Here is a 56,562-nt window from a genome sequence, read left to right as displayed (position 1 = left end):
TTTTCTTATTTCCAAAACTTATTTTTTTTATTTTTCTAAGTCCCGTTTCCCGCTTTTCAATCCCCTCTTTTCTTCCTTTCTTGCGGGTTGCAAAGATGCGAATCTTTTTGTTGTTTGTCAAGTGAAATTTTCACTTTTTTAAACTTTTTTTTATTCGCTAATTCTTCAAAAAACAACGCCCTTTTTCCTTGAGCGGCCACAAATGTACAGAGAAAACTACTTACGTACCAAGAGAAATTTGCAAATAATTAAAACAATTCTGCAACTACCTGAAAACTAACCCAAAATTCATCGGCAACAACCCTATTTTGCTTATAAACATTAGCATTTACCTTATTTGTATATTTGAAAAGTATATGAGCAACTACACATTTCCCAAAAACTTCATGGCTTCATTAAGCGCAGAAAACGGATTTGATGAGCAAAATTTTATAAATGCCCATCAGTTTTTAGATGCACCTACCTCTATAAGGTTAAATCCTTTTAAGCTTTCGGCCCTGAAAACAGATCAACAAGTGCCCTGGTGTGCCGATGGTTTTTATTTAAACACCCGTCCATCGTTCACTTTCGACCCGCTTTTTCATGCCGGATGTTATTATGTACAGGAAGCATCGTCTATGTTTATTGATCATATACTTAAACATATCAGGCAAAACAAGCAGCAACCGGTAAAAGTACTTGACCTTTGCGCAGCACCCGGCGGCAAAAGCACGCTCCTTAATTCAGCTATCGAAGCCGATGATTTGCTGGTGGCCAATGAAATTATTAAAACCCGGGTACCTGTATTAACTGATAACCTGAGCCGCTGGGGGCAATCAAACGTTATTGTAAGCAATAATGATCCAAAAGACATAGGCCGGCTGAAAAGTTTTTTTGACATTATACTGGTTGATGCACCCTGCTCGGGCTCGGGCATGTTCAGGAAAGATCCACAGGCCATGAACGAATGGTCTGAGGCCAACGTAGAACTTTGCCACCAGCGGCAGGAGCGCATACTGGCAGACATACTGCCTGCCTTAAATCAGGATGGATACCTTATATATAGTACCTGCTCTTATTCGCACCAGGAAAACGAGGATATATTGGATTGGCTTTGCCTGGAGTTTGACCTGGAAAGCATACGTATACCTATATATAAGGAGTGGGGTATTGTTGAAACAGAATCGGCACAGCAAAAAGCGTGGGGATACCGTTTTTATCCGGGCCAGGTAAAGGGCGAGGGCTTATTTGCCGCCTGTCTTAAAAAGAGAGACAACACCGGCGAACTTGGCTCCTTTAAAAACAACATGCAACAAAAAATTAGCAGCAAGGAAATTGACCAGGTGAAAACCTACATCAACAATCCTGATAATTTTTATTATTTTAAAGTGAACGACGACTGGCTGGCCATTAACCGCGAACACAAGGAAAGCCTGAATATTTTACAGCGACATCTATACCTTAAAAAATCGGGAGTACGTGTAGGTAAGTTAATGGGAAAAGATCTGATACCCGATCATGAACTGGCTTTAAGTACTATTATTAATAAGGATGTTGTTTTACAAACCCCGCTTAACCATGACCAGGCTATACAATACCTGCGCCGCGACAACATCGACATAAACACTACAGAAAAGGGATGGAGCCTGATGACCTTTGAAGGTCATGCACTGGGTTGGGCCAAACTACTGCCTAATCGTATTAATAATTATTACCCGAAGGAGATCAGGATTATAAATCAGGCGCCAGCCCCCTGAAGGGGGAGCTTTTGATTAGCGTGGGGGAATTTTCTGAACTTTTGTCTGAACTATGATTTATGGGATTAAGGGATTACCCGGATTTTTTGTACTTGTAAAGTTAAAGGCCCTAATCATCCTTAAATCGGGTTCAAAAAATAGAGACACATTACATGTGTCTCTATATGAATAATTTGCAAATCAAGAGTTCCCCCTTTAGGGGGTTGGGGGGCCTAATAACCTCCTATTGATAACAGCACCAGTGTGCAGGCATATTCTGTTTCGATACCTTTTTCATTGGCCATACGGCGTAGTTCGGAGTTTTCCGTTCCGGGATTAAATATGATTCGCTTGGGCTTGGTATCTAATATATAATTATATAAGGATGGTTGGTTTTGCGGACCAACATATAAAGTTACCGTATCAATATCATGATGGATGGTTTCGGGCTTTTCGATGGGTACGCCTGCAACTTCTCCTGTTTTTATTCCCACATTTACTATGGTATGTCCTTTGCTCACCAGCCTGTTTGATGCCAGGTAAGCGTATCTGCTGGTATCAGGGGTGGCCCCTAATACCAATGTTTTTTTGTCAGCCATTTATTATTCTGTTTAATAGCGCGATCTGGGCCGAGTGGTATATATGGTGCTGTATCAGTCCGTTGATGAGCTCTTCATAAGTTACACCGGTTCCCAATTCGCGGTTCCTTTCGTCGTTAATAGCTTCACTCCATTGTTCCGGGGGAAAGTTTTGGATGACGCCCACCAAATTTACATTAACCAGTTTCAAATCATCAACATAATTCTGCCATTTTTGTTCCTCGGGGCTGCCGGTTTCGGGCCAGTCGCCGCTGATCGGCACTCCTGCGGTTAAGCCGTTCATCCTGTCCATCACTTCTTCTGTCCAGGCAATCATGTGTAAAACAATCTCAGCTATATTATGGACTGAACCGGGCGGCTTTTCATAGGCAGCTTCAAAGCTAATGCCTTCAACAATGTCATAAACCGGCGAACCATACCAGGGATCGCCCGATAATATGTTTTCTAATTGGTGCGAAAGTTCTTTTGAAATGCTCATGATAATATTTTTAAAGTAGCCAATGCGCAGTTAATACCATCAATAGCAGCAGAAATAATGCCACCCGCGTAACCCGCACCTTCGCCACACGGAAACAAACCCTGAACCTGCGGGTGCTGCAGCGTTTCTTTATCGCGCGGAACTTTTACCGGCGACGATGTGCGCGATTCCACTCCTACTAATATAGCCTCGTTAGTATAATAGCCCTTCATTTTTTTACCGAATGCAGGTAATGCTTTTTGTAACCGCCGATGGATCCATAAAGGTAATACTTCCTTAAGTTCGGTGCTTTTGGTGCCCGGCAGGTAGGAGTTTACCGGCAGGTCATTTGATAAACGGCCTTCCACAAAATCAACCATGCGCTGCCCGGGCGCTACCAGGCTACCTCCGCCAGCTAAAAACGCTGCATGTTCTATCTGCTGCTGAAAATGAAGCATTTTAAACGGATCATTATCATCGCCTGCCACATCTTCCATGTTGATCTGTACCACTGTGCCCGAATTGGCAAAGGGATTATTTCGTTTTGACGGGCTCCAGCCGTTCACCACAATTTCATTAGCCTCGGTTGCGCAGGGAGCTATGATACCGCCTGGGCACATACAAAAGGAGAACACTCCCCGGTCGTCCACCTGCTCTACCAGGTTATAATAGGATGGCGGCAGATCGGGGCCGCGGTATTCACAGTGGTACTGTGCGCGGTCAATAATTTCCTGCGGATGCTCAATCCGTACACCTAAGGCAAAGGGTTTAGCCTCGATCAATATATGCTGATGGTGCAGCATCTCAAAAACATCCCTTGCTGAGTGGCCGGTGGCTAATATCACCACATCTGATGTTAACTTTTCGCCACTTGCCAGTTTAACACCTTTTATTTTGCCCAACTCCACCAATAAGGCGGCAACTTTTGTATCAAACAATATTTCGCCGCCGGCATTCAATATGGTTTCGCGCATGGCGGTAATGATCTGTGGTAGTTTATTGGTGCCGATATGCGGGCGGGCATCAATCAATATATCCTTAGATGCGCCATGGGCTACAAACATTTTCAATACCTGGTTCACGTCGCCACGCTTGGTTGATCGGGTATATAATTTACCGTCGGAGTAAGTACCGGCACCGCCTTCGCCAAAGCAATAATTTGATTCGGGGTTAACAAGGCCCTGTTTATTGATGTTGGCCAGATCACGACGGCGTTGTTTTACATCCTTGCCCCGCTCAATAATAACCGGCTTTAATCCGGATTGGATACACTGAAGTGCAGCAAATATTCCCGCAGGCCCTGCACCCACAATAATAACCGGGCGGCCAAACTGTACATCGGGATAATTTATCGTAAATATTTCGGGCTGAAATGCCTGATCTAAAAATACCTGTATCTGCATACGGTAAACCACCTTACGGCCGCGGGCGTCAATAGAGCGCTTTAATACTTTTACTGCCGAAATATTTTGGGGCTGGATATTTAACGAAGCCGCTGCTAAACGCGTTATAACAACTTCGTCTTCCTGTTGCCCGGGAGGGCATACTATCTCTGTTTCTTTTATCATACTAAATGCCGGGTTTTTATCCCGGATTTGTGCAAAGGTAGGAAACCCCCTCTAAATCTCCCCCTTTGGGGGGAGACTTTTGAAAAATCACAACTTAAACATTCTTAAATCGAGTTGATATTTAAAGCCCTCCCCGAAGGGCGGATTGGGTCAAACTGTTCGCCAGTGCACAACAACCGTCCGCTATCGAACAGTTTTAAGTGGTCTTAAAATTACAAACATCTAATTATCAATACATTACAACATGGCATCTATATTGGCATAGGGTCATTATAAAAATAACAACAACAAGATGAATATCGCCGAAGACCGCTTGATGACCATTTGGGAAGGATGTTTACAAAACGACCGCAAGCAACAGGAACAACTATACAGATTATTAGCACCAAAAATGCTGGCAGTTTGCATGCGCTATGCAACTGATAAAGACGAAGCGCAGGATATACTGCAGGAAGGTTTTATAAAAATGTTCAGGAACATGAACAATTACCGTGGCGATGGCAGCCTGGAAGGGTGGATTCGCCGCATTATGGTACATTGTGCAATTTCGCGCTATCGTAAATTAAAGCCAATGGTTTTGGTTGATGATTTTGCTACTGAAAGCAGTATGCCTATGAGCAAATCATATAACGATAACGAGCTGGAAGCAAAGGACCTGATGAAACTGATACAAAAGCTGCCTAAAACTTACCGTTCCGTATTTAATATGTATGCCATTGAGGGTTACTCGCACCAGGAAATTGGTTCATCATTGGGTATGTCTGAACTGTTATCACGCACTACTCTGTACAGGGCACGCAATATATTAAAAGATATGATCAGTCAGCTTACCATGCGTGAGCAACATTGTTTGGCAGGGTAAACCTTACCCTGCCCCCTTTTTGTCCGAACAATGGTTCAGGCAAAAAAGAGATTACCTTAATTTTCAACAACCCTATGCCAGTTCAAGCGTCCTCTGCTTGAACTTATCCTATTATAAACACCCTGCCTTAATTTCTAATAAATCATTAGTTTATACTAATTAATCTCCGGCTTTATTATTAATTAGGATCCTGATTGTTCTTTAATCGTAGAAATCATGGTTCAGACAAATGTTTTAATTATCTTTAGAGATGTGTATCTTGACATGTTGTCATAACAATTACTAATTGTAACAACGGTACGCGTTTTGTAATCTAAATGAAAAACACATCTCAAAAAAGCATAATTAAATGAAAAAGCTATTATCAGTAATATTAATTATAACGGCGGCCATGACATTAAGCTCATGCAGTTATAACAGCATGGTTAAAATGGACGAAAACGTAAAAACCAAATGGGCGGCCGTTCAAAGCCAGTATCAACGCCGCAGCGATCTGATACCTAATCTGGTAAATACAGTTAAGGGCGCTGCTAATTTCGAAAAAAGTACGCTTACTGCAGTTGTTGAAGCCCGTGCTAAAGCAACAGCCGTTCAGGTTGACCCTACCAAATTAACCCCAGAGTCAATCAAAGCTTTTCAGGCTGCACAGGGCGAATTAAGCTCGGCATTGGGCAGGTTGCTGGCAGTAACCGAAAACTATCCTAACTTAAAGACCAACGAAAACTTCCTGGGTTTGCAAGCCCAAATTGAAGGAACCGAAAACCGCATACAGGTGTCCCGGCAGGATTTTAATACCGCTGTACAGGAATTCAATACCAAGATCCGTTCGTTCCCGGCCAATATAACTGCTAAAATGTTTGGCTTTAGCGAAAAGGGCTACTTCACTGCCGAACCCGGATCTGACAAAGCGCCTAAAGTTCAATTTTAATTATCATTGATTTCACCGATTGTTGAGATGATTACGCTGATTATAATATAATCAGTGAGTATCAAAGCAATTACAGAAGCAATCGGTGTAATCTTTTAAAAATCAGTGAAATCATAACTATGGCAGTATTTAACGAAGAAGAGCAGCAGCGGATTCGCGGAGCCATTGAAGAGGCTGAGAACCGCAGTTCGGGCGAGATTCGCGTGTGTATTGAAAAAAAATGCAGCGAAGATGTACTTGACCGCGCGGCCAAATATTTCTTTCAGCTTAATATGCATAAAACTACACTGCGCCATGGCGTATTGATATATGTAGCTACGGTAGACCGTAAATTTGCTATTATAGGTGATGCAGGCATAAATCAGGTGGTTCCGGCTAATTTTTGGGATGACACCAAAGAAGAAATGCTGAAGCATTTTAAGTATGGCGATATTGTGGAGGGTATTGTTACCGGTTTAAAAATTGCCGGAGAGCAGCTGCAAAAATATTTCCCGCACGCACAGGATGATAACAATGAATTGCCAGATGATATCTCCTTTATGGATGGCAATTAATCTTTAAACTTATGTTCAAAAAAATCATATTGTTCTTTAGCCTGTTGCTTTGCACTTTTATAGCATTTGCGCAGGATTTTCCAGAGCGGTCAACTACGCTGGTTACAGATTATACCAACACCCTATCTGCCGACGATAAGCAGCGTTTGGAAAATAAACTGGTTGCTTTTAATGATTCTACCTCTACTCAAATTGCTGTGGTGATCCTTAAATCGGTAGGCAGTTATGACATTAATGCTTACGGAGTAGCGTTATTACGTAAATGGGGAATTGGGCAAAAAGATAAAAACAATGGCATTTTAGTGTTGGTGGCCATGGGCGACCGTAAAATGTCTATCCAAACTGGTTATGGGGCCGAAGGTGCTTTGCCCGATATTATAACCCAGGAAATAATTCAGCGTGATATGAAACCCCACTTTAAGCAGGGCGATTATTATGGCGGTTTGGACGCCGCTACCAACAACATCATAAAATACACAAAAGGCGAATATAAGGCCGAGAAAAAAGAACAAAAATCGGGCAAAAGCGGTGGCAGTGCACTTATACTAATCATTATTATAGTAGTTATCCTTATCGTCGTATTCCGTAACCGTGGTGGTGGCGGCGGCGGTCGGCAGATCATTGGCCGCAGAGGGGGTGCAAGTCCGTTCTGGTGGTTTTTAGCAGGCAGTTTGCTTGGCGGAAGCGGCAGGAGCAGCGGTTCTGACTGGGGCGGTTTCTCAGGAGGGGGCAACAGTGGTGGCGGCGGTTTTGGAGGTTTTGGCGGTGGCAGTGGCGGCGGCGGTGGATCAAGCGGCAGCTGGTAGTAAATTCAGACCCTAATTCCAAGCCCCATGTTTAAAGATTATATATTAAACGAGTTAGAAAAAATTACGCTCATGATGGCCCGCCTGGCGGGCCTTAAAGCAGAAGCCAAGCCTGACGAATTTATTAAGCTGGCAGATACCATGCTGGAGAATGAGTTTGATATTAAACTACAGGAACTGCTTGAACTAACTACTGATGAGTTTGAGCTCTTATTGGAAAAGCAAAACTATCACCCTGATAAGCTTGAGGCTCTGGCGCAGCTATTATACATGTATTACGAGCCATTTAACCCGAGTCCCGAAACCCTGTTGGCATTGCAAAAGGTGTTACTCATTTTTGACTGGTTAGAGCAAAAACACCACCGCTCATCGTTCGAAAACATCAATAAACGAAATTCCATCTATCAATTTCTACAAAACAACTATGTCTAAAGATCTCACCTGGAAATTACTTTCATCCCACTATATACATAAAGGCCCCTGGGCTACCCTCCGTGTCGATAAATGCGAAATGCCCAACGGTCGCATTGTTGATGATTACTACGTTTTAGAATACAGCAACTGGGTTAATGCAGTTGCTATAACCGAAGACAATAAAGTACTCATGGTTAAACAATATCGTCATGCCGCTGGAATCATATCACTGGAAATTCCTGGCGGGGTGATTGATGGGAATGAATCGCCGGTAGAAGGCCTGCGCCGCGAACTGCTGGAAGAAACCGGTTACCAGTTTGACGATTTTGAGCTGCTTTGCACCGTTTACGGCAATCCGTCTACGGCCAATAACCAAACTCTTACCTATCTGGCTAAAGGTGGCAAAAAAGTTCAGGAGCAAGCACTTGATGATCATGAGGAACTAATTGTTGAAGAATACACCATCCCCGAAGTAAAACAACTGCTGCTTGAAAATAAAGTGGTACAGGCCATGCATTGCGCCGGCTTGTTTTATGGTATGGTAAAGCTGGGGGTTTTGTAAGTATCATTACTCCGGGCAATTATCTTTACGGCGGGTATCAACTATATAAATGATCTTCCAGCCATCCTTAGTTTTCATCAGCTGGAAAACATCAACTCCGCAATGGCTGAATTTATCGTCTAAGTAAAATTTGTATGGCGCCCAAACGCTGGCCAGTGGGCCGTCAATTTTAATATCTTTAAAGGTTACCCGTTCGTCCCATACGCCTTTATGCGGTGTGCCTACCGCTTTTATAAAATCATCCGCGTTTTCGGTTTCAAGGGCTACCGAGCCATCCTTTTTATTGGCTACCCCCTGAAAGGCAATACCTTTAGCAAAAGTCGACCGCAGCAAAGTACTGTCGCCCTTGCGCATGGCGTCAAACATTTTGTTAACCGTTTGTTTTATGGCATCCTGGTCTGTTTGCTGAGCAAAGGCATTCATTGATAAGATTATGATGAGGTTTAAAAGGAGTATTTTTTTCATGTTAAGCTTAGTAAAAATTGGGAAACTAAATATATTCAAATTATATTCAACCGATAAACCTTATCAATGAAAAAGATCGCCTTTATATTATTACTATCCATACACACCTGTTTACCATCTGTAGCCCAGACTGCTTATGAGCCTCAATTATTAATATTAGCCCCTGGCGATCATAATTTTGACCCAAGTCTCCAAACAGAAATTGACGCAAAGAATGCAGAATTAACTAAGATGGCTCTACAGGCTGAGGCATCATTGGCTGATCCAAAGGCTGGGAGTAATGTTCAACCTGAGAATATCAAACTGATGCAACAAAGTAGCATCAGTTTTCTTCAGCACATGGATATTTTCAAACAGGTTTCTTTTTTATCTCAACAATATCTCACCTATCGTTTTTATGAGCGGTTTACTAATTGCCTGGTTTTACTGAGAGACGAAAAGTCAAAAGACAATTTAATGGATTTGCAAAAGCTGGCCAAAGAACAGCAAACACCATATATACTAAACTTACCTAAAATTTCTTTTTATAAGCAAAATGGCCAAACTTGGTGCAGACTGCAACTACAATTATATGAATTGAAAGCCAACAAATTGCTTGTTGATAAGGAGTACCAGGGCAATTGGAATAACCCCGGATTTGAATTTTCTTGCGAACAGGGCTCTATTGGTTGCACGATAAATAACGCTATGGCAGCAGCCATGCCCGATGTGCTTTTTCAAATAGCATCACACAATGCTACTTTAATTAATGAAAAAGAGTTGGCAGAGAAAAGAGCGGCATTTATTGAAACAACTATTTACCCCCAAACTGTTGAGGCTGCTTTAATAAAAAAAGTAATCTCCATTACGGACAAGGAAATTAACCTGGCAGATCTGTATCAGTGTTTTTATAATAGCGACAGTTCAAAATTCGTTGCGTTTTTTATCAAAACTATTGACAAAAAAGATGCTAAAACCTTACTGGGTGATAAACAGGATCAGAATGTTAAAGTTATAACGTCAAAAAACATTCATGAGCCAGGTTATCTGGATCAAAAACCTCAAACTTACGCTTACATAGTTAAGGGAATATTATATGAGAACAAGTGGTACTATGCAAAATCAGAGGTAACCTACTTTGATGCTGCCAGCTTAAATGGAGGCAAAATTGACTATTTGAATAATTTACAAGAATGGGGCTTTTTTAAGGACGACACAGCCGAACCAGGTCTGGAATTTTGGGAAGGTAAGCTATTTGAAAAGATAACCGACAAGCGAAAAGACCCCAACTGGGAAAAATATAAGAATATGTGGGCCAGTGATGAGTTGGAAAACCGGGATTATATAGGCTTATATACACTGGTGGCTGACGAGCTAAAAAAAGAAAAGGAAACGGAGGATAACAGTTTTCGTGATGATGTGAAAAAGAATTATCTTTTCCCATTCTATGATAAGCAGGTTAAATTAAAACTTAACCACATCAAAAGATATACACTAAGCGACTACAACCTCATATATCCAAAGGATAAACATGTTGTGCTTAATCCCATATCAATTACAGATGAAAATGGCGGAATATCGGTAAGATATTTTGTGTTGCTGCCTAAAACCAATGAAATATATGAATGGCAATTGGTTAAACCTAATGTTTTAAAGAAAGGCGATTACACAGACAATGTTATTACTAAAACGTTAGGCACATTAACCAAATGGGATTATTCAAACAATACCTTAGATGATGATACGTTTTGGAATAAAAAAGTACTCCTTAAGGATGGTAGCAGTTATAAATATTTAAAAAAGCTTCAGTAAACCGAGTTACCTTTAACAGCTTCCCATATCTTCACCGCCTCAACTGCCTCTTTCACGTCATGCGCCCTTAAAATATTAGCGCCCTTCATCAGGCTTATAGTATTTAAAACCGTGGTTCCATTCAGCGCTTCGGCAGCGGTACCACCCAGCAAACTGTAGATCATTTTTTTGCGGGATATACCCACCAACATAGGTAGCCCGAGTATATCAAACTCCTGCAGGCGATTCATGAGCGCATAGCCATGTTCGGGCTTCTTGGCAAAGCCAAAGCCGGGATCAATAATAACATCATGAACACCCAGTTGCTTTAGTTGCTGATATCGGGATACAAAATAATCAAGCACTTCTGTAAATACATCATCATACTGCGCCAGCTGGTTCATATTCTGCGGGTTGCCTTTCATGTGCATTACTATATAAGGCACCTGCAGGCGGGCTACAGTAGCAAACATATCCTCATCCAACTGCCCGCCGGATATGTCATTAATAATATGCGCGCCGGCTTTGATGGCCGTTTCGGCAACTTGCGCGCGAAAGGTATCAATAGACTGTATTGCATCAGGAAAAGCGGATGCGATGGCCTCCACAACGGGCAGTAAGCGGTCGGTTTCTTCGGCAACGGAAATATCAGTGGCGCCGGGGCGCGATGAATATGCCCCGATATCTAAAAAAGTGGCCCCTTCGACCAACATTTTTGCGGCTTGCTGCAAGGCTTCATCAACACCGGGTTTGCGGCTACCGGCATAAAATGAGTCAGGAGTAATGTTAATGATCCCCATAACTTTTGGAGAAGATATGTCGATAAGTTTACCACCTGCATTTAGGGTAACCTTTTTATGAAAAAATGTATCTTTAGCCAAGTCAGTTTTAGTGTTGCAAAGTTTAAATGTTGTAAAGTTAAATTAACTTTGCAACATTGGCGCAGCCCAACATTTAAACGTTTAAACATTAAAACATTTCAGCATTTGGCTAACACATCCGCAGAATACGACGCAGTTATTAACATATGTAAGGGCCTTTTCATGAAAAAGACTCGCGATTACGGAACCGCCTGGCGCATATTGCGCCCGCAATCCATCACCGATCAGATATTTATTAAGGCCCAGCGCATACGTACACTTGAAGAAAAGAAAATATCAAAAGTAGGTGAGGATATTACAGGCGAGTATATTGGGATAGTAAACTACTGCGTTATAGCCATGATGCAGTTGGATTGCACTTCAGATACTCCTGTAGAACTTGCACCCGACCATGTGGAAAGGTTATTTGATGAAAAGGTATTGGAAACTAAAGAGTTAATGTTTGCCAAAAATCATGACTATGGCGAAGCCTGGCGCGATATGCGCATCAGTTCATTAACCGACCTAATATTAATGAAGCTGCTGCGCGTTAAACAAATTGAGGATAACCTGGGCCTTACCGAAGCATCAGAAGGGGTAAAGGCCAATTACCAGGACATGCTGAACTACTCAGTATTCGCTTTAATTAAACTTGGAGTATAATAAACTAATAAATGAAAAACAGCCTCATTTGGTTTTGCAGGATAGCGGTTGGCCTGCTATTTATTTTTTCGGGCCTGATCAAGGCTAATGACCCATTGGGTTTTTCCTATAAACTGGAAGAATATTTTGAGGTTTTCCACCTGATGTTTTTAAATGGCTTTGCCCTGAGTATTGCCATTTTGTTATGTGCTCTTGAAATGCTTTTGGGTTTTGCTTTACTTATAGGTGTACGTGCAGTAAAGGTTACCTGGGGATTATTGCTGCTCATTATCTTTTTTGGTTTCTTAACTTTTTACTCAGCCTTTTTTAAGGTGGTGCAAACCTGTGGTTGTTTTGGCGATGCCATTCCACTAACACCTTGGCAATCGTTCAGTAAGGACATGGTTTTACTGGTGTTGGTATTGGCATTGTTTATTAATCGCACAAAAATAAAACCTTTGTTTAAGCCTAAAACTGGCGATAAATGGCTGATCGGTGCCGCCATTGTATCCGTAGGGTTTGGTATTTATACGTATAACTTTATGCCTGTTATTGATTTTTTACCTTATAAAATAGGCGCCAATATATTGGATGAAATGAAAACGCCACCGGGCGCACCACTTGATGTATTTGAAGTTACCTATACCCTCAAAAACAAAAAGACAGGCGAAACCAAGATCATGAGCGATAAGGAATATCTTAAAACCAATATCTGGAAGGATGCCAACTGGGAAGTTGTAGGTAACCCGGAAAGCCGCCTGATCAAAAAAGGTTTTGAACCTAAAATACGCGACCTTTCCATACAGGACGGGCAGGGCAATGATTATACTAAAGAGTTACTCTCCAATCCTTTTTACAGCCTGGTCATCGTAGCCTACGATCTTGACAAAACCGATGGCGAAGCTATAAACCGCTTAAATGCGCTGGCCATAAACGCTACCGAAAACTATAACATACGCACTATATTGCTTACGTCAAACTCGGCACAAAGTGCAAATGCTTTTGCCAAAGCGCATAAAGTAATGAGCGAGATCTTTTATGCCGACGGCGTTCCGCTTAAAAGTATGGTGCGCGCTAATCCAGGAGTTTTATTGCTTAAAAACGGTACTATCATTAATAAATGGCATTATCACGCTATGCCTACTTATGATAAGCTGGTAAAACAATATTTTCAACAACAATAAGCGATGATCAGCTACCTCATCCGCAAATTATTTTACGGACTGGCGGTAATGCTGGGTGTGGTGCTGGTGGTTTTTTTTCTGTTTAATATTTTACCTGTCGACCCCGCCAGGATGACCCAGGGCCAGCGTGCCGATGTACAATCACTGCAGGCTGTGCGTAAGGAATTTGGTTTGGATAAACCCATCCCCATACAGTTTGCTTATTACCTGAATGATCTTTCGCCGGTAGGCATCCATTTAAATACTGCCGATGAGCAACAGCGGTATCATTACGCAAAACTATTTGCAGTGAGCAATACCAAAGTAGTAGCACTGAAATGGCCTTACCTGCGCCGGTCATACCAGACCCGTAAAGATGTAGCAAGTTTGTTAATGGAGGTTATTCCCAATACATTGGTGCTGGCTACAACAGCTATGATATTTGCTATTATTATAGGAGTGTTTTTAGGCGTATTAAGCGCGGTAAATAAAGATACCTGGATAGATAAACTGGCCATTAGTTTTTCAACTTTGGGCATATCGGCCCCATCGTTTTTTGCGGGTATCATTATTGCCTGGATATTTGGCTTTGAGCTGAGCAAGTACACGGGCTTAAACATGTCGGGCAGTTTGTATAGTTATGATCCGTTCAAGGGTGAAGTAGTCAGCATCAGGAATTTAATATTACCCATGATCACTTTAGGGTTGCGACCGCTGGCTATTATTGTGCAACTTACCCGCAACGCCATGCTTGATGTTTTGGGTCAGGATTATATACGTACAGCAAAGGCAAAAGGCCTGGGCAACCGTACCATTATTTATCGCCATGCCCTTAAAAACGCGTTAAACCCTGTGATCACGGCAATTGCCAACTGGTTCGCGTCGCTACTGGCAGGGTCATTTTTTGTAGAATATATTTTTGGTTACAACGGCCTGGGCAAAGCAACGGTTGATGCCTTAGAGATGTCGGACTTTCCCGTAGTGATGGGCTCCATCCTTTTCATCGCTTTTATTTTTGTGGTGATCAGTATTTTGGTTGATATTATTTATGTTTGGATAGATCCGCGGGTAAAATTAAGCTGATATTATTATGAAGTATTTTTTAGTCGGTTTTATGGGCTGTGGCAAAACCACGTGGAGCCGCAAACTGGCTGCCAAATTAGGCTATGAATTTATTGATCTTGACCATGTACTTGAAGACAAGGCTGGCATGAGCATAGCGGAGTATTTTTCGAGTTTTGGTGAAGATGCGTTTCGACAATTGGAATCAGATGTGCTGAAACAAACTGAATATCCCGAAAATATAGTAGTATCAACCGGGGGTGGTTTGCCTTGTTTTTTTGACAATATGAATTGGATGAATACCAACGGCAAAACCCTGTATATAAAACTATCGCCCAAAACCCTTGCCGACAGGCTCGAAAATAGCAAAACCGTACGCCCGGTATTACAGGGCAAACAAGGCGATGAGCTGGTTGAATTTATTACCGGTAAACTTGCCGAGCGCGAAGGCTATTACTTACAGGCCGGCCATATTGTTGAAGGGATTGATATGTCGGTTGAGAAACTGGAGGAAGCTTTGGGAATCACGGCAATTTAGCGTAATAATTATCTAACGCGTCATTGCGAGGTACGAAGCAATCTCTATGCTGTACAGAGCTAAGACAAACTTGCATGATGACCTGCCTATGTAGAGATTGCTTCGTACCTCGCAATGACGTCTTTCTATTTTTTCCCTAACCTACCTCAAATAAACCGCATCTTCTTCACCGGGCTCATCAAGCACCACATCCACATGTTCTTTTATTACTGTTGAAAGCGCCACGCCGGTAAAATCAGTAGTGATAGGAAAACTTTTATGGTTACGGTCAACGAGTACAGCTGTACGTAGTTTTTTTAGAGGAACATCCAGAAACACCCCAAAGCCATAGGCCAGACTTTTGCCGCTGTTCAGCACATCATCAACCAATATCACTACCTTGTTGTTGCAATCCTGCACATCAAAATTAATTTTGGCCTGTAAAGTGCTGCTTTGTTTTTCCAGTTCAATGGTCAGTAGAGTGCTTGTAAAAGGGGCAATACCATCCAGAACGGTTTTGATTCTTTCGGCAATGTGATTACCGCGGGGTAATATGCCGGCTATCAGTATTTCCTGTTCGTCAAAGTTATCTTCCAGTATCTGGTAAGCAATACGGTCTATCTTTTGTTGTATCTGCTGCTGGTTTAATATCAGGAGTTTCTTTTCGGACATAAGTTGAATATAAATAATGTGGAACTTCCTAAGAAGTTAACTTATGCGGTAGCAGGAGCCCGGTTGAGAAACAAACTTTTATCCATGATTGCTCCTTCATAAAAGAAGGGGCCGCACATGTCAAATTTATATAAATATATTTACTTCGCATACGGAACATATACAAAATTTGCACCCTCGGGTACTACTACAAAAACGCACATAAAATCGTTCGGATTTTTGTAGCTACTGATAAAGCGTTCCTTCAGTTCGGGTTTTATTACTCCACGCTCAGTAAATTCCTCGAGAGTTGAAGCGTGTATACTCCATTCAGAATTAAGGTCATTCCTGTCCAGTATCACCTCACCCAGCTTCAGTTCATGCTGATGGGCTATAAAAATAGGATATGACGAAAGACCTTCCACCATGATCTCGACAGCTACCTCATGGATAGAGTCTTTAAAAATTTTAAGATCTCGCTCCAAACTTAGCAGCGGACTTTCCGGTGCGGTTTTTTGGCTTTCGTTACCTTCGTTTAGCAGGTCTTCGGGTTGCATATTATTGACCGTTGATTTATTTAGATTACGTTGATACTTCTTTTGTCTAAACCTTGATTCGCAGGATTAAAGGATTTCCTTGATTTTTCTCTTTTGTTTTGCTCTTTTATCTTATCGTCCTTATTCCTTTGTCCTACTATCCTTGCCCGTCAGTCCTTGATCCCTCAAAACCAATAGCACAACATTTTCTACGTGCTGGGTGTGGGGGAACATATCAACGGGTTGTATTTTTACTGTATCATATTTTTCTTTTAGTACCAGCAGATCGCGGGCCTGGGTGGCGGCATTGCAGCTTACGTAAACAATTTTTTCAGCTTCAATTTCCATCAGGCGGTTAACCACGTCCGGATGCATGCCCGCGCGCGGTGGATCGGTAATAATTACATCCGGCTTGCCGTGCTCGGCTACAAAATCGGCCACCAGCACATCTTTCATATCACCGGCATAAAATTTTGTGTTAGTGATGTTGTTAATAGCCGAATTCACTTTAGCATCCTCAATGGCGGTGGGCACATATTCCACACCAACAACCTCTTTTACATGACCGGCAATAAAATTGGCAATAGTTCCGGCACCGGTGTATAGGTCATAAACCAGTTCGTCGCCTTTAAAGCCTGCAAAATCGCGTGCTATTTCATAGAGGCGCAGGGCCTGTATACTATTGGTTTGATAAAATGATTTTGGCCCAATACGGAATCTGATACCATTCATTTCTTCATGAATATACTCCGGGCCTTTAAAAGCTACTACGTCCTGGTCAAAAATGGTATCATTCTTTTTTTGGTTGATGATGTATAGTAATGAGGTGATCTCCGGGAAACCGGCATCAATAAAGTTCATCAGCTTATCCACCTCCTCTTCGCTTACATAAGCAAATACCACGATCACCATGATCTCGCCGGTTGATGAAGTACGTACTATCAGGTTACGCAACGCACCTTCATGGTTACGCAGGTTATAAAAAGAATAGCCTTGCTCAATTACAAAATCGCGGATGCTGTTACGAAGCTCATTTGATGGTTCTGCCTGCAGGTAGCAGTGTTTCACATCCAATATTTTATCAAAACGGCCAGGGATATGAAAACCCAATGCATTCATGTTCAAGGTTTCGTCTTCCCTGTTCTCGCCATCATACAACCAGCGTTTGTCGCTAAAAGTATATTCCAGTTTATTACGGTAGTAACGGTCGGCAGGTGAAGGAACAATATCCATCATGCCGTCCACATCAATTTTGGCTATGCGGCCGAGGGCATCGGCAACAGATTTTTGCTTGAATTTTAGCTGCCCTTTGTAGTCCATGTGCTGCCATTTACACCCGCCGCAAGTACCAAAATGCTCGCAAAATGGTTCAACGCGATATTCAGACGGTTGCTTAAGCGCGATGATCTTTCCCTCACCAAAATTCTTTTTGCTTTTGTAAACCTGTACATCGGCAATATCGCCGGGAATGGCTTTATCAACAAAAAGCACAAAATCGTCGGTTTTACCTACGCCCTTACCTTCTTCGGCAATATCAATGATCCGAACATCCTCAAAAAACTTCTGTTTAGCAACTTTATTCATCAGGCTGCAAAGTTAACCGTATTTATTTAATCCTGAAACGGTGAGAAAGAAGTAAGAAACAAGCGTTAAAGAGACAGAAAATAAGAAGCGGTAAATACTGAAAGGAACGGGCAAAGGGATACCCTGTCGCTTAATAAGCGAACTATGATAAGGTTATAAACGACCAACTAAGCAAACAGGCTCATTATATAAGATACAAAATCATCTGTATCCATATCGGCTATGTCAAATTGCTCATCAATCAGATCTGAAAATTCTGTTAGTTCGCGGCTCATGATATAATAATTACTATGCTAACATAGTAATTATTATACTAAAAACCAAATTGGTATACAGTATTTTTTAAATTAGGGTGAAGCTTAATCGCCTCACCCTAAGAATTTAGTGTTTATCCCAATTTATTTTACGGGAAAAGTACATTAATACAGCTACTATGATAAACAAAGCAATACTGCCTATCATTAGCGCAAGGTCTTCTAATTGAATGATCACGAAAATGAACACGTAAAATATCGATAGGATAAAGGCAAACAACAACGCCGCCATCTTATTTTTTAACAATGATGCTATAAACACCGCTACAAGCGTAACGGTTGATACGGAAGCCACCAGGTAGGCCCAGTTGTAGCCTATTTGCTCTGAAAAGGAAAGCAACAGCGAATAATAAATGATCATAGCCGCGCCAACCAGTACATAGTTAAATATATGGATCCTTTGCTTGCGGATCACCTCGGTCAAAAACAGGGAGATGAATGTAAGCATGATGATCAATAACGAATACTTGCTGGTACGCATGGTTTTTTGGTACTGATCAACAGGCAGGCGCAGTTTTATGCCAAACACAGCATCTCCCAGCCTTTTATCATTACTGAGCAGGGTATCATTATTTACCCACTGCTGCGGAAACGGCCGGTTATAATACAACATGCGCCAGCGGGCGGTAAAGCCTTTGCTGTCAACTTTACGCTCATCAGGTAAATACCGGCCGTCAAAACTTGGGCTGCTCCAGGTACCGCTGGCTTCTACATCTGTAGTTTTACCTAAATGTAAAAAGCTTAGTGCCTGGCTACCTTTTAAGTCTAACGAATATTCAAATGGAACTTCGCCATTTTGTGCGGTTGAAATATCAATACTGGTTTGCAAGCCGCTGCCAAATAACGAGGTATTATCAAATATGGGCTCGGCCGTTAAGGTTTGCCCGCCGGCTTTTATAACCGGGTTATTCTTTAACCCTTTCAAATCACTTATACTAAAAGTGATACGGGCCTTATTCAGTAAAAGCTGATCGGGAGTTAAGGAAAGGCTGTTCAGATCGGCCTTTGAAAAATTACCCGATACTTTTACAACGGAATTGTAAACGGCTACATCAAATATACCCCGATGCAAAATCTGTGTGGTGAGCGCGGCTTTAATATGCAGATTATTGGGTAGGATGTACAGGTTCTCCATTACCTCGCGGGTGCTTTCTTTTTGCGTTGCATCCACAAATTTAACCTGCGTTTTGTAGGGGATGATAAGCACCGGGCCTTTTATTACCTGGCTACCCGACCATTTATCGGATACATCCTGCATCATATCGTCCTGCCGGTTTGCCCGCTCGGTGATCAGGTTTTGGACCAATGATGATGGAATAAGCAGCACAATGATCAATGCTCCGATAAAAATTAATTTAATGGTTACCGACTCCTTGAGCCAATCCATCAGTCCGCGTTTTTGTGGTTCTTCTTCAATCATGTTTTGTGACAATTAAAAGCACTTTGTATTTCAAAGTTTAAGATTAAAATAAAAGGCTTCTGAAAGCCGTATCAATAACATAAAAGTACTTTGTTATTCAAAGTAAATTAAAATAATCTATCAATCCAAATATTTTACACATAAAGTTCCATACCTTTATAAATGACCACTCAGGAACAAATATATAATTGGTTAATAATGGGACTTCAGCAATCGCCTGTAAAATTTTCGGAAGTGTTTTATTACGACAAACGAGATAACCAGTTCTTTTCCATTTTAATGACCGATTACTTTTTATTTGAGAAAAATGGAGATTTAGCAAAAGAAGCAAGCTCTTCCTACTCAGAAAATACTTTAAAACTGCTTACCGACAGGATAAGAAGAATTAATATTGACAGTAATGTGATTGCCTTACCCAGACTTGGCAGTGATGGTGATGACTATGTACTGCAAGCCGAGGCTTTTCTGAACTTAAATGCAATTAATATTGATGAATCAACCATTTGGGAGGTTGAAGAAAGCGGATCAATAAATACTAAACTACAATAAAACTTACACCGAAATAGCCGCCTTTACCAGATAAGGAAGGATCTCCTTTTGAAAAGAAACAAAGTTTTTGCGCACATCTGAGTCGCTTACGGATGTAAAGGCAAAGCTGAATACGATACTTTTACTGCATTTTATTAAAAACCGTAGTCGTTGCTGGTAAGTTTCATGCCTGCGGATACCTGGTAATTGGATAAAGGAAGCCATCAGCAATTCCTCCAGCTCGTTCGACAGGTTCTTTAAAAACTCCTGCGAATTGGTTGATTCGCGAATAAAATCCCAACCGATAAATTCATTACATACCGTGTATGATAAGCGGCAGGTTTTCATGATGAGGTTGTTTAAATATGCTTCCTCATCCATCTCTGGTGTATTATGGTGCACCAGTTCGTCAACACTGGCCTTTATGTAATCCATTAACAAAACATGTAAAACAGCCTCTTTACTATCAAAGTATTTATAGATAGTAGCTTTGGCTATTTTGGCCTTCCTGGCAATTTCATTAACACTGGTTTTATGGTACCCGAATTTGCGGAACAGGTCCTGTGCCGCACGCTTAATACTATCTTTTATTTTATCGGCTTCCATGTATCAATTAATAACTTGAATTGTGAACTGCGTTGTTACTACCTGGTATGATCTGAGTGCCCGTGTAGCAGGTGCTTTTACAGGCGTTCCATCATTTAAAGAAAACTTTGAACCACTACAAGGGTCGGTAACTGTAAAGCCTGTGTCATCTAATGTAACGGCACATTTTTTTTCGGGCTGATAGCTGCTGCATCGGTCATAGGCTACATAAACACCATCCCCGCGACGGTAAATTATCAATCCTGCAACACCATAGCCATTAATTAAAACCGCCCCGCCCTGGCTATTAAGTGCGCTTAAACGAGGGTCTGTTTTTGAGGCTTCAAAGTTTACCGGGAGGCTCGGAACAGGATCTCCTTTTCCGCAAGAAAAATAACAAATGCTTATTAATATAACCAATATGAGCTTCCTCATAAAATTTCGGTTTGGAATTGTTTTAAAAAGCGAACATCGTTCTCTGAGAATAAACGCAGATCACGGATAACATATTTTAGGTTCGCTATTCTTTCCATACCCATACCAAAAGCAAAACCGGTATATTTTTTACTATCGATGCCGCAATTTTCCAAAACGTTAGGATCAACCATGCCGCAACCTAATATCTCAACCCAACCGCTATACTTGCACATATTACAACCAGAGCCCCCGCAAATGGTGCATGACACATCCATTTCGGCAGATGGTTCAGTGAACGGGAAGTACGAAGGGCGGAAACGCACTTTAGTACCCGCGCCGTATAGCTCCTGTACAAAGTGATAAAGCGTTTGTTTCAGATCAGAAAATGAAACGTTCTCATCAACATACAAACCTTCAACCTGGTGAAAAAAGCAATGCGCACGTGCAGAGATAGCCTCGTTACGATAAACCCTGCCCGGCATAATAGCCCTGAAAGGCGGTTTGCCGTGCTCCATCATCCTAACCTGTACCGATGAGGTATGTGTACGCAGGGCGATATCATCCTTGCCGCTGTTCTTTTTAATGAAGAAAGTATCCTGCATATCCCTGGCCGGGTGTTCTTCGGGGAAGTTCAGGGCCGAAAAGTTATGCCAGTCGTCCTCAATCTCTGGCCCCTCGGCAACCACAAAACCCAAGCGCTTAAATATATCAATGATCTCGTTACGCACCAAAGACAGCGGATGGCGTGAACCAACTGCAAAATCGTCACCAGGCAAAGTGAGGTCAAGTCCTAAGTCTTGAGTCTTAGGTGCTGAGTCAAAATTCTCCTTTAACTCATTATATTTTGCCTCGCCCAGTTGTTTAAACTGGTTTAGTACTTTACCAAATGTGCGTTTTTCTTCGGGACCTACAGTTTTAAATTGCTCAAAAAGGTCTTTTATAATTCCCTTGGTACCTAAAAATTTTATACGAAACGTCTCCAGTTCATCGGCGTTAGCCGGCGAAAAAGCATTTATCTCAGCAGTATATTGGTCAATTTGAGCTTGCATTGTTATTGTGTAATTAAAATTATCGGCAGTAAAAACCGGAATGACTCAAGCTTATGATGCTTCTGGATCTCTCCTCCATCATTTCAACAAGTGTGCAAATATAAAAAATCGATGCTTATTATTTAATCACTGCTAATTCCTTACCCACTTTGGTAAAGGCAGCTATAGCTTTATCTAAATGATGTGTATCATGCGCTGCCGATATCTGCACCCTGATCCGGGCTTTACCTTGTGGTACTACCGGGTAATAAAAGCCGATAACATAAATACCTTCCTCCAGCATTTTTGCAGCAAACTCTTGCGCCAGTTTAGCATCATACAGCATAACTGGTACAATAGGGTGTACACCTGGTTTAATATCAAACCCGGCTTCGGTCATTTTTTGACGGAAGTATTGGGTATTGCTTTCCAGTTTATCACGTAATGCGGTGGTTTCGCTCAGCATGTCAAGCACAGCTATGGATGCACCGGTAATAGCCGGGGCAAGCGTGTTCGAAAACAAGTAAGGGCGAGAGCGCTGGCGCAGCATATCAATAATTTCTTTACGACCGGATGTAAAACCGCCTGACGCGCCCCCCAATGCTTTACCTAATGTGCCGGTAATTATATCAATTAGGCCCATTACGTTATGATGCTCATGCGTACCACGACCTGTTTTACCCATAAAGCCCGAGCAATGGCTCTCATCAATCATTACCAAAGCATTATATTGCTCTGCCAGTGCACAAATCTTATCTAACTGGGCAATGGTTCCGTCCATACTGAAGGCGCCATCAGTTACGATGATACGATGACGCAGATCTTTTGTAGCTTTTAATTTTTCTTCCAGATCGGCCATATCATCGTGTTTATAACGCTGGCGCTGGGCCTTGCATAAACGCACACCATCAATAATGGATGCATGGTTCAACTCATCAGATATAATGGCATCCTGTTCATTAAATAACGGTTCAAAAACACCGCCATTGGCATCAAACGCGGCAGCATATAATATGGTATCTTCTGTACCCAGGAATGCTGATATTTTAGCTTCCAGTTCTTTATGAATATCTTGTGTACCGCAAATAAAACGTACCGACGATAAACCATAACCATGGGTATCCATCACAGCTTTTGCAGCCTGTATCACTTTAGGATTGCCCGAAAGCCCCAGGTAATTATTGGCGCAAAAGTTTATTACTTCCTTGCCCCCCTGTACGGTAATATCAGCGCCTTGTGCCGATGTAATAATGCGCTCTCTTTTATATAATCCGGCATTTTCAATGTCAGCAAGTTCCTGCTGTAAAACTGGCTTTAGTGTATTATACATATAATATGCTGTTTAAAGGGTGCAAAATTAAGCATTACCGCGCATTTGATTAGGTTAATTGAACCTTAAATATTTATTAAGTACGTTTTAAAACATTTTACAGGTAAAAAGTATTTTATTAATTAAAGACTATGAGAAAACACATACTATTGATTCTTATCGCTTTATGCTCTATAAACGCCTCAGCACAACAATATCTATTATCGGGCCGCATAACCGATCAAAAAAATAGTATTATTCCTTTTACATCTGTATATATCAGAAATTCCACCTATGGTACTACCGCAAACGAAGATGGGATATATCAGTTTAAGCTTAATCCGGGTACCTATAATGTAGTATATCGCTTTGTTGGCTATAAAGAAAAGACGATAAATGTAACCATAGCCGATCATGATGAACAGCTTAATGTGCAGATGGACGATGAGGTTTTTGCCACAGAACGGGTAGCAGCCACATACCAAAAGAACCGCGATGCCGCTGATACCATCATGAAACAGGTTATTAAAAAACGAAAATATTATGTTGAAGAAGCTGCATCTTATTCCTGTGCGGTTTATATAAAGGGCGTACAAAAACTGATAAGTGCCCCAAGATCCCTGTTATCACGAGAGGTAAGAAGGACCCTTGATCTTGACTCAAATGGCAGGGGTATACTTTACCAGTCAGAATCATTGTCTGACTTTAGTTTTCAAAAACCCGATAAGGTTAAAGAAGTTACTGTGGCTAACCGGATGGCCGGTCAAAATACCGCGTTTAGCTACAATAAAGCTTCGGACCTGCAGGTAAATTTATACCAGAATGTGTTTTCTATAAATGGATTAAGCACCCGGGGGTTTGTATCACCTCTTGCCTCTTATGCCAGTATTTTTTATCAGTATAAATTATTGGGGACCTCAGTTGAAAATGGTCGTACTATTGACAAAATACAGGTAATACCACGCCGCCAGCACGGGCAGTATTTTCAGGGCAATATTTATATTGTTGAGGGCGACTGGCGTATATACAGCGCCGACCTGTACCTAACCAACAAAATGAGCAACCTTAATCTGGTTGATACCCTGCAGATACGGCAGCAGTATATAGCTATTACGGATAGTGTATGGATGCCAGCTTCTGTACAGTATAACTTTAAAGGTAAGGTGTTTGGTTTTAGGTTTGGCGGCTACTATAATTCCATTTATAATAACTACAAAATCAACCCAACTTTTCCTGAAGGCTTTTTTACCGGCGAAGTATTAAAGATCGATACTGCTGCCAATGCAAAAAAGGAAGATTACTGGGCATCAGTACGCCCAGTTCCCTTAACGGCACAGGAAGCCCGGGACTATCATAAAAAAGATAGTGTAACAGCTTATCAAAAAACAGATCAGTACCAGGATACACTTCAACATACCAAGAACCATATTAATTATCCGGGTTATTTAATATTTGGCTACGACGCCAGCAGCCCGGGTGAAAAAGACTCATTGCATGTATTCCCTTTTATACAAACATTTTATTACAACACCGTAGAGGGTTTTGGCATTAATGCTAAAATCAGATATACCCGTACCATTGATAAATTTCACTCATTCAGCATAACGCCCAACGTACGTTATGGCTTTACAAATAAATTGTTCAGCGCCAATATATACAGTGAATACAGGAACGATCCTTTTCATGCCGCTAAATTCTTTGCCGGTTTTGGCAGCGATGTGCTCGACCTGAACAATGTAGGCACGCGTTCTTTATATTTTAATACGCTAAGTACATTGCTCAGTGAAAATAATTATGTAAAGTATTACAGATCGCAATATGGCATGTTTGGCTATCAGCGTGAAGTATTGAATGGTGTATTGCTTAACGGGAACTTCACCTATGCCAGCCGCAGCCAGTTGTATAATACCTCCTTCGGCCATATCAAAAATGTAAAGAACCGTGAATATACATCAAACAATCCTTTGGCCCCACCTGGTACCCCGGCTGACGATCATTCGCTCTTGTTTCCGCAAAACCAGGCACTAACCTTTGCCGCTTCGGCCACTTTTACATTCGATCAGCAATATGAAACCAGGCCCACAGGTAAATTTAATATACCCTCAAAATATCCAACGTTAACTATAAATTATCGCAGGGGCATTAAAGGCGCATTTGGTTCAGATGTTGATTACGATTTTGCATCGGTTGATATTTCGCAAAACAATGTAAGGGTAGGTTTAACCGGTTTTTCTTCATTTAAATTAAACGCAGGCGCTTTTTTTAATGATAAAAAACTTTACTATATGGACTATAACCACTTTTTGGGCAATCAAGGTTTAACCTTTGACCCAACCTATGTGGGTAGTTTCCATTTTTTACCCTTCTATACCTATAGCACAAATGGCGCTTTTCTCGAGGCTCATTTTCAACATAATTTTGCCGGGTCCATTTTTAACCACATCCCCATTTTAAGAAAACTTAAATTGGAAGAGGTTATTGGAGCAAATTTCCTTACTACAAAAAGCAATACCAACTACCGTGAATTTTACGTGGGTGTGCAACGACTCATCTTTAGGGTTGATTATGGTATATCCTATGCCGGCAATCAAAAATACATACAAGGGTTCAGGATATTTTACGGTATAAGGTAAGGGGAAAGGATAAAGGTAAAAGGCAAACGGTTGCAAATATCCAATAACGAATGTCGAATTTTGAATAACGAAATAAGAAAACATAATACCGAATAAGGAATGTTTAACGTTTGTGCTGATGTAAAACCTTTCGCCTTTTACCTTTCACCCAAAACCCTTATATTTGCACCTCATTTAACACTGTTTGCAACAGTATCAATGGTTTATGGCAATATATAACACACTACTTTACTATTGTTATTCAACAATAGCTGATGCGGAGCAATTTGCTGCCGATCATTTAAAATTTTGTAAAAGTTTAGGATTAACCGGTCGCATCATAGTAGCTACCGAAGGGCTTAACGGTACCGTTTCGGGCACAGCCGAAGCTTGTAAAACCTATATGGATACAGTACATGCCGACGAGCGCTTCGCCGGTATCGATTTTAAAATTGATGAAGTTGATACACCTTCGTTTGTAAAAATGCATGTACGTTACAAATCCGAAATTGTACACTCAGGCCTGCGCGATCCTCATATCATTAACCCCCAACAACAAACCGGCAAACACCTGGAACCAAAGGATTTTTTGGCAATGAAGGACAGGGACGATGTAGTAGTTTTGGATGTACGTTCAAACTATGAGCATTCATTAGGCAAGTTTAAAAACGCGGTAACGCTGGATATTGAAAATTTCAGGGATTTCCCGGCAATGATCAATGAACTGGCCAAATACAAGGATAAAAAGATATTAACCTATTGCACCGGCGGCATCAAATGCGAAAAAGCATCGGCCTTACTATTGCATGAAGGCTTTACCGATGTGTACCAATTGCACGGTGGCATTATTAAATACGGTAAAGAAGCCGGGGGCGAAGATTTTGAGGGTAAATGTTATGTGTTTGATAATCGCCTTTCGGTTGATGTGAACAGCGTTAACCCTGTGGTGATATCAACCTGCTTTAATTGCGGCACAACAACCCATAAAATGATCAACTGTGCCAATCCAGAGTGCAATGAGCATTTTACGCAATGCGATGAATGTGGCACTAAAATGGAAGGTTGCTGCAGCGACGCCTGCCAAAGTCATCCGCGCAAAAGGGTTTACGATGGAACAGGCTATTATGTAAAAGTACCGCAGCCGGTAAATACAGCCAAGAAAAACAACCTGCAATTAGCTGATTAAGTTTACAACAAATCATATAAAGCTTACCCAAACGGTAAGCTTTTGTTTTTTATCCAATTCAAACTGTATTTTCGTAATATTAGTTAGGCTTTGGGCCGATGCTGTTTATTAACCTATGCGTAGATCTATCCTGATTATTATAAGTATTGTTTGCACCTCTGCTTGGTACGCCAGGGCGGTTGATATAAAAAGCATCGGTGTGCCTTATGTGCAAAATTACCCAAAAACCATTTACCAGTCGGGCAATCAAAACTGGTCGGTAACAAGGGATGAGCACGGCATCATGTATTTTGGTAATGCCGAAGGTTTATTGGCTTTTGACGGAAAATACTGGCAACAGCACCACATGCCAAACGGGCTCATTGTACGGTCAGTCTCGGCCGATGGTAGGGGCAAAATTTACGTGGGGGCCTTTGGCGAGTTTGGTTACTGGCAGGATAACAATAAAGGTTTCTTAAAATACACCTCACTAATAAATCTGGTACCTGAAAAATACCGCCCTATCAACGAAGAAATATGGAAAATATATGTTGATGGTGACAGGGTGATCTTCCAGTCGTTTGGTGCTATTTACATTTACTCAAAAGGAAGCGTCAATGTAATAAAGGCTCCAAGACCTTACCTGTTTTTATTTAAAGCAGGTAAACGTTTCTTTATTGAGCAGGTATCTGCTGGGTTATTTGAATTAAAGAACAACCATATGGAGTATGTGCAGGGCAGTAATACATTAGGCAATAGCGGTGTACTATCCATACTTCCCTTTCAGGGCAACAAATACATTATTGGCACCGCTCAAAATGGCCTGTTCATTTACGATGGTCAAAACATAAAACCCTGGGTCAGTCAGGCTAATGACTTTTTAAAAACCTATCAGCTTAATAACGGCGCTATAATACCAGGTAAATACTTTGCCTACGGCACCATACTGAACGGGATAGTAATAATTGATACCGCGGGTAACGTGATACAGCACATTAACAAATCAAGCGGTTTACAAAACAATACCGTTTTAAGTTTATATACCGATACCGAGCAAAACCTTTGGGCAGGTTTAGATAATGGTATTGATCGTATTGAGGTTAACTCTCCGCTGTATTTTTATTTTGATAAAACCGGTAAGTTCGGCACCGTTTACGCCAGTATTATATTTAATAAAAAAATATATCTGGGTACAAACCAGGGGCTTTTTTACAGCGATTGGGTACCCGATAATAACAAGCCTTTCCAGTCATTTGATTTTAAGCTTATTCCTGGTTCGCAGGGGCAGGTTTGGGATCTCTCTTTGCAGGATGGGCGTTTGCTGTGCGGCCATAATGACGGCACTTACCAGGTAAATGAAAATACCATTACCAAAATTTCGACAGTGACCGGTGGGTGGATCATTAAAAAACTAAGCCAGGATATGCTCATACAGGGTACCTACACAGGCTTGGTGGTTTATAAAAAAGATGCATCCGGAAACTGGATATTTAGCCATAAGGTTGATGGCTTTGGCGAACCCTCGCGCTATGTTGAGCAGGATAGTAAGGGGCAAATATGGGTAAGCCATGCTTATAAAGGCATTTATAAATTAACCTTGAGCAGCGATCTTAAAAAAGTAACCTCAAAAATATATTATGATAAGCAATACGGCTTGCCAGGCAGTTATAATGTTAATGTATTTGATTTAGATAACCGTGTTGTTTTTTCATCAGACTCGGGCTTTTATATATATGACGATATTACCGACCGCTTTTTTAAATACACCCAGTTAAATAAAAAGCTGGGTACCTTTTCATCATCAGGCAAAATAATAAAAGCCATAGGCAAAAAGTACTGGTTTATTAACCAGGGGCACGTTGCACTTGCAGATCTTTCTGTTCCCGGTAAGCTCAGTATTGATACCAACAGGTTCACGATACTTAACGGCCAAATGGTACAGCATTACGAAACCATAAACCGAATTAACAATTTAACCTATCTGATCAGTATCGACGATGGATTTGTGATATTGAATGATGGCGATGCCCTGTTGCCAAACCAAATGAAAATACCCCCGGTATTAATACGCCGCATTGAAAACGTAACCGATAAGGTATCTGTGATAAGTGATATGAATAGCAGCCATAACGTAATTGAAATACCTTATACTCAAAACAATATCCGTATTGCGTACTCACTGCCATATTATAAACAGGCCAAGATCAAGTTTCAATACTATTTAGAGGGTTATTCAAGGCAATGGTCTGATTGGGCTCCGCAAAGTCAAAAAGAATTTACCAATCTTGATCAGGGTACCTACCACTTTAAAGTTCGCGCCAAAATAAACGATCAGAATATATCGGCAATTACCACCTTAACCTTTACCGTATTGCCGCCCTGGTATGCAGGTAAGGCCGCTATGATTTTTTATATATTATTGCTGGTTTTGGCGTATTACCTGATCAGGCATTATTACCGCCTTAAATTAAGGCGGCATCAGCAACGTATCCATCAAAAGCTACAGGCAGAAAAGGAAGAATTTTTAAAGCAGGAAGCCATAGCGAATGAACAGCACATCATCAATATAAAGAATGAACAATTGCAGGCCGATTTGGCCAGCAAAAGTCGTGAGCTGGCAAACTCGGCCATGAACCTCGTTTATAAAAATGAGCTGCTGCAAAAAATAAGTGAAGAAATAGCCCACCTTAAAGATAATACAGGCAAAAAATTGGCCGATGATCAGTTACGCAGGATACAAAAAGTAATTGACGAAGGCATGAATGATGAACGCGACTGGAACATATTTGAAAAAAGCTTTAACGAAGCCCATGAAAACTTTTTCAAAAAACTAAAATCCGGCCACCCCGATCTTGTTCCGAATGATCTTAAACTATGCGCTTACCTGCGCATGAACATGAGTAGTAAAGAGATGGCTTCGCTATTAAACATTTCCCTGCGCGGCGTTGAAATACGCCGTTACCGCCTGCGAAAAAAGCTCAATCTGGAGCACGATAAAAACCTTGTTGAGTTTCTCATTGAACTATAATACTACATCATTACCTCTCATAACCCTACTTGACCTTAGTGTACCTGGCTATATATGTGTAGTATGTATAATATACACTAATTGGTTTTAATAAACTGATAATCAATTTATTAAAAATTAAAAACATAACCACTGAGAAAGTGTTCTATATATGACGTATTAATGTTGAGTTAATATTTTTGATAAAACTGTATTATCTCCTCAGCTTTGTCAAATAATAAACCAATTATTTTCAAACCACTTACTTACTATTAACCACTATGAAAAGAATCTTTACTATTTCTGTGTTGGTGCTATTCTGCCTTTTTTTTGTTAATGCTTCATTCGCTCAAAACGCTACGGTAAAAGGCAAGGTTACCGATGCATCCACAGGCGAGGCCTTAATTGGCGTAAGCGTTTCCGTTAAAGGAACCACCACAGGGGCGCAAACCGACGTTAACGGTGCTTTCACACTGTCAGCACCACCTACCGCAACACTTGTTTTTACGTATATTGGCTATACTACCTTGTCGTTGCCCGTTAATAATCAAACCGAATTAATTGTAAAACTGCAACCCGAAGCTAAGGAACTGCAGCAGGTAGTAGTTATTGGCTATGGCACCCAGCGCAAAAGGGACGTAACCGGCTCCGTTGCCAGTGTAAACGGAAGCCTGTTAGCAAAGCAACCTGTGCAAACTCCTACACAAGCCCTACAGGGTAAAGTTTCAGGTGTCCAGGTACTATCATCCGGACAGCCAAACTCAGCACCTATTTTACGTATACGCGGTACCGGTTCTGTACTTGCCGGTGCTAACCCACTATATGTAGTTGATGGTGTTTTAACTGACGATATCAGGAACATCAATAGCTCAGATATATTAAGTCTTGACGTTTTAAAAGATGCTTCGGCAGCCATTTATGGTGTTCGTGGTGCCAATGGTGTTGTTATCATTACCACCAAAAAAGGCAAAAGCGGTCCGGCTGTAGTAAGTTACGACGCTACTGTAGGTTTCAGAGAAGTTGCCAATCAAATACAAATGGCAAATCGAGCACAGTACACCGACTATTTAAAGGATGCCAACCCTACAGCCGACGTTAATGCACCGGTAACATTCCCCGGCACTACTGATTGGGCTAAAGAAGTAGCACGTAAGGCGTTCACCACAAACCATAACATTTCAGTTGCAGGTGGCGGCGAAACCAATACTTATTTTATCAGCGCTAATTATCTTGATGACCAGGGCGTTATTAAAACCAATGGATTTCAACGCTTTACCATTCGTGCAAATAATGATATCAACATATCTAAAAAGGTAAAATTCAGCGAACAAATATCGCTGAGCCGTGGCGCCGAGCGTACAGTTGATTTTAATGCCATTTATGGTAATGTTTACAGGGCCGCACCAATTATTCCCTCAGTTATAGATGGCAAATATGGAAACACTTCTGCCTGGGGTAATGTGGGGAACCCGCTTTTACAGTTAGACAAGGCGAACAGATTTACCCTGGGTAACCGTGTACAAGGTAATGTAGCTTTAGATTATAAGCCAATCAGCTCGCTTACTTTGCACTCTGCATTTAATGCGGATGTTAAGTTTAACAATCAAAAAAATTATCAATACCAGTTCCATTCCGATGATCAAACGTTTACTGTTGGCGGCGGCAATCAACGTCAGGATAATAGTTCCCTGTTTATTCAAAACGATGATTCATACCAGTACACCTGGGACAACACCGCTACCTGGGACAAAACCTTCGGCAATCACCACTTTACTGTTTTAGGTGGTATAGTTACTGAAAAATTTAAATCAAACTTTCTTAACGGAACACGTCAGGATGTGCCTGCCAATGAGGATCAATGGTATTTAAATTTGGGTAACCCCGATGTTAATGCCAAAGATGATAACGGAGGTGGGTTATTTACCAGGCAATCATATGTTGGCCGTATAAATTATGGCTATGGAGGCAAATATCTGTTAAGCGGCTCTTTCAGGCGCGATGGTAGCTCCAAATTCAATGAGCACTGGGGTAATTTTTATACTTTCGGCGGCGGCTGGGTAATTTCGGAGGAATCCTTCATGAAGGATAACCACATATTTGACCAGTTAAAACTACGCGCAAGCTATGGTAAATTAGGTAATGATAATATTGATCAGGCGCTATACATTATTACCGCTACGTCAAACCTGCCCTACTACTTTAATAACGGCACACTCAATTTGGGTAGTGTAATACAGGATATTAAAGATACTAACTTAAAATGGGAGACTACTAACCAGCTTGATATAGGCTTAGACTTTGCCATATTGAACAGCCGTTTAAGTGGTGAGATTGACTATTACAATAAAAAGGTAAAGGATGCCTTAACCCTGGTAACTTTGCCTGGTATATTAGGCGACCCAACTAATGATTTTGTAACTAATGCCGCCTCATATAGCAACAAGGGTATTGAACTTGGTTTAAAATGGAATGATAAGATCAATGATAAACTTTCTTATTCCATAGGTGGCAACATCAGTTACAATAAAAATAATGTAGATGGCTTGAATGGTGGCCAGGCTTTATTAAGAGGTGGTGCAAATGGTAAAACTATAACCAGCACAGATAATGGCCAGCCCATAGCCAGCTATTTTGTATTGCAGGCAACAGGTGTTTTCCAAACCGCGGCCGAAGCAGCAGCAGCCCCTACCAATACCTTTGAAGCCAATAAGGTTGGCGGGTTAAAATACGCGGATATCGACAAGAATGGAGTTATTGATGCTAACGATCGGGTTTTCGCGGGCTCTTATCAACCTAAATATTATGGCGGTTTTAATTTTAGTGTTAATTACACAAACTTTGATTTGAGCGCTGACCTTACAGGTAACTGGGGCAACAAAATTTATAACGGTAAAAAGAACTCCCGGGGCAGTGAAAACGACAACATTGAAGCCGGCTATGCAAACAGTCGCTTTACTACTGCCAGGCCATCAAATACCGATCCTTCTGTAATTACTTCAGCTACGCCTCCGTCAACTTACTTTATTGAATCGGGCGCTTATCTGCGGTTAAACAACCTTACATTGGGTTATACATTACCATCGGCTATGCTTAAACGGGCTAATATTTCACGATTAAGACTTTACCTGACCTCACAAAACCTGTTTACTTTAAAACGTTACAGCGGTTCATCTGCTGAATTGTTCCAAACAGATATTCTACAATCAGGCATTGATGCTACCAACTATCCGGTAACCCGCACTTTTGTTTTTGGCGTGAACCTTCAATTTTAACTTTCAGCATTATGAAAAAGATATATAATAAAAATTTAAACATTATAGCCGTTTGTATGCTGGTTGCAACAGCAACGCTAAGTGCTTGTAAAAACTACCTTGACGTTAGTCCGCAGGCTGCTATAACCCAGGACCAGATAGCTTCTGATCCGAATCAGGCCAAAAATTTGGTAACAGGTATTTACAATGTATTTTATATAGGAGGGTTTGAACCCGATATTGATAGCTTTCAGTTTGTGATCTTGAGCGATATTGCGTCTGATGATGCCGATAAAGGAAGCTCTCCGGATGATTACGGCGATGCCAAACAAATTGATAACCTGCAAACTTCAGCATCAAACGGCGTTGTAAACAATGTTTGGACAGGCCTTTATCAGGGCGTTGCCCGTGCTAACCAGGCGCTGGATAAATTACAAAACGCGCAATTTGACGCCGCTACTAAAAACGCGCTCATTGGCGAAGCCCGGTTTTTGAGAGCTTATTTTTATTTCAACCTGGTTCGTTTATATGGTGGCGTACCATTGCTTGACAAGGTTCCTCTGGCCAGTGAGGCTAATCAGGATAAATACCAGACACGTGCAAGCGCTGATGATATTTATAAATTTATCATAAGTGATTTAGATTTTGCCGTTGCCAATTTACTTGACAAAAAGGTTACGGAAGTAGGTCGAGCGAATATAAGTACAGCTCAAGCTTTAGAAGCCAAAGTGTACCTGTACATGAAAAATTATCAAAAAGCCTATGACTTGTCTAAGGCGGTTATAGATGGTAATAATTATTCACTTGTTAAAGATTACTCGCTTATTTGGCGTCAAAGGGCCGTAAACGGAGATGGTGGCAATAATAACTCCGAATCAATTTTTGAGATACAGGCCGGTATAAATAAAAGCTGTACTGCAGGTATTAACCTATACACAGTATCGCAGGGGCCCCGTGCCGGAGGCAAATTTGGCTGGGCCGATCTTGGCTTTGGTTTCAATAACCCATCTGAAAGCTTATTAAATGAATATGAGGCTAATGATGTTCGTAGAGCAGCTACAGTAATTACTATACAGGATCATGGCACTGTACTTTGGGATGGTTTCCGTATTCCGAGCCGCGATTCGGTACAAAATGGCACTTATAGCTATAAAGCTTACCATAGCCGTACAGCCGAAGACAATTGCGGTGGCAGTACAGATCGTTTACCAAAGCAGGTACGCATTTTACGTTATGCCGATATTTTGTTGATCAATGCCGAAGCCGCCTTTCAACTTGGCCGGGTACTTGAAGCAACTACCAACCTGAATCTTGTACGTACCAGGGCCAAATTGCCTGCTGCAACAGCTTCGTTAGCAACAATATGGCATGAACGCCGCATGGAGCTGGCCGAAGAACATGACCGTTTCTTTGACATTGTTCGTCAGGATGCGGTGCAACCAGGTCGTGCGGCTGCGGCATTTGCTGCACATGAAAAAACATGGGCTGCTAAATACGCGTTGTTTCCTATCCCGCAAACACAAATTGATTTAAGCGGTGGCAGATTGAAACAAAATCCAGGATACTAAATAATTGGTTTAATAAAAGTTGGTTGATTGAGTTATGAGGTTTGTCTGTCTATACCAGGCAGGCAGCCTCTTTTAACTGCCCTTTGATCCCTGTAAAGGAGATCGCATACATATATCTACATGAAAAAATTACTATTCGCCCCATTTATACTGCTGATTGCCGTAAGTTGTTTTGCCCAAAAAACCGAAAAAAATACTTCAACAGGCATTAAGCCGGTTGGCATTATAAAAAATTTAACCGATAGCGCGTTGCTTGATGTGGTACAACGCCAAACATTTCGCTATTTCTGGGATTTTGGTCACCCGGTAAGTGGCCTGGCCCGTGAGCGCAGTAATACCTCTTTTGATTATGGCAATGAGGTGGTAACCACCGGCGGCTCGGGCTTTGGTATCATGGCCCTTATAGTTGCCGACAAGCGTAAATGGATAAGCCATGACCAGGCCGTTGACCGTATGGTGAAGATCGTTAACTTTTTATTTAAAGCCAATTCTTTTCATGGCGCTTTCCCGCATTGGTTGAATGGCGAAACCGGCAAAGTAATTCCTTTTGGCCGCAAAGACGACGGTGGAGATATTGTGGAATCGGCATATTTATTTCAGGGATTGTTATGCGCCCGCCAGTATTTTACTGGTAATAATCCAAAGGAACAACGCATACGCAATGTGATCAACTGGATGTGGGGCGAAATGGAGTGGGACTGGTACACCCGCGATGGCAGGGATGCATTGTACTGGCACTGGTCGCCAAACAACGGCTGGGCCATGAACTTTCCGATACATGGCTTTAACGAATGCCTGATCACTTATGTACTGGCCGCCTCTGCAGACCGCTATCCGGTTAGTGCCAGTGTTTATCACGGGGGCTGGGCCCAAAGTGATTTTTTTAAGAACGGAAAAACCTTTTATGGCATTAAGCTCCCCTTAGGATTTGATTATGGCGGCCCGCTTTTCTTTTCGCAATATTCATTCCTGGGCTTAAACCCTAAAGGCTTAAAAGATAGGTATGCTGATTACTGGGAGCAGAACAAAAACCATACGCTGATCAATCATGCATACTGTGTTGATAACCCTAAAAAGTTTAAAGGCTATGGCGAGAATTGCTGGGGGCTTACCGCCAGCGATAATTTTGAAGGCTATAACGCCCATTCGCCTACTAATGATCTTGGGGTCATAACACCAACAGCGGCATTATCTGCATTTCCTTATACTCCTGAATACTCTATGAAGGCCCTGCGCCATTTTTATTATGACCTGGGCGATAAGATTTGGGGTGAATATGGCTTTACCGATGCCTTTAGCGAATCACATAACTGGTATGGAAAATCATACCTGGCTATTGACCAGGGCCCAATTGTAGTAATGATAGAAAACTACCGTACCGGCTTGTTATGGAAACTATTTATGAGCTGCCCTGAAATACAGAACGGGCTTAAAAAGTTAGATTTTACAAGCTCAGCGCTTGTTAAAAATTAAGAAATAAACGGCATTTGGAATGACCTACAGTGTTTGCTCTATAAGCGTATAAGATTTCTCCTCGTACCTCGTTCGAAATGACATGGAGGATTAAATGAATAAAAATATTGAAAAAATATAAATCAAAAGGCGTTAAATTTGTTTTAATAACACCTGCCAGTTGTGGCAAAAACAGATTTAAACGCATCAAATGATCTACAAAAAATTTATCATAGGAATGCTAAGTTTACTCTTAGCATTTTCTTTTTCCGCACGTTCACAAAATTTATCATCTTTTGACAGGGGCAGCCTTATTGTTAAAGGCGATACATTACCTTACCGGCTATTATTCCCAAAACATTTTGATCCTACTAAAAAGTATCCCCTGCTATTTGTATTGCATGGTGCCGGGGAGCGTGGGAGTAACAACGAGGCACAATTAAAATATGGACCTTCGCGCTTGTTGCAGGATAGTGTAAGGGAAAAGTATGAAGCTATTGTGGTTTTTCCGCAGTGCCCCACTAATAGCTACTGGTCAAATGTGCAGCAGGAAACCGACGCCGCTACTCAAAAAAGAAAATTCGTTTTCCAGGTAAATGAGCAGCCAACTATAGCCATGCAATTGTTATTAGGCTTGGTTGATCAGTTTTTGGATAAGCCATTTGTTGACAAACACCGTGTTTATGTTGGCGGCCTTAGTATGGGTGGTATGGGTACATTTGAGATCATTGGCCGCAAGCCAAAAGTGTTTGCCGCCGCTTTTGCCATATGCGGTGGTGATAATACCCTGAATGCCAAAAAATATGCTAAAAAAGTCCCCCTGTGGATCTTTCATGGCAGTAAAGACAGCGTTGTACCGGCTGATCATTCTGAAGTGATGGTGGCAGCAATTAAGGAAGCCGGCGGTGACCCTAAATTCACCCTCTATCCCGGTGTTGACCATAACAGCTGGGACTATGCCTTCAAAGAACCAGAGCTGTTAAGCTGGTTGTTTTCGCACAGTAAGTAGTTAGAGGTTTTGAGTAGGGAAATTTGAGAGCTCCACTCTGCTCGCAAAATACTTCGCGCGTCATTACGAAATACGAAGCAATCTCAATGCTGTACAGAGCAAAAGGGAAAGTTTAGAATCTGCATGCTCGACCTGCTTGTGTAGAGATTGCTTCGTACCTCGCAATGACGCGCGGCAGGAGCAATTATTCCTGGTCAGGTTTTGGCGGGAGGTTTTTCATATTAAACCTGGGCTTGTAAGCAGGCTTAGTGGCAGGCTCTTCAGTAGCAGGAGGAGTATCCGACTTTTCTTCAGTCTTTTCAACTGGCTTTCCTTCGTTTTCAACAGGCTTGGATTTAACCATTCCTGGTTGGAAACGTGGCTTGTAGGCCGGTTTAGCAGCGGGAGTTTCTGCAGAAATTTCTGTTTTTTCTTGATCCTCTGTTTTATTCTCTTCTGGAGTGGTTTCGTTTTCCGTGGGTTTAGGCTTTGTCATACCCGCCTGGAAGCGTGGCTTGTAAGCCGGTTTCATGGCTTCAGTAGCAGGTGTTGTGTTTTCTTCCTTCACCTCGGGCTTTTCAGTCGCGCTTGTTTCACTGTCCGCCGCCTTTGGTTTCATCATAGCAGCCTGAAAGCGAGGTTTAAAAGCAGGCTTGGTTGCGGTATTTTCAACAGGTGGCGTAGTTTCTGCTGCTTTGGTCTCCGGTTTTTCTTCGGTCGGTTTAGCTACATTGGGAGCCCTGAACTTTGGCGCAAAACCTAATTTAGGGTCAGGGGTGCCCGGTTCAATCAAGCTTTCGGTAATGGTTTGTTCGGCCAGTTGGTTCTCTATGATTACTTTTTCTGTTTTTATTTCCGGCGCTGCCGGGAATTGTCGCCGTAGCTTATTGAACCAGTACTTTTTGGTATGGTCAAAGCTTTTTTCGCCCATTTGTTCGTAATGAGTTTTGAATTCAGAAAATAGCGATTGCTCGCCTTGTTCCAAGGCAACCAGGTCGATCTTTTTCTTTTTAAAAAACTCTTCGAAAGTCATTGGTTTTAGCTGTTTAGAAACAAGAATCAAGACACAAGATAAGTTATGGTTCTTGTCTCCTGATTCTTATTTCTTGGTTCTATGAAGTTGCTACATCCACATCCAGCTTATTAAAATGGATGCCTTTATCGGTTTGTTTCCAGTCCTCACGCTCCTCATCAGTAGCATTCAGTAATTTCGGGAACCACTCCAACGGAAAAGCCTGTTGTTTGCCATCCGCTTTTTCCACAAAAAGTAAGCCGTTAGCAAAGGTTACCTTTATCTTTTTCTCTTCCTTACGTGAACTGAATAGTGGCATAATGTTAATTATTTAAACCTGTTGTTGCGGGGTACGAAACAAGCAGATCAAATATGCTTTTCCATTCGCCCTGTATAGCATAGAGATTGCTTCGTTCCTCGCAATGACGATTAGTGAAAAATCAAAATTACTCCGCCATATTATGGTAAACAGCCTGTACGTCGTCGTCCTCTTCCAGGCGATCTATTAACTTCATGATATCTGCAACCTGCTCTTCGGTTACTTCATGAAATGATTGTGGTACACGCTCTAATTTAGCCGATTTTACATCAATACCCAACTCTTCAAGCATTTTTTGCATTTTGCCAAAGTCTTCAAAGGCAGTATGTATTACCGCAATATCATTCCCATTTTCATCCGCCTCCACAAATAAATCTTCCAAACCGGCATCTATCAGTTCAAACTCCAACTCTTCCAGGTCACGCTCGCCCGGCTCAAATGTAAATACAGATTTACGGGTAAAAATAAAATCAAGCGACCCGGTTTTACCCAATGATCCGCCATATTTAGTAAAATAACTACGTACGTTTGCTACCGTACGATTGGTATTATCTGTAGCCGTTTCAACCAAAACGGCAACACCATAGGGCGCGTATCCTTCGTAAACCAGTTCTTCGTAATCTTTTTCATCGCGGCTTGTTGCCCTTTTTATAGCAGCCTCAACGCGATCTTTAGGCATGTTTACTGCCTTCGAGTTCTGAACTGCTGTTCTTAAACGCGAGTTGGTATTAATATCGCCACCGCCGGCTTTTACAGCCATTACAATCTCTTTACCTAAACGTGTAAACTGCACGGCCATTTTAGCCCAGCGCTTAAATTTTCTTTCTTTGCGGAATTCAAATGCTCTTCCCATGTTTTCTTAGCCCCCAGCCCCCTAAAGGGGGAGCAGGAGTTATTTTATTTGTTATACCATAAGCCTACTCGCTCCCCCTTCAGGGGGTTCGGGGGCTCTAAATTACATTTTTTAAATTGGTTAGCATATCATTGGTCATTGTCGCCAGGTCATACTCTAACTTCCAGCCCCAATCCCTTTGAGCATAACTGTCGTCAATTGATTTTGGCCAGCTATCGGCAATGGCCTGTCGCGGATCGTTTTCTGCGTAGCTTATTTCAAAATTAGGGATTAGTTTTTTTATTTCATCGGCCAATTGGGTAGGCGTAAAGCTTATCCCCGCCAGGTTGTATGATGACCGTATAGTCAGCAGATCGGCCGGAGCATCCATCAGCGATATGGTGGCCCGTATGGCATCATCCATATACATCATTGGCAAAGCGGTGTCTGCAGATAGAAAACTTTGATAGTTCCCTTTTTTTAATGCTTCATGAAATATATGCACCGCATAATCAGTAGTACCACCACCCGGATTAGCCCGCCAACCTATAAGGCCGGGGTAACGGATGCTGCGCACATCTAATCCATATTTAGTAAAATAATACTCGCACCAGCGTTCGCCGGCCAGCTTGCTGAAACCATAAACCGTATTAGGATCCATTACGCAATACTGCGGCGTATGATACTGCGGCGAATTAGGGCCAAATACCGCTATGGAGCTTGGCCAAAAAACTTTGGCAGTTTTAAACTCTACCGCAAAATCAAGTATGTGTATGAGGCCGGTCATGTTCAGGTCCCAGGCCAATTTGGGTTTTTGTTCGCCTACGGCCGATAATATGGCTGCCAGCAGGTAAACCTGTGTAGGGCGGTGCTTATCAAAAATGTGGTGCAGATTATCCTTATCAAGCACATTAACAATTTCATAAGGCCCGCTGTGGCGTATAGCATAACCCGGATCATTGATGTCAGATGCTATTACGCTTTCGGCACCGTGGATATTTCTCAAGGCCATTACCAGTTCTGTACCGATCTGGCCGTTGGCGCCTATCACTAAAATCTTTTCGCTCATGCAAATTTTGAGTTTAGGCAAAGGTAAAAATTTGGGCGAAATCTGTTGAAGTAGTTGATTAAGTTTATTGAAGAATGAATTGTGGTTTTGAATAGTTCAATACCCGCTCCTGGCCATTGCCTTTTACTTTTGCTGCACCAAAAGTAACAAAAGTGCTTTTTCTTTTTAGGCTTCTTTGCCGCACATGGCCTCTACCCTGCAAATCAGCCAGAACCACGGCTGCAAAAAGTTGCCCCACTTTGTTCCCTCAATTCCACCGCTTCGGCAAATATTTGCTATGCCCTTTACCACGCTCAAGGCCACCATTGTTCTGCCTGATTTCGTCCGAAGCGAGCTGCACTTGTCTGAAGCAGAATTTTCTGAATTTTTCACGAGTTAATTTTTACCCGTTCAAGAGGGCTTCGCTGTTTAAAAATTGACAGAATAATGAATCTGCTCTCCCTCCGGAAATGATTAGTAAAATATTCTTCCCCTCAGCAGATAAGCTTCGGGTAAAATCAGACAGAACACCGTGGCCTCTGTGTAGGGAAGGGCATTAGCAATTTTTACTGAAGCAGGGGTAGCGGGAACGAAGTGGAGTAAAAATTAAGCAGCCCGTGGTTCTGTCTGATTTGCGGGGCTAAGGCCTTGAGCGTAAAGAAGCATTTCTGCTGAAAGCCTTTTTGGTTACTTTTGTGGCGACAAAAGTAACTGGCCCTCCCGCGGCCAGGAGCGGGTATGCAACATGCATTCACATCATGCTAATCTAAGATTGCATCGTATCTAACAAAACTACCTCACCTATCAACTACAAATTACATAGACTAAGTTCTATAATAACTGTAAAAAAATTCGCATATTTGGGGTTTAAGTTTTTAATACATAACAATTAAACAAAAATGAAAGTCGCAGTAGTAGGTGCTACAGGATTAGTAGGCACCAAAATGTTGCAGGTTCTTGAAGAACGCAACTTCCCCGTTACAGAATTAATCCCCGTAGCTTCAGAGAAAAGTATTGGTAAAGAAATTACTTTTAAGGGTAAGCAGTTTAAGGTGGTTTCTGTTGAGGATGCGATTAAGATGAAGCCGGACGTAGCTATTTTCTCGGCCGGCGGAAGCACTTCATTACAGCAAGCTCCACTTTTCGCGGCAGCAGGCACAACTGTTATTGATAATTCATCGGCATGGCGCATGGATCCAACCAAAAAACTGGTTGTACCCGAAGTTAATGCCCATGTGCTTACCGCTGAGGACAAGATCATTGCCAACCCAAATTGCTCAACCATACAAATGGTAGTGGCCTTAAAACCGCTGCATGATAAATATAAAATAAAAAGGGTGGTAGTTTCCACTTACCAATCGGTAACCGGCACAGGCGTTAAAGCTGTTGACCAGTTATTTAACGAGCGTAATGGTATTGATGGCCCTAAGGTTTATCCTTATACTATCGACCTGAATGTTATCCCGCAGATTGACGTATTTACCGAAAACGGTTATACCAAAGAGGAAATGAAAATGATCCTGGAAACTAAAAAGATCATGGGCGATGACAGCATACAGGTAACCGCTACAACCGTACGGATCCCGGTTATGGGTGGTCACTCAGAATCAGTGAACGTAGAGTTTGCCAATGATTTTGACCTGAACGAACTAAGGGAGCTATTGGCAAAATCACCAGGTATTGTTGTGGTTGATGATCCTGCCAACCTGAAATACCCAATGCCCCTTGATGCGCACGATAAAGACGAAGTATTTGTTGGCCGCCTGCGTCGCGACGAAACCCAGCCAAATACTTTGAATTGCTGGATAGTATCAGACAACCTGCGCAAGGGCGCTGCTACCAACGCTGTACAAATTGCTGAATATCTGGCTGCTGCTCATTTAATTGGTCAGCCGGTTGAAGCATAAGTAAAATAATTTAATTCGGATAATATTTTAATAGGGATGATCGTTTGATTATCCCTATTTTTATATCCGAATGTTAACTATGAAAACCATTAAGCTGATAGTTGTTTTCTGCTGCTGTTTAATTTCAGCCCACTTGTTTGCGCAGAATAGCCCGCTGGCAATTGAAAGCGATCTGCTCCGGATACTTCAAAAAGTAAATTACTACGGTGCGCACAAAAAGGAATGGAAAGCCATTGATTCGCTGCAAAAGCAAAACAAGATCTTCGCATTTAAGCTTAAATATTATACATCCAAATATCCGGCAACCATCAGTCAAAGTTTTACTTCGTTAATAAAAGAGCGTTTAGTTATTGCAACTTCTGCCGATGGCATGTTCCGTACCTATTCATGGAATACCCAACTGGGTGTTAAAGGGTTTGATATTTATAATGTGCTGCAATACAAAGCCAACAACCAAACTGTTTCATTACTTAAAATGGATACTGTTGGCAAAAAAGGCAACCTCCCGCTTTGGTATTCAAAAATATATACTTTCACCGCCAACAATAAAACCTATTATTTAGCCCCATATAATTCCGTTTACTCACCTATGAAAGCAGGACAGGGTTTAAAAATATTCACTATTGAAAAAGGAAAACTCATTGGTAATCCGCCGCTTATAAAAACCCAAACCGGCGTATACAGCCAGCTGCACTATGATTTTGATGTAAGTTCAATAGCTGACTGGAAAGCTTACCCAAGTATTTACTTTGATAAGTCTACACAAACCATTCATACACCGCTTGTTGATTATAATCATAAAATGACCCATAAATTGATCACCTATAAATTCACAGGCCGTTTTTTTGAAAAGTTAAAAAGTTAACTTAGCCAAATGATATCCTTTGCTCACCGTGTTTTTATGGAAGTTGCTGCCAACCTTAGTTTTAGTAAGGCCGCGCAGGTATTGTTTGTAACGCAACCGGCTATCAGCAAACACATTAAAGCGCTGGAAGATCAGTATAAAGTGCCCCTGTTTGAGCGCAAGGGCAACAGCATCCTGCTCACCGAGGCAGGCAACAAACTGAACGAATACCTGCAGCAAGCCACCGAAATTGAACGAAAGATAGAATATGACCTTTCGGTGCTGAGCAACCTGTCGCAGGCGGCGGGGCATTTACGTTTGGGGGCCAGTACCACCATTGCACTATATATTTTACCATCCATACTTTCCGGTTTTCAGCGCGAATATGCCAATGTGGATGTACAGCTGGTGAACCGTAATTCCGAGTATATCCTGAACGCCCTGTTAAACCATGAGGTTGATATCGGCATTATCGAGGTGGATAACAAACTCACCACAGTATCATACAAACCCTTTATGAGCGATGAAGTGATCCCGGTATGCTCGGCTAAAAGCCCCTTGGCTGGCCGCTCGTTAACTTTAAAACAGTTGGTTAAAACGCCGCTGGCTGTGAGGGAACGCGGATCAGGAACATTGAACGCGGTATTAAAATCACTATCCGCACTCCATATCAAGCCTGCCGACCTATCGGTAAAAATACGCCTTGGTGGCACCGAGGCTTTGAAAAACTTTTTACTGGCTGACCAGTGCCTGGGCTTTATGCCACGCCCGTCCATCATCCGTCAACTGGCCGAGGGCGACCTGGTCGAGGTACCTATCGAAGGCCTGAAGATCACCCGCGATTTCTTTTTTATCCGCCGCAAAGGAACAGAGGATTATGGCCTCACCAGCAATTTTATCAATTTTGCGTTGGGGCATATTACTGATAAACAATAGTTTATATTTTTATCAATATCTAATTTCAAATACTTAAAACCATACCGTAATCCACCTGTAATTATATAATACTTAATTTTTATAATCTAAAATTAATATTATATATTATGGCAAGTTTAAGTAGCAGAAAAGTAGCAATCCTTACCGAAGAAGGATTTGAACAGGTAGAGTTAACAAGCCCTAAAGCAGCGCTGGAAGCAGCCGGCGCAACAGTCCATGTAATATCGCCCAAAAGCGGCACTATCAAAGCATGGGATAAAACTAACTGGGGCATTGAAATTAATGTCGACAGCAGTTAAGTGAAGTTAGTCCGGATGATTATGACGCATTGGTATTGCCCGGCGGTGTATTAAATCCCGATAAATTAAGGCAAAATAAGGATGCAGTTGCCTTTACATCAGCATTTTTAGATGAAGGCAAACCTGTAGCCGCCATATGCCACGGACCACAATTATTGATAGAAACCGGATTGATCAGAGGCCGCAGACTAACATCATACCCATCCCTGCAAACCGATCTTAAAAACGCCGGCGCCAATTGGGTTGACGAGGAAGTAGTCGTTGATCAAGGTTTGGTAACCAGTCGCCGACCAGCCGATCTTGATGCATTTAATCGTAAGGTTATTGAAGAAATTGGCGAAGGTGTACATCATGGTGCATAGTAAAGCTTCTATTTCGGAGAGTATAACAAAAAAGTACAATCGTAAATGATTGTACTTTTTTGTTATGGAGCAATTATCTTTACCCCATGCCTGTTAAAAAAGCCCTGATCATTGGCGCCGGAATTGCCGGAATTGCCACAGCTATCCGTTTGGCCGTAAAGGGTTATCAGGTTGCAGTTTTTGAAGCCAATAATTATCCTGGCGGTAAGTTATCTCAATTTGAGCAGGAGGGTTTCCGCTTTGATGCCGGGCCCAGTTTATTTACCATGCCGCAATATGTAGATGAACTATTTACGCTTGCCGGTAAAAACCCAGCTGATTTTTTTAAATACCAAAAGCTGGATGTAGCTTGCCGGTATTTTTACGAGGATGGTACCAAATTAACAGCTTATGCTAATACTGATAAATTTGCAGCTGAAGTTAATAAAACTACCGGTGAACCTGTTGAAGCAGTTAAAAAACACCAGGCCAACAGCAGTAATATTTATAATATCACCAACCATATTTTTTTAGAAAGGTCATTGCACCTGCTAAAAACTTACTTAAACAGGGATGCAGTGAGATCAATTTTCAGGTTTCCGCAAATTGATGCATTCCGGACCATGCATAAGGCTAATGAAGGTTTTTTTAAGGATGACCGTATGGTACAGTTTTATGATCGTTATGCCACGTATAATGGCTCAAACCCTTATACTTCCCCGGCTACACTTAACGTAATACCACATCTGGAGCAGCAATACGGCGTTTTTTTTCCGGAGGGAGGCATGTATAGCATCATTACCTGCCTGGTAGGATTGGCAGAATCATTAGGGGTCAAATTTCATTATGGTTCGCCAGTGGATGAAATCATTTTAAAAGATGGGTTGGCAACAGGTATAAAGGTTAAGGACGATGAGATAGCTGGTGATGTGGTAGTATCCAATATGGATGTGTGGTTTACCTATCATAAATTATTAACGCAACACCTGCATTTATTCCCTAAAAAAATACTGAGCCAGGAGCGCAGCAGTTCGGCATTGATATTTTATTGGGGTATCAAAAAAGAATCACTGGAACTTGGGCTGCATAATATTTTTTTCAGTACCAATTATAAAGCGGAGTTTGATCACATCTGGATAGACAAGAATGTATTTCAGGACCCCACCATTTACCTCAACATCAGCTCAAAATATAAGCCCGATGATGCACCTGAAGGTTGCGAAAACTGGTTTACTATGATCAATGTACCCGCCAATACTGGGCAGGATTGGGATAAACTGATTGCTGCCGCCCGCGAAAACATATTGAAAAAACTTACCCGCATACTGGATTTTGACATTAGTAAATTTATTGTATGCGAAAGTATACTCGATCCGCGCAGTATCGAAAGTAAAACATCCTCCTACCAGGGTTCGCTTTATGGCACCAGTTCCAATAGCCAGTTTGCAGCGTTTTTAAGACATGCCAACCGGTCATCAAAAATTAAAAACCTTTACTTTTGCGGTGGCAGCGTGCACCCCGGGGGTGGCATCCCTCTTTGTTTGCTTTCGGCTAAAATTGTGAGCGAGTACCCCCAGCCCCCTAAAGGGGGAGCAAATTGCTAAAATAGAATACATAATGAAAAAGGCATTAAAACCTTACTCCCTAATTACATTATAAAATAAAAAGCTTTTAACTTTATCCCTTCAACTTTTATCTTAAACACTCCCTTTAGGGGGTTGGGGGGAACTATGGATCTACAACTTTTTGACAGGCAGGTTTACACCGACCGCCGGCATATATTAAAGCAAAATATTGGTTCAGACGGCATTATCCTGTTACTGGGTAACGAGGATAGCAGCATGAATTATAAAGACAATTGCTACCCCTTCAGGCAGGACAGCAGCTTCCTTTATTACTTCGGGCTTGATGTGCAAGCATTGGCCGCGGTAATTGATACTGATACCGGCGAAGAAGTGATCTTCGGTAATGAGCTAAGCATTGATGATATCATCTGGACAGGCACCCTGCCGTCGGTTCATGAAATGGCTGCCCTGGTTGGGGTTACCCAAACCAAACCTTATGATCAGGTAATGCATTATGTGCACAAAGCCATAACATCGGGTAGGCGGGTACATATTTTACCACCTTATCGTCCCGAAAATAAAATTAAACTGGCTAACTGGCTTAACGTAAGTCTGCAGGATGTTGCCGATCATGTATCCATCAAACTCATTAAAGCAGTTATTGCACAGCGGGTAATAAAATCGCCGCTGGAGGTTCAGGAAATGGAAAAAGCCGTTTCCATTAGTGTAGATATGCAACTGGCGGTAATAAAAAACACCCGGCCGGGAATTAAATCCTATGAGCTGGTGGCTAAAGCACATGAAATGGCCATAGCCGCTGATGCACGTTTGGGCTATCCTGCTATTATAACTCCGCACGGCGAAACGCTGCACACGCATTACTACGGGCATACACTGCAAGATGGTCAAATGTTACTATGTGATATTGGCGCCGAAAATGCTATGCATTATGGCGGCGACCTTACCCGCACATGTCCGGTTGGCCGTAGTTTTACTAACCGCCAAAAGGAATTGTATGAAGTAGTACTAACCTCGATGAATCATGCTATCAGCATGTTAAAACCAGGCGTTAGATATAAAGATATACACCTGGCGGCTTGTCAAAAACTGGTTGAGGGCCTAACACAGGTTAACCTGATGAAAGGTGATGCTGCCGAAGCAGTGGCCGCTGGTGCGCATACCATGTTTTTTCAATGCGGCTTAGGCCACATGCTGGGCATGGACACACACGATATGGAAGACCTGGGCGAACCATACGTAGGCTATACAGATACATTGAAAAAAGACACCGTATTCGGACTTAAATCGCTGCGTTTAGGCCGCGAGCTTGAGGCCGGTTATGTACTAACGGTGGAGCCTGGTATTTACATCATCCCCGAGCTGATAGACCGCTGGCAAGCAGAAAAGAAGTATGCCGATTTTATTAATTACGATGTATTGAACACCTACCGCGATTTTGGTGGCGTGCGTATTGAGGATAACTTTTTAATAACCGATACAGGAAGTCATTTATTAGGTAAATATTTGCCGAAGACATTGAAGGAAATTGAGGGGTTGAAGGGATAAAGAATAAGATATCAAACTCATACGCGTCATTGCGAGGTACGAAGCAATCTCTACACAGGCAGGTTAATTATGGGAAGTCTAAATCTTTATAGTTACTCTGTATAGCATAGAGATTGCTTCGTACCTCGCAATGACATGATTGTTTTGTGCCTGATAAATCCTAATTCTCCCTTACCATTTTCTCCAACGCATCTATCCATATCGGCGAATCGTTAAGGCTTTCCACGAGCTGAACCTTTTCGCCGCCTAATGCTTTAAACTCGTCGCCGTATTCGGTTGTTACTTCGTAAACGGTTTCCAGGCAATCAGCTACAAATGCAGGACAAAATACCAGCAGACTTTTCTTGCCTTCTTTGGCCAGTTTGGCTACAATTTCACTGGTGTACGGCTGTACCCAGGGATCGTTACCCAGGCGCGATTGAAAACAAATGGTATATTTTTCCTTCGGGATATTTAATTTTTCGGCAATCAGTTTTGCAGTGTGGTGCGATTGTGCCGAATAGCAAAACTTATTAACATCGGTGATAGTCTGGCAGCAGTCATTTGCTTTTAAGCAATGCTGATGGGTATGATCGGCCTTGATCAATTGCCTTTGTGGCAAGCCATGAAAGCTGAACAGCACGTGGTCATACGTTTCGGGGTTGTATTTACTTGCGTTATTTGCAAAGGTCGCTATCATCCCTTCGTTATCATGAAAGGAATTAACAAACGTGATATTGGGTTTGGTTGGCCACTGCAACAGCAGCTCCATCACCTTGTCATAAACAGAACCTGTACTGGCCGATGCATATTGTGGAAACAAGGCAATAACCTGTATACTGTCAACTAAAGCATCTTTAAGCCGATTAAGGGCTGCTTCAATAGTTGGGTTTTGGTAGCGCATGGCCAGTTCAACAATGTAATCATCGCCAAGTCGCTGTTGCAGGGCTTTTTGTTGTAAAAGGCTGTAATGCATTAATGGCGAGCCGGTTTTATCGTCCCATATAGCCTGATATAATCTGGCCGATTTTGGCGCCCTGAACGGAACAATAAGACCCCGTACTAAAAGGGTACGACCTATCGGATTAATATCAATTACCCGCGGATCCATCAAAAACTCATTCAGATAAGTACGCACATCTGCCGTTGAAGGACTATCGGGGGTACCCAAATTCACCAATAAAACTGCTTTTTTACCCATAATTTAATTTCGCTGCAAAAATAAAAAATAAATGCCCCCTAACCCCTAAAGGGGGAACAAATTACAAATAAATGATGCCCCCCAACCCCCTAAAGGCGGAGTAAACAGACATAACCTAATCGTTTGTAAATCAAAAAACTCCCCCTTTAGGGGGTTGGGGGGCTTTCCACAACATCCACCAGGGCGTACCGGGCGAATCATGGTGCTCATAATGATATCCAAAAAAATAGCAGGATAAAAAAGCGAGTAAGTGGTTTCTTGACTGGCTGCGCGATTGATGCCTGTTATCATGCTCGCCCTTATGAGGTTGATAAGTGCCGAAATAAAACAATTGCAGGGTACTTAACAGCGATGGCACCACCCAAAACATAATCAGGTTAGGTTGCGGGATCCATAATTTTAAAATATTAAACAAAATGGCCATTACCACAATTTGCCAAACGGATAAGTAGTTACGAATAAATCTTACATACCAGCTCCAGAAACCACCTTCATGATAATCAGGATCCTGATTGGTATGTACGTGACCATGGTGCTGGTGGTGTTTGGTATACAGTTTTGGATACCAGAACGAAGCATATAGAAAAGTACAAATGTAGCCAATAAGGTTATTTATAGTGCGATTAGGTGATACTGTACCATGCATAGCATCATGAGCGGTTATAAACAACCCGGTGTACAAATGCATCTGCACCAAAATAAATACATAAAGCAGGGGATTAGCAAAACTGAAATGCCATTGCATCAATAAAATAATTGATGCGGCCCAGCAGCCAAGCACAAGCAGGGCAATAAATAAACCTGTATTTGAAGGGCTTTTTTGCATGTGTGGTATAACAGCAAAAAGCGTGCTGTTAAAATTTTTCCAGTTCGGCTTTTACTTCCTGCATCAGCCACATGGGGGTTGATGTAGCTCCGGCTATGCCAATGGTATCATTTGGCGAAAACATGGCCTTATCCAGTTCGCTTGACGATGATATGAAATAAGTATTGGGGTTATGTTTGCGGCATACCTCAAACAGCACTTTACCGTTTGATGATTTGCGACCCGAAACAAAAACAATTTTATCAAACCTACCCACAAACTTAGGCAGGTCCTTATCGCGGTTTGATACTTGACGACAGATGGTATCATTAGCTTTAAGGTTATATCCACGTGCTATCAGCTCATCCTTTATACCATAAAACTTTTCCATGCTTTTGGTGGTCTGGGTGTACAGCGTAATATTTTGTGGCAGTTTTACATTATCCAGCTCGGCAATGTCCTGGAAAACCAGGGCTTCGTTATTGGTTTGCCCTTCCAGCCCAATTACTTCGGCATGGCCGTGCTTACCAAATATGAGTATCTTCTCGTTGGCATCGTAGGATGTTTTTATCCTGTTTTGCAGTTTTAAAACCACAGGGCACGATGCATCTATCAATGTTATATTGTTCTCTAACGCTATGCGATAGGTATCGGGTGCTTCTCCGTGTGCACGGATCAATACCTTTTCGTTACGAAGGTTTTTCAGTTCGCTGTGTTCTATAATGCGTAGCCCCCGGGCTTTCAGCCGTTCAACTTCTTCATCATTATGCACAATATCGCCCAGGCAGTACAGATATCCTTCGTCGGCCAGTATTTCTTCGGCCATATCAATAGCATATACCACCCCAAAGCAAAAGCCCGAATCCTGATCAATAGTAACCTTTAACTGATACTCTCCCATTGCGTTACAAATTTACTGCAAAAATAACCTTTGATTGCAATGATTGTGTGATTATTCACGTGTTATATAAATTTTAATATGTTCATGAGAATGCCGCGCCTGGTCTCGTTGATTTTTTCAGGTCCCTTAATTCACAGTACCCAATGCCATAAAAAATATAAACTGCATAAACAGCAATACAGAGGCTATCATGCTTTGCTGTTTAAATTTAAATTTTTCAAAAACAAAAAGCATCAGCGCACTAAGCATGAACCAGCAGATATAATTTTTAATGGGGATGTTGTTACTTGTCCAATGCCAGTAATCAAATTGAGTGGCAATGGGCTCAATCAGCAGATCGAGCAGTACCAGTATTACAGCTCCCCCTATTATCCGAAACAACGTGTTCTTAATCCTGCTCCGCTGCATAAATACACCGGTCGAGTAGATTAGTAAAAACCAGTTCACACCTATCATCAGGGGTATACTAAACAATTTAATGCCCAATGTTTCCCCATAAACGTAACTGCCGAATAGCCAGCTGGTATGTACTCCCGTAAATTCGGCCATAAAACCCATAGTAAAGATTAGCAAAGCAAAAAGCAAAAATTTGCCGTTGAATCGGTCATGGGTATATAGCACTACACCCACCATGAGTAACAAATGCCAGGGTACTATTTTTAAAAACAGCACATCAAAGTAAGGAGTAACAAAACCAACAAAGCCAACAACATGAAACAGCACAATAATGATAATGGCTATACGATGGACAGGTTTCATGGTAACTGGAAACAGCTTTTTCAAATTTTGCGCCCTTTCCATACCGTTGTTTTGGTGAGGTATTTTTGTATGGATATAACCGCTATAAGCAGCATGTTTAACATTTGCAGGGGATGCATAATAATGTTGCTTACAGCGCTTTGGTCTGACAATAGCGAGATCATGGTACGGGTGAGCATAATTAAACCCAGCATAAAAAATATCAGGGGCAGGTTAAGGGTCATGATCACGATCATGGGGCCACCTATAACCAGCACTATGTAAATTAAAAAACCAATGATACTATAATTAAATGCTGCCAAAAAGTTTTTACCAAAACCGTTTATAGCTTCGTCATAACTTTTATACATGCGGCAACTTATCATCCCGTTGGCCAGCAGCGCCTCGCCGTTATAAGCCTCTGCTTTTATTAGCCGCATGATCTCAACATCCTCAACCACCTTGTTTTTAACCGCATTATGCCATTGGTGCTGATGATAAATGGCCGCATCAAACAACATGAACTGGCCACTTGCAGCTGCAACGGTGGCGTTTTTTACCAGGTAAATTAATCGTACGGGCAGCAGGTTTAATAATATAAAATGCATCAGGGGTACTACTGCCTTCTCGCCGGGGGTTTCCATTTGCTGGTTGGTGAACAGGCTTAATAAACCCAGCTGGTGCAAATGCATCCGGTGTACCGAGCTATTGATCAAACCCGGTTTTACCTCTTCATCGGCATCCAAAAAAAGCAGATATTTTCCATCGGCATGTTGAGCCAGCTGATGACATGCATAATTTTTACCTATCCATCCATCGGGCAATTTGGCCCCTTTTACTACCTTAAAACCTGGATGGTTTGCTGCAAATGCCGAACAAACCGCATAGGTATCATCTGTCGATTCATCATCTAATATGATCACTTCATAATTCATATAATCCTGCTTATGAATGGAGCGGAGCAGCGTTAATATATTATCCGCTTCATTGCGGGCCGGGACCAACACAGACACCCTATCGTTATACTGCTTGCCAACCCGGTGTAATTTAGGGTTCGATATAAAATTGAACAGGGTAACCGTAAAACGCAGGATGATAAAAAAAAGGGTGATTAATATGGCAATGATCACTTTTTATAATACTATTTGGGTTTGCAGCTGTTTTGCTGAATCATAATGTTGCTGATAGGCTGTTGCCAGCTCGTCTATATCTTTATAAGTTAAACTTTCGCTTAAAGTTTTCAAATAAACGTTAACACTGGGTTTTTTATATTTAAAATGTTCAATAAATGTTGCAGCAAACATTAACTGGAAATTATTTTGAACTCCGCTCATAATTTTCATTAAGCCTTTTTGAAAAACCATTTTATCTGTAAAGTTTGAATAAAGTTTACCTTGAGGGAAAATAAGCAGCATGTTTTGCGGATCGTTTAATAACCCTGCAGCATAATCAAGCGAAGCCATCATATCCCTGGAGTTTTTATTCACCGAGAATGCGCCCATATATTTAAAAAAAGATATCTGGCGTGCGGTATTTTCCAATATCATGACATGAAATTTTTTGCCCAGCAGTTTATGGTTTAAATAATACATCAAAAAACCATCCCACCAGCTAAAGTGATTAGCCAGCAATAAAATGGCCCTATCCTGAGCAACAACTGCACGATCAAACTTAACCTCATGAAAATTACGCCCCACTATCCACAGGATATAATGATGAAAAAACCAATGTATCAAACTGTTTTTTTGCGGATGTATCATGTGCTGCAAGATACTGATTGAAACTTTAATTTAAATCAGTGAGGTATATTAACCTGGTTTTTTAACGCCTGCTGATGAAAATCGTTGATGCGTAGTTTCAACTCTTCAAATGGTACTTTGCCTGCTACACCGCAATCAAACTGATGAATATAGGCCCGGGGTTTCAGTCCCTCAAAATAATCAATCAGTGTACACTGATAAACTATCTGACAGGGGCCTTTGATCTGTTTAATGAGCCGTTCAATACCTTTTTCAACGTGAATGTACGTGATGTGGTTGGAACAAAGTTCGCCTTGCGGAAATATGGTGACCAGGTTTCGCGGATCATTCAATAATTCGGCCGAATAGGCCAAAGATTCCAGCATATCACGCGACCCTTTTTTCATGGAGAACGCACCCCAGTATTTAAAGTACCAGTGATTCACAAAATGATCATACTGCATCATAATAAAAAGGCGGCGCTTTAAATTAGTGAAAGCGGCATAGTTTGCAAAAAAACCATCCCACCAGCTAAAATGATTGGTAAGCAGCAATATGGAATGCCCCGCCCGCGGCTCAAACGGCAAAACATTTACTTCCTTAAATTTACGCCCCATCCACCGGCGCATAAAGCGGAAGAACCATTTACTAAAAGTATCATTTCTGCGTGATGGCAACATAAATCTATCGTACTAAATATTCATCCAGTGCCTTAATTACCAGCCAGTGCCCAAGGGCCAGCTCATGCACTTCGGCATTATCCAACATACCAATAAAAGGCATAGCTGCCGATTTAGGGAACAACTGATCATTTTTCCCAAATATTAGCAAGCAATTAATTTTATATTGGTTTATCAGCGAGGCAACCTTTTCCACATTAGGCTTCAGTAGCCGTATCAAATTTAGTGTATAATAAGTATCCAGTCGCTTTTGCTCGGTATCTATTTCGTTATAGGCTATCTGGTACAGGTTATCGTCAATTATACCTGTTTTATTTACGCTTTTAAGTACAAATGGTGCCAGCCATTTACTTTTGGTAACCTTGCGAAACAGCAATTTGCCGATTGGGTTATGCAGCAAAAAATGAAAGCCCTTGTATACCGAAAGTCCGTCGGGAGCCATTAATATAATATCGTCAATGAGGTGTGCATACTCTTCTACCAGTATCAGGGCCAAGTTTGCGCCAATGGAGTAACCCATAACTGAAAACCGTTGTTCGCCATAAATCTTGAACCACTCCTGCATATAACTATGCACCATATTTTTAGGCATGCCTGCTATGATCTGTTCTTCGGTCCATCCTTCAAGTTTGCTGCCGCCATGAAAAAAATGATCAAAACCGTAAATGTGATATTTAGGTAATATTGATTTTTCGAGTACGTGAAACTGCTTACCCGTCATCCCATAGCCATGAAAGGCCAGCAACGGTTTTTGGCCCGAACCATATTCATGAAAATGCGCTTTACCCAAACCGGGCAGATGTAAAAAACCCATTAATAGCCCCCTAACCCCCTAAAGGGGGGAATTTTCGATGTGCAAATATGCAAAATTTAGAGAGGAGTTACCTCTTTAGGGGGTTAGGGGGCTTATATGCGCCATGATCATTTGTGTTGCCCCGGTATGTTCCTGCACATACTGGAGTATCTTTTTACTGGTAACATTATAAAAAGCCTCATCGGTAATCAAAGTATCCGTTATCCCCTTTAGCTGGGTTTCATTACCAATACTGAAGCCTGCCTTTAGGGCTATCAGTTCGCGGGCTTCATTAAATTTTAAATAATTGGGACCAAAAATTACAGGCAAACCAAAGGCCGCTGCCTCGAGCGTGTTGTGGATACCTACCCCAAAACCACCGCCTATATAAGCGATATCACCATAAGCATACAATGACGACAGCATACCGATATTATCAATAATAAGCGTTTTGAGTGGTGAGTTATGCGTTTTAAGTAAGTCTTCTTTTGAATTTTGAATTTCGAACTTTGAATTATCTTCCAATTCTGAATACCTTATTGCTGACCCCTTAGGCAAAAGCTCCATAAGCTTATTAATTTTTTCCGCGCTTATTTCATGCGGTGCAAAAATAAATTTCCACCCGGGATATAAAGCTGGTAATGTTGCCAGCAGCTTTTCATCTTCGGGCCAGGTACTGCCGGCTATAAATATTTTTTGCCCGTTTTTAAATTCGTTTACTAATAATACCGGCTTTGGCTGCTGTACATTGGCCCAAACCCTGTCAAAACGAGTATCACCGCTTATGGTTACGTTGGTAAGGCCAATGTTATCAAGCAATTGTTTTGATTGTTGGTCCTGTAAAAAAAAATAAGTTACAAAGGTTAAAATTTTACGGTGCAGGCCTCCATACCATTTAAAAAACACTTGTCCGGGCCTAAAAATACCCGAAATTATATACAGAGGGATGTCCTGCCTGTTAAGCTCATTAAAATAATGGTACCAGTACTCGTACTTGGTAAATATGGCTACATCAGGTTTTATATGATCAATAAAATGGAGTGCGTTTTTTGGGGTATCCAAAGGCAGATAATAAACAGCATCAGCAAGAGGGGTGTTCTTCCTGATCTCGTAACCCGATGGTGAAAAAAAAGTAATTACGGTCTTTTTATCAGGATGCCGCTCCCGCATGGCTTCTAAAATTGGCCTGCCTTGTTCAAACTCGCCAAGTGAAGCAAAATGAAACCAGATACTACCGTTAAAATGCCCAAAGTTTTGTTGTTTTCGACCTTTTATCCACAAGTTTGCCTTTGCATTAAAAAACGACGCGAGCCATATGGCGAAGTAATATAATTTGATCCCAATGTTATATAAAAACATCAATTTAAGTATGAATGATTATCTTAGCCGGGCATAAAAGTAATAACAATAATTACAATAAATAACTATGGCCCGCCCATATGCTGCAAATGTTTAGCTGAATTGATGGTTTACGGCATCCCAGCTTTAAGGATATAAAAATGTTATTTAAAAAATAAGATTACTTTTGACAGACGTAAATTTACAGCCAGCATAAAATAGCCAGATGCGGATTTTATTATCACCGTACTGAAAGAAAAACAATTAAAAATGGCAAACCGTAAACGGATATTAATAACCGGAGCAGCCGGGTTTTTAGGTTCGCATTTGTGCGACAGGTTTATAAAGGAAGATTACCAT

At 41.6% G+C, this 56,562-nt stretch carries 54 protein-coding genes; 28 read left to right on the top strand and 26 right to left on the bottom strand.

Annotation, left to right across the window (positions count from 1 at the left end):
* Window positions 1–386: 386 nt before the first annotated feature.
* Complete coding sequence (locus M2273_RS30465; RefSeq protein ID WP_429402137.1) at window positions 387–1,736, top strand: methyltransferase RsmF C-terminal domain-like protein; 1,350 nt, start codon at window positions 387–389, stop codon at window positions 1,734–1,736.
* Window positions 1,737–1,948: 212 nt separating this feature from the next.
* Here M2273_RS30465 and M2273_RS30460 read toward each other — a convergent pair whose 3' ends face one another.
* Genes M2273_RS30460 through M2273_RS30450 form a run of 3 tightly spaced genes read right to left on the bottom strand, consistent with a single transcriptional unit; the run spans window position 1,949 to window position 4,339 of the window.
* Window positions 1,949–2,314 (bottom strand): CoA-binding protein, encoded by a 366-nt coding sequence (locus M2273_RS30460; protein ID WP_429402135.1) that lies wholly within the window; start codon window positions 2,312–2,314, stop codon window positions 1,949–1,951.
* Window positions 2,307–2,792, bottom strand: a complete 486-nt coding sequence (locus tag M2273_RS30455) for a DinB family protein (RefSeq protein WP_429402133.1) — start codon at window positions 2,790–2,792, stop codon at window positions 2,307–2,309. Before M2273_RS30455 ends, M2273_RS30460 begins: the two co-directional genes overlap by 8 nt.
* Entirely contained in the window at window positions 2,789–4,339 is a 1,551-nt protein-coding gene (locus M2273_RS30450; RefSeq protein ID WP_429402131.1) for an NAD(P)/FAD-dependent oxidoreductase, read from the bottom strand. Before M2273_RS30450 ends, M2273_RS30455 begins: the two co-directional genes overlap by 4 nt.
* Window positions 4,340–4,631: 292 nt before the next feature.
* Here M2273_RS30450 and M2273_RS30445 point away from each other — a divergent pair, with 292 nt between their 5' ends.
* The 6 genes from M2273_RS30445 (at window position 4,632) to M2273_RS30420 (ending at window position 8,465) form a co-directional block, all read left to right on the top strand.
* Window positions 4,632–5,201: an RNA polymerase sigma factor gene (locus tag M2273_RS30445; protein WP_429402129.1), complete on the top strand. Its 570-nt coding sequence runs from the start codon at window positions 4,632–4,634 to the stop codon at window positions 5,199–5,201.
* A 349-nt stretch (window positions 5,202–5,550) separates the two neighbouring features.
* Window positions 5,551–6,129: a LemA family protein gene (locus tag M2273_RS30440; RefSeq protein ID WP_429402127.1), complete on the top strand. Its 579-nt coding sequence runs from the start codon at window positions 5,551–5,553 to the stop codon at window positions 6,127–6,129.
* Between the two features lie 119 nt (window positions 6,130–6,248).
* Window positions 6,249–6,683, top strand: a complete 435-nt coding sequence (locus M2273_RS30435) for a TPM domain-containing protein (protein ID WP_429402125.1) — start codon at window positions 6,249–6,251, stop codon at window positions 6,681–6,683.
* Between the two features lie 11 nt (window positions 6,684–6,694).
* The gene (locus M2273_RS30430; RefSeq protein ID WP_429402123.1) at window positions 6,695–7,489 is read left to right on the top strand and encodes a TPM domain-containing protein; all 795 of its coding nucleotides are present in this window, start codon (window positions 6,695–6,697) and stop codon (window positions 7,487–7,489) included.
* Between the two features lie 27 nt (window positions 7,490–7,516).
* Window positions 7,517–7,921 (top strand): hypothetical protein, encoded by a 405-nt coding sequence (locus M2273_RS30425; RefSeq protein ID WP_429402121.1) that lies wholly within the window; start codon window positions 7,517–7,519, stop codon window positions 7,919–7,921.
* Window positions 7,914–8,465, top strand: coding sequence for an NUDIX hydrolase (locus M2273_RS30420; RefSeq protein ID WP_429402119.1), 552 nt, complete (start codon window positions 7,914–7,916; stop codon window positions 8,463–8,465). The genes M2273_RS30425 and M2273_RS30420 overlap by 8 nt, the downstream gene beginning before the upstream one ends.
* 6 nt (window positions 8,466–8,471) lie before the next feature.
* On the opposite strand, the gene M2273_RS30415 is transcribed toward M2273_RS30420, so the two are convergent.
* Window positions 8,472–8,930, bottom strand: a complete 459-nt coding sequence (locus tag M2273_RS30415; protein ID WP_429402117.1) for a nuclear transport factor 2 family protein — start codon at window positions 8,928–8,930, stop codon at window positions 8,472–8,474.
* Window positions 8,931–8,996: 66 nt separating this feature from the next.
* Between M2273_RS30415 and M2273_RS30410 the strand changes: the two genes are divergently transcribed.
* The gene (locus tag M2273_RS30410) at window positions 8,997–10,721 is read left to right on the top strand and encodes a hypothetical protein (RefSeq protein WP_429402116.1); all 1,725 of its coding nucleotides are present in this window, start codon (window positions 8,997–8,999) and stop codon (window positions 10,719–10,721) included.
* Here M2273_RS30410 and folP read toward each other — a convergent pair.
* Window positions 10,715–11,581 carry a dihydropteroate synthase gene (gene folP, locus M2273_RS30405; protein ID WP_429402114.1) on the bottom strand — a complete coding sequence of 289 codons (867 nt, stop codon included), beginning with the start codon at window positions 11,579–11,581 and terminating at the stop codon, window positions 10,715–10,717. The genes M2273_RS30410 and folP overlap by 7 nt on opposite strands.
* 162 nt (window positions 11,582–11,743) lie before the next feature.
* On the opposite strand from folP, the gene M2273_RS30400 reads away from it, so the two are divergent.
* The 4 genes from M2273_RS30400 to M2273_RS30385 are packed head-to-tail and all read left to right on the top strand — an operon-like array spanning window position 11,744 to window position 14,965.
* A complete protein-coding gene (locus tag M2273_RS30400; protein WP_429402112.1) occupies window positions 11,744–12,223 on the top strand; it encodes a DUF1599 domain-containing protein in 480 nt (159 codons plus the stop codon).
* Window positions 12,224–12,234: 11 nt separating this feature from the next.
* A complete protein-coding gene (locus tag M2273_RS30395) occupies window positions 12,235–13,386 on the top strand; it encodes a BT_3928 family protein (RefSeq protein ID WP_429402110.1) in 1,152 nt (383 codons plus the stop codon).
* Window positions 13,387–13,389: 3 nt separating this feature from the next.
* Entirely contained in the window at window positions 13,390–14,448 is a 1,059-nt protein-coding gene (locus M2273_RS30390; protein WP_429402108.1) for an ABC transporter permease, read from the top strand.
* A gap of 7 nt (window positions 14,449–14,455) precedes the next feature.
* The gene (locus M2273_RS30385; protein ID WP_429402106.1) at window positions 14,456–14,965 is read left to right on the top strand and encodes a shikimate kinase; all 510 of its coding nucleotides are present in this window, start codon (window positions 14,456–14,458) and stop codon (window positions 14,963–14,965) included.
* A gap of 141 nt (window positions 14,966–15,106) precedes the next feature.
* Here the strand turns inward: M2273_RS30385 and M2273_RS30380 are convergent, their stop codons facing one another.
* The 4 genes from M2273_RS30380 to creD form a co-directional block, all read right to left on the bottom strand.
* The gene (locus M2273_RS30380; RefSeq protein WP_429402105.1) at window positions 15,107–15,616 is read right to left on the bottom strand and encodes a phosphoribosyltransferase family protein; all 510 of its coding nucleotides are present in this window, start codon (window positions 15,614–15,616) and stop codon (window positions 15,107–15,109) included.
* A gap of 140 nt (window positions 15,617–15,756) precedes the next feature.
* The gene (locus M2273_RS30375) at window positions 15,757–16,152 is read right to left on the bottom strand and encodes a hypothetical protein (protein WP_429402103.1); all 396 of its coding nucleotides are present in this window, start codon (window positions 16,150–16,152) and stop codon (window positions 15,757–15,759) included.
* A gap of 120 nt (window positions 16,153–16,272) precedes the next feature.
* On the bottom strand, window positions 16,273–17,715 hold the full coding sequence (gene rlmD / locus M2273_RS30370; RefSeq protein ID WP_429402101.1) for a 23S rRNA (uracil(1939)-C(5))-methyltransferase RlmD: 1,443 nt from the start codon (window positions 17,713–17,715) through the stop codon (window positions 16,273–16,275).
* Between the two features lie 381 nt (window positions 17,716–18,096).
* Entirely contained in the window at window positions 18,097–19,449 is a 1,353-nt protein-coding gene (creD, locus tag M2273_RS30365) for a cell envelope integrity protein CreD (protein ID WP_429402099.1), read from the bottom strand.
* A 162-nt stretch (window positions 19,450–19,611) separates the two neighbouring features.
* Between creD and M2273_RS30360 the strand changes: the two genes are divergently transcribed.
* Window positions 19,612–19,998 carry a hypothetical protein gene (locus M2273_RS30360; RefSeq protein ID WP_429402097.1) on the top strand — a complete coding sequence of 129 codons (387 nt, stop codon included), beginning with the start codon at window positions 19,612–19,614 and terminating at the stop codon, window positions 19,996–19,998.
* A 3-nt stretch (window positions 19,999–20,001) separates the two neighbouring features.
* Here M2273_RS30360 and M2273_RS30355 read toward each other — a convergent pair whose 3' ends face one another.
* From M2273_RS30355 to kbl, 4 genes are all read right to left on the bottom strand, one after another.
* The gene (locus tag M2273_RS30355) at window positions 20,002–20,583 is read right to left on the bottom strand and encodes a TetR/AcrR family transcriptional regulator (RefSeq protein ID WP_429402095.1); all 582 of its coding nucleotides are present in this window, start codon (window positions 20,581–20,583) and stop codon (window positions 20,002–20,004) included.
* A 3-nt stretch (window positions 20,584–20,586) separates the two neighbouring features.
* Window positions 20,587–20,997, bottom strand: coding sequence for a Rieske (2Fe-2S) protein (locus M2273_RS30350; RefSeq protein ID WP_429402093.1), 411 nt, complete (start codon window positions 20,995–20,997; stop codon window positions 20,587–20,589).
* On the bottom strand, window positions 20,994–22,028 hold the full coding sequence (gene pheS / locus M2273_RS30345) for a phenylalanine--tRNA ligase subunit alpha (protein WP_429402092.1): 1,035 nt from the start codon (window positions 22,026–22,028) through the stop codon (window positions 20,994–20,996). The genes M2273_RS30350 and pheS overlap by 4 nt, the downstream gene beginning before the upstream one ends.
* Window positions 22,029–22,146: 118 nt before the next feature.
* Window positions 22,147–23,337: a glycine C-acetyltransferase gene (gene kbl, locus M2273_RS30340; RefSeq protein ID WP_429402089.1), complete on the bottom strand. Its 1,191-nt coding sequence runs from the start codon at window positions 23,335–23,337 to the stop codon at window positions 22,147–22,149.
* 131 nt (window positions 23,338–23,468) lie between these two features.
* Here kbl and M2273_RS30335 point away from each other — a divergent pair, with 131 nt between their 5' ends.
* From M2273_RS30335 to M2273_RS30305, 7 genes are all read left to right on the top strand, one after another.
* Window positions 23,469–25,949, top strand: coding sequence for a DUF5686 and carboxypeptidase regulatory-like domain-containing protein (locus tag M2273_RS30335; protein ID WP_429402087.1), 2,481 nt, complete (start codon window positions 23,469–23,471; stop codon window positions 25,947–25,949).
* A gap of 205 nt (window positions 25,950–26,154) precedes the next feature.
* Window positions 26,155–27,114, top strand: a complete 960-nt coding sequence (locus M2273_RS30330; protein ID WP_429402085.1) for a rhodanese-related sulfurtransferase — start codon at window positions 26,155–26,157, stop codon at window positions 27,112–27,114.
* Between the two features lie 115 nt (window positions 27,115–27,229).
* Window positions 27,230–30,121, top strand: a complete 2,892-nt coding sequence (locus tag M2273_RS30325; RefSeq protein ID WP_429402083.1) for a ligand-binding sensor domain-containing protein — start codon at window positions 27,230–27,232, stop codon at window positions 30,119–30,121.
* A gap of 260 nt (window positions 30,122–30,381) precedes the next feature.
* Window positions 30,382–33,372, top strand: coding sequence for a SusC/RagA family TonB-linked outer membrane protein (locus tag M2273_RS30320; RefSeq protein ID WP_429402081.1), 2,991 nt, complete (start codon window positions 30,382–30,384; stop codon window positions 33,370–33,372).
* A gap of 11 nt (window positions 33,373–33,383) precedes the next feature.
* Window positions 33,384–34,919, top strand: coding sequence for a RagB/SusD family nutrient uptake outer membrane protein (locus tag M2273_RS30315; RefSeq protein WP_429402079.1), 1,536 nt, complete (start codon window positions 33,384–33,386; stop codon window positions 34,917–34,919).
* A 120-nt stretch (window positions 34,920–35,039) separates the two neighbouring features.
* Entirely contained in the window at window positions 35,040–36,392 is a 1,353-nt protein-coding gene (locus M2273_RS30310) for a glucoamylase family protein (RefSeq protein ID WP_429402078.1), read from the top strand.
* A 190-nt stretch (window positions 36,393–36,582) separates the two neighbouring features.
* A complete protein-coding gene (locus M2273_RS30305; RefSeq protein ID WP_429402076.1) occupies window positions 36,583–37,380 on the top strand; it encodes a prolyl oligopeptidase family serine peptidase in 798 nt (265 codons plus the stop codon).
* 184 nt (window positions 37,381–37,564) lie between these two features.
* On the opposite strand, the gene M2273_RS30300 is transcribed toward M2273_RS30305, so the two are convergent.
* The 4 genes from M2273_RS30300 to M2273_RS30285 form a co-directional block, all read right to left on the bottom strand.
* Window positions 37,565–38,392 carry a hypothetical protein gene (locus tag M2273_RS30300; RefSeq protein WP_429402074.1) on the bottom strand — a complete coding sequence of 276 codons (828 nt, stop codon included), beginning with the start codon at window positions 38,390–38,392 and terminating at the stop codon, window positions 37,565–37,567.
* A 79-nt stretch (window positions 38,393–38,471) separates the two neighbouring features.
* A complete protein-coding gene (locus M2273_RS30295) occupies window positions 38,472–38,690 on the bottom strand; it encodes a DUF2442 domain-containing protein (protein WP_429402072.1) in 219 nt (72 codons plus the stop codon).
* A gap of 127 nt (window positions 38,691–38,817) precedes the next feature.
* Window positions 38,818–39,543: a YebC/PmpR family DNA-binding transcriptional regulator gene (locus M2273_RS30290; protein ID WP_429402070.1), complete on the bottom strand. Its 726-nt coding sequence runs from the start codon at window positions 39,541–39,543 to the stop codon at window positions 38,818–38,820.
* A 97-nt stretch (window positions 39,544–39,640) separates the two neighbouring features.
* Window positions 39,641–40,591 (bottom strand): NAD-dependent epimerase/dehydratase family protein, encoded by a 951-nt coding sequence (locus M2273_RS30285; RefSeq protein ID WP_429402069.1) that lies wholly within the window; start codon window positions 40,589–40,591, stop codon window positions 39,641–39,643.
* A gap of 878 nt (window positions 40,592–41,469) precedes the next feature.
* On the opposite strand from M2273_RS30285, the gene M2273_RS30280 reads away from it, so the two are divergent.
* The 7 genes from M2273_RS30280 (at window position 41,470) to M2273_RS30250 (ending at window position 48,028) form a co-directional block, all read left to right on the top strand.
* Window positions 41,470–42,477, top strand: coding sequence for an aspartate-semialdehyde dehydrogenase (locus tag M2273_RS30280; RefSeq protein ID WP_429402067.1), 1,008 nt, complete (start codon window positions 41,470–41,472; stop codon window positions 42,475–42,477).
* A gap of 79 nt (window positions 42,478–42,556) precedes the next feature.
* Window positions 42,557–43,342, top strand: coding sequence for a hypothetical protein (locus M2273_RS30275; RefSeq protein ID WP_429402065.1), 786 nt, complete (start codon window positions 42,557–42,559; stop codon window positions 43,340–43,342).
* 9 nt (window positions 43,343–43,351) lie between these two features.
* The gene (locus M2273_RS30270) at window positions 43,352–44,257 is read left to right on the top strand and encodes a LysR substrate-binding domain-containing protein (protein ID WP_429402063.1); all 906 of its coding nucleotides are present in this window, start codon (window positions 43,352–43,354) and stop codon (window positions 44,255–44,257) included.
* 107 nt (window positions 44,258–44,364) lie between these two features.
* Window positions 44,365–44,556, top strand: coding sequence for a DJ-1/PfpI family protein (locus M2273_RS30265; protein WP_429402061.1), 192 nt, complete (start codon window positions 44,365–44,367; stop codon window positions 44,554–44,556).
* 35 nt (window positions 44,557–44,591) lie between these two features.
* Window positions 44,592–44,918 (top strand): DJ-1/PfpI family protein, encoded by a 327-nt coding sequence (locus tag M2273_RS30260; protein WP_429402059.1) that lies wholly within the window; start codon window positions 44,592–44,594, stop codon window positions 44,916–44,918.
* 86 nt (window positions 44,919–45,004) lie between these two features.
* Complete coding sequence (gene crtD / locus M2273_RS30255; RefSeq protein WP_429402057.1) at window positions 45,005–46,501, top strand: 1-hydroxycarotenoid 3,4-desaturase CrtD; 1,497 nt, start codon at window positions 45,005–45,007, stop codon at window positions 46,499–46,501.
* Between the two features lie 126 nt (window positions 46,502–46,627).
* The gene (locus tag M2273_RS30250; protein ID WP_429402055.1) at window positions 46,628–48,028 is read left to right on the top strand and encodes an aminopeptidase P family protein; all 1,401 of its coding nucleotides are present in this window, start codon (window positions 46,628–46,630) and stop codon (window positions 48,026–48,028) included.
* Window positions 48,029–48,188: 160 nt separating this feature from the next.
* Here the strand turns inward: M2273_RS30250 and hemH are convergent, their stop codons facing one another.
* From hemH to M2273_RS30205, 9 genes are all read right to left on the bottom strand, one after another.
* Complete coding sequence (gene hemH, locus M2273_RS30245) at window positions 48,189–49,208, bottom strand: ferrochelatase (RefSeq protein ID WP_429402053.1); 1,020 nt, start codon at window positions 49,206–49,208, stop codon at window positions 48,189–48,191.
* 130 nt (window positions 49,209–49,338) lie between these two features.
* Entirely contained in the window at window positions 49,339–50,034 is a 696-nt protein-coding gene (locus M2273_RS30240) for a fatty acid desaturase (RefSeq protein WP_429402052.1), read from the bottom strand.
* Between the two features lie 28 nt (window positions 50,035–50,062).
* The gene (locus M2273_RS30235) at window positions 50,063–50,914 is read right to left on the bottom strand and encodes a 4-hydroxy-3-methylbut-2-enyl diphosphate reductase (RefSeq protein ID WP_429402050.1); all 852 of its coding nucleotides are present in this window, start codon (window positions 50,912–50,914) and stop codon (window positions 50,063–50,065) included.
* Between the two features lie 126 nt (window positions 50,915–51,040).
* Window positions 51,041–51,715: a carotenoid biosynthesis protein gene (locus M2273_RS30230; protein ID WP_429402048.1), complete on the bottom strand. Its 675-nt coding sequence runs from the start codon at window positions 51,713–51,715 to the stop codon at window positions 51,041–51,043.
* A complete protein-coding gene (locus M2273_RS30225) occupies window positions 51,694–52,782 on the bottom strand; it encodes a glycosyltransferase (protein ID WP_429402046.1) in 1,089 nt (362 codons plus the stop codon). Before M2273_RS30225 ends, M2273_RS30230 begins: the two co-directional genes overlap by 22 nt.
* Window positions 52,783–52,785: 3 nt before the next feature.
* Window positions 52,786–53,412 carry a 1-acyl-sn-glycerol-3-phosphate acyltransferase gene (locus M2273_RS30220; protein WP_429402044.1) on the bottom strand — a complete coding sequence of 209 codons (627 nt, stop codon included), beginning with the start codon at window positions 53,410–53,412 and terminating at the stop codon, window positions 52,786–52,788.
* A gap of 35 nt (window positions 53,413–53,447) precedes the next feature.
* On the bottom strand, window positions 53,448–54,071 hold the full coding sequence (locus M2273_RS30215; RefSeq protein WP_429402042.1) for a lysophospholipid acyltransferase family protein: 624 nt from the start codon (window positions 54,069–54,071) through the stop codon (window positions 53,448–53,450).
* A 4-nt stretch (window positions 54,072–54,075) separates the two neighbouring features.
* Window positions 54,076–54,885 (bottom strand): alpha/beta fold hydrolase, encoded by an 810-nt coding sequence (locus M2273_RS30210; protein ID WP_429402040.1) that lies wholly within the window; start codon window positions 54,883–54,885, stop codon window positions 54,076–54,078.
* Between the two features lie 75 nt (window positions 54,886–54,960).
* Window positions 54,961–56,223, bottom strand: a complete 1,263-nt coding sequence (locus M2273_RS30205; protein WP_429402039.1) for a 3-deoxy-D-manno-octulosonic acid transferase — start codon at window positions 56,221–56,223, stop codon at window positions 54,961–54,963.
* A gap of 249 nt (window positions 56,224–56,472) precedes the next feature.
* On the opposite strand from M2273_RS30205, the gene M2273_RS30200 reads away from it, so the two are divergent.
* On the top strand, window positions 56,473–56,562 hold a 90-nt coding region (locus M2273_RS30200), incomplete at its 3' end, for an NAD-dependent epimerase/dehydratase family protein (RefSeq protein ID WP_429402139.1).

Source organism: Mucilaginibacter lappiensis (genome assembly GCF_050433765.1).
Classification (GTDB): Bacteria; Bacteroidota; Bacteroidia; order Sphingobacteriales; family Sphingobacteriaceae; genus Mucilaginibacter; species Mucilaginibacter lappiensis_A.
This window is presented reverse-complemented; position numbering and strand designations above follow the sequence as displayed.

Excerpts from the sequence above, each read along its gene's own strand:
- M2273_RS30465 (WP_429402137.1), top strand. The coding sequence starts at position 387 with ATGGCTTCATTAAGCGCAGAAAACGGATTTGATGAGCAAAATTTTATA.
- M2273_RS30460 (WP_429402135.1), bottom strand. The coding sequence starts at position 2,314 with ATGGCTGACAAAAAAACATTGGTATTAGGGGCCACCCCTGATACCAGC.
- M2273_RS30455 (WP_429402133.1), bottom strand. The coding sequence starts at position 2,792 with ATGAGCATTTCAAAAGAACTTTCGCACCAATTAGAAAACATATTATCG.
- M2273_RS30450 (WP_429402131.1), bottom strand. The coding sequence starts at position 4,339 with ATGATAAAAGAAACAGAGATAGTATGCCCTCCCGGGCAACAGGAAGAC.
- M2273_RS30445 (WP_429402129.1), top strand. The coding sequence starts at position 4,632 with ATGAATATCGCCGAAGACCGCTTGATGACCATTTGGGAAGGATGTTTA.
- M2273_RS30440 (WP_429402127.1), top strand. The coding sequence starts at position 5,551 with ATGAAAAAGCTATTATCAGTAATATTAATTATAACGGCGGCCATGACA.
- M2273_RS30435 (WP_429402125.1), top strand. The coding sequence starts at position 6,249 with ATGGCAGTATTTAACGAAGAAGAGCAGCAGCGGATTCGCGGAGCCATT.
- M2273_RS30430 (WP_429402123.1), top strand. The coding sequence starts at position 6,695 with ATGTTCAAAAAAATCATATTGTTCTTTAGCCTGTTGCTTTGCACTTTT.
- M2273_RS30425 (WP_429402121.1), top strand. The coding sequence starts at position 7,517 with ATGTTTAAAGATTATATATTAAACGAGTTAGAAAAAATTACGCTCATG.
- M2273_RS30420 (WP_429402119.1), top strand. The coding sequence starts at position 7,914 with ATGTCTAAAGATCTCACCTGGAAATTACTTTCATCCCACTATATACAT.
- M2273_RS30415 (WP_429402117.1), bottom strand. The coding sequence starts at position 8,930 with ATGAAAAAAATACTCCTTTTAAACCTCATCATAATCTTATCAATGAAT.
- M2273_RS30410 (WP_429402116.1), top strand. The coding sequence starts at position 8,997 with ATGAAAAAGATCGCCTTTATATTATTACTATCCATACACACCTGTTTA.
- M2273_RS30400 (WP_429402112.1), top strand. The coding sequence starts at position 11,744 with ATGAAAAAGACTCGCGATTACGGAACCGCCTGGCGCATATTGCGCCCG.
- M2273_RS30395 (WP_429402110.1), top strand. The coding sequence starts at position 12,235 with ATGAAAAACAGCCTCATTTGGTTTTGCAGGATAGCGGTTGGCCTGCTA.
- M2273_RS30390 (WP_429402108.1), top strand. The coding sequence starts at position 13,390 with ATGATCAGCTACCTCATCCGCAAATTATTTTACGGACTGGCGGTAATG.
- M2273_RS30385 (WP_429402106.1), top strand. The coding sequence starts at position 14,456 with ATGAAGTATTTTTTAGTCGGTTTTATGGGCTGTGGCAAAACCACGTGG.
- M2273_RS30380 (WP_429402105.1), bottom strand. The coding sequence starts at position 15,616 with ATGTCCGAAAAGAAACTCCTGATATTAAACCAGCAGCAGATACAACAA.
- M2273_RS30375 (WP_429402103.1), bottom strand. The coding sequence starts at position 16,152 with ATGCAACCCGAAGACCTGCTAAACGAAGGTAACGAAAGCCAAAAAACC.
- rlmD (WP_429402101.1), bottom strand. The coding sequence starts at position 17,715 with ATGAATAAAGTTGCTAAACAGAAGTTTTTTGAGGATGTTCGGATCATT.
- creD (WP_429402099.1), bottom strand. The coding sequence starts at position 19,449 with ATGATTGAAGAAGAACCACAAAAACGCGGACTGATGGATTGGCTCAAG.
- M2273_RS30360 (WP_429402097.1), top strand. The coding sequence starts at position 19,612 with ATGACCACTCAGGAACAAATATATAATTGGTTAATAATGGGACTTCAG.
- M2273_RS30355 (WP_429402095.1), bottom strand. The coding sequence starts at position 20,583 with ATGGAAGCCGATAAAATAAAAGATAGTATTAAGCGTGCGGCACAGGAC.
- M2273_RS30350 (WP_429402093.1), bottom strand. The coding sequence starts at position 20,997 with ATGAGGAAGCTCATATTGGTTATATTAATAAGCATTTGTTATTTTTCT.
- pheS (WP_429402092.1), bottom strand. The coding sequence starts at position 22,028 with ATGCAAGCTCAAATTGACCAATATACTGCTGAGATAAATGCTTTTTCG.
- kbl (WP_429402089.1), bottom strand. The coding sequence starts at position 23,337 with ATGTATAATACACTAAAGCCAGTTTTACAGCAGGAACTTGCTGACATT.
- M2273_RS30335 (WP_429402087.1), top strand. The coding sequence starts at position 23,469 with ATGAGAAAACACATACTATTGATTCTTATCGCTTTATGCTCTATAAAC.
- M2273_RS30330 (WP_429402085.1), top strand. The coding sequence starts at position 26,155 with ATGGCAATATATAACACACTACTTTACTATTGTTATTCAACAATAGCT.
- M2273_RS30325 (WP_429402083.1), top strand. The coding sequence starts at position 27,230 with ATGCGTAGATCTATCCTGATTATTATAAGTATTGTTTGCACCTCTGCT.
- M2273_RS30320 (WP_429402081.1), top strand. The coding sequence starts at position 30,382 with ATGAAAAGAATCTTTACTATTTCTGTGTTGGTGCTATTCTGCCTTTTT.
- M2273_RS30315 (WP_429402079.1), top strand. The coding sequence starts at position 33,384 with ATGAAAAAGATATATAATAAAAATTTAAACATTATAGCCGTTTGTATG.
- M2273_RS30310 (WP_429402078.1), top strand. The coding sequence starts at position 35,040 with ATGAAAAAATTACTATTCGCCCCATTTATACTGCTGATTGCCGTAAGT.
- M2273_RS30305 (WP_429402076.1), top strand. The coding sequence starts at position 36,583 with ATGATCTACAAAAAATTTATCATAGGAATGCTAAGTTTACTCTTAGCA.
- M2273_RS30300 (WP_429402074.1), bottom strand. The coding sequence starts at position 38,392 with ATGACTTTCGAAGAGTTTTTTAAAAAGAAAAAGATCGACCTGGTTGCC.
- M2273_RS30295 (WP_429402072.1), bottom strand. The coding sequence starts at position 38,690 with ATGCCACTATTCAGTTCACGTAAGGAAGAGAAAAAGATAAAGGTAACC.
- M2273_RS30290 (WP_429402070.1), bottom strand. The coding sequence starts at position 39,543 with ATGGGAAGAGCATTTGAATTCCGCAAAGAAAGAAAATTTAAGCGCTGG.
- M2273_RS30285 (WP_429402069.1), bottom strand. The coding sequence starts at position 40,591 with ATGAGCGAAAAGATTTTAGTGATAGGCGCCAACGGCCAGATCGGTACA.
- M2273_RS30280 (WP_429402067.1), top strand. The coding sequence starts at position 41,470 with ATGAAAGTCGCAGTAGTAGGTGCTACAGGATTAGTAGGCACCAAAATG.
- M2273_RS30275 (WP_429402065.1), top strand. The coding sequence starts at position 42,557 with ATGAAAACCATTAAGCTGATAGTTGTTTTCTGCTGCTGTTTAATTTCA.
- M2273_RS30270 (WP_429402063.1), top strand. The coding sequence starts at position 43,352 with ATGATATCCTTTGCTCACCGTGTTTTTATGGAAGTTGCTGCCAACCTT.
- M2273_RS30265 (WP_429402061.1), top strand. The coding sequence starts at position 44,365 with ATGGCAAGTTTAAGTAGCAGAAAAGTAGCAATCCTTACCGAAGAAGGA.
- crtD (WP_429402057.1), top strand. The coding sequence starts at position 45,005 with ATGCCTGTTAAAAAAGCCCTGATCATTGGCGCCGGAATTGCCGGAATT.
- M2273_RS30250 (WP_429402055.1), top strand. The coding sequence starts at position 46,628 with ATGGATCTACAACTTTTTGACAGGCAGGTTTACACCGACCGCCGGCAT.
- hemH (WP_429402053.1), bottom strand. The coding sequence starts at position 49,208 with ATGGGTAAAAAAGCAGTTTTATTGGTGAATTTGGGTACCCCCGATAGT.
- M2273_RS30240 (WP_429402052.1), bottom strand. The coding sequence starts at position 50,034 with ATGCAAAAAAGCCCTTCAAATACAGGTTTATTTATTGCCCTGCTTGTG.
- M2273_RS30235 (WP_429402050.1), bottom strand. The coding sequence starts at position 50,914 with ATGGGAGAGTATCAGTTAAAGGTTACTATTGATCAGGATTCGGGCTTT.
- M2273_RS30230 (WP_429402048.1), bottom strand. The coding sequence starts at position 51,715 with ATGGAAAGGGCGCAAAATTTGAAAAAGCTGTTTCCAGTTACCATGAAA.
- M2273_RS30220 (WP_429402044.1), bottom strand. The coding sequence starts at position 53,412 with ATGATACATCCGCAAAAAAACAGTTTGATACATTGGTTTTTTCATCAT.
- M2273_RS30215 (WP_429402042.1), bottom strand. The coding sequence starts at position 54,071 with ATGTTGCCATCACGCAGAAATGATACTTTTAGTAAATGGTTCTTCCGC.
- M2273_RS30210 (WP_429402040.1), bottom strand. The coding sequence starts at position 54,885 with ATGGGTTTTTTACATCTGCCCGGTTTGGGTAAAGCGCATTTTCATGAA.
- M2273_RS30205 (WP_429402039.1), bottom strand. The coding sequence starts at position 56,223 with ATGTTTTTATATAACATTGGGATCAAATTATATTACTTCGCCATATGG.